This is a genomic window from Galbibacter mesophilus (genome assembly GCF_023721415.1).
GTDB lineage: Bacteria > Bacteroidota > Bacteroidia > Flavobacteriales > Flavobacteriaceae > Galbibacter > Galbibacter mesophilus.
Map to the genome: position 1 here is coordinate 807,396 of NZ_JAMQVC010000002.1, position 57,671 is coordinate 865,066.

Genomic DNA, 57,671 nt, shown 5'->3' on the forward strand with positions numbered 1-57,671 from the left:
CAGCTTTCACATTAATTATTACATGTTATGATCTCATAAGGCGTTTAAAAAAACTTCAAATTAGAAAAGTAATCCTTGAAAATCCTGATTTAAAAGAAATTCCACTTGGTTTAAATAAGCCAAAACGGTTAAATTTCATGGATAGCAGGGTAAGTATAAATGATAACAGCATTGATGTTTTCTTTAATAACAGTGTAGTGTTTCACGCTAACAAAAAAAATGAAGAAATAGAAGTAAAAAAATTCTTTGGAAGAAAAATTATAAGTTTTAACGATATTGATTTTCTATTTATTGATTACAATAAATTTAGAAAAGACACTTTGATTGATGCTTTGTTCTCTAATGGTAGTCTAGATAAAAAAGTTTGGAGTAATACAGTCTCAGCGATACTTAAAAGTGGTGAAAAGGTCAAGCTATTCGCTGCCCAACTAGAAATAACGAATCATGATGAACTATTCGATGAAATTACTTCAGGAAAAACCACAACCAATGATTATTTGAAGAATGGTGAAGCTTTAATTCAATTATTCAGTCAATTTATGAACAAAAAATATCTTATTATAGATAACCGTTTGTAAAAATAAATGGCATGTTACTATACTTCGGAAGCATCGACCTGCAAAGTTTTTGAAACCATGTAGGTCTTAAGAACGGACTTTCTTTAGAATACCTACAAGGCTTTACCCAAATTTTCTCTAAAATCAAGAATTCGTATGCTCTATCTTTTTATACGAAGCAATAATATCTTTCACCAATCGGTGACGGATTACGTCCTTATCATCCAAATATAGAATCCCAATACCATGAACATCTTTTAAAACCAAAATAGCCTCTTTGAGTCCGGAAGTAATCCTACGTGGCAAATCTATTTGTCCGGGATCTCCAGTGATGATAAACTTGGCATTCTTACCCATTCGTGTTAAAAACATTTTCATTTGGGCATGACTGGTATTCTGTGCTTCATCCAAAATAACAAAGGCATTATCCAGCGTACGTCCACGCATAAAAGCCATGGGCGCAATTTGAATCACCCCGGTTTCAATATAATTGGCCAATTTTTCAGCAGGAATCATATCACGCAACGCGTCGTACAATGGTTGCATATAGGGATCTAATTTTTCTTTAAGGTCACCAGGTAAAAAACCGAGGCTCTCCCCCGCCTCCACTGCAGGTCGGGTTAAGATAATCCTGCGCACTTGTTTTTCTTTCAAAGCTTTTACCGCTAGTGCTACGCCAGTATAGGTTTTCCCTGTTCCAGCAGGACCAATGGCAAAAACCATATCATTCTTTTTCATTAACTCCACCAACCGTTGTTGATTAGCAGTTTGGGCTTTAATTAAGCGTCCGTTGGCACCATGCAGCAATACTTCCCCGTGAATTTTAGCATCTATTTCCTCTTGACCGGTTTCACTGGTAAGAATACGCTCTATAGTATTTTCATCTAGTTTGTTATATTTTCCGAAATGCGAGACAAGCATATCCAACCGTTTATCGAATTCTTCTAACATTTCTTCATCTCCAAATGCCTTAATTTTGTTGCCCCTGGCAACCAATTTAAGCTTGGGAAAATACTTTTTCAATAAATCAATATTGATGTTGGCTGGTCCAAAAAAATCTTTTGGATTGATTTCCGTTAGTTCGATAATGAGTTCGTTCAAAAGCTACAATTTAAATGAATATTCCTGTCAATTTGTTGGTATAAAAAGTACACATAAAAATGGAAAATCTATTACTTTTTAGTAGGTTTGTGCTAAACATTTTTACATACCTGTTTTCGTACCGTTTCTAACAAACTTAAGGAAAAAAACATTTCCTTAAATTAAAAAAATATCAACATTTTACTAAATGGCAATTATAACTTTAACTACAGATTTTGGTGTGCGGGATCATTTTGTAGGTGCCATTAAAGGATTTATTCTTAGTGAAATTGAAAATGCTACCATTGTTGATATCTCACATCGCATCAGTCCTTTTAACATAGTTGAAGCTGCGTATATTTTAAAAAATGCTTACAAAACCTTTCCAAAAGGCACCATCCATATTATTGGAGTGGATTCTGAATTAACTCCGCTTAACAAGCACATTGCCGTTAAAATTGATGGACATTATTTTATAGGCGCTGATAACGGAATTCTTTCTTTTTTAGCCAGTGAAATTAATCCAGAGAAAATGGTGGAGATAAACATTCACGATAGAATTGAAAGTGTATTTCCCGTGTTGGATGTATTTGTAAAAGTAGCGGGGCATATTTCTCGTGGTGGGACTTTGGAAGTGATTGGAAAGAGTATTAACGGACTAAAAATGTTGAAAGGTTTATCGCCCATTATTAACAATGACGAAAATCAAATTACGGGCAGTGTTATTTATGTTGATAACTATGGTAACGTAGTTACTAACATTTCCAAACAAATCTTTGAAAGATACAAAAGAGGACGAAATTTTGAATTATGGGCGCGCAATCATAAATTTACCAACATATTTTTTAAATATAGTGATGCCGTAAATTTTGAAGATGATAAGTACGTCAATAAGGACGGTGAAAAGCTAGCTATTTTCAACTCGGCGTCGCTCATAGAAATTGCTATTTACAGAAGTAATCTCGATACTGTTGGGGGAGCTTCTACGCTACTCGGCTTAAAATATCGAGACACTATCACTTTAAATTTCATTTAAGTGTTAACAAATTACAAATCAAATAATTAACAAAATTAAGTGGTCGCAATCATAAAAAGGGAAATAAGCAGTTTTTTTTCAACACCCATTGCCTACTTGGTTATTGGCTTATTTTTAATACTGAACGGTTTATTCCTGTGGGTTTTTCAAGGGGATTTCAATATTTTTGAAAGCGGATTTGCAGATATGAATGCTTTTTTTCAACTGACGCCTTGGATTCTCATCTTTCTAATTCCCGCAGTTACCATGAAAAGTTTTTCAGAAGAAAAAAAGAGCGGTACACTGGAATTATTACTTACCCGCCCCATTAGCAAGAGCGAAATAGTATTCGGGAAATTTTTTGGAAGCTATATTCTAATTTTAATAGCTGTACTACCTACTATTCTTTACGTACTTACCATCAATACACTTGCAAATCCAACAGGGAGCATTGATTATGGACCAATTGTTGGTGGTTATTTCGGACTCTTATTTTTGATGGGAGTCTATACCTCCGTCGGGGTTTTTATCTCTTCACTCACGGATAATCAAATAATCGCTTTTGTTGCGGCTGCGCTGGTTTGTTTCCTACTTTATTTTGGATTCTCTGGTTTTTCTGAAATACTTCCGTTTTCTTTTATCGAAAAACTAAGTCTTAAATATCATTTTGATAGTATTGGCCGTGGAGTAATCGACATACGGGATATCATCTATTTTAAAAGTGTTTCGCTATTTTTCATCGTTTTAACCATTTTTAAACTAAAGTAATTTTGAATTTCAGTAAAAAAAATATCCAAAGAATTGCTTTTTTATTGGTCGCACTTGTTGCCATTAATTACTTGGCTTCCTTTTTGGTTGTTCGACTGGATCTTACCAAAAATAAACGATACACGCTGGCTGACGTATCCAAAGAAACTGTAAAAAATACCGATCAGGTTATTTTTGTCGATGTTTTACTGGCAGGCGAACTTCCTTCGGAATTTAAGAGGTTACATACGGAAACAAAACAATTGCTAGAGGAGTTTTCTACTGTTAATGACAAAATAAAGGTAAACTTTATTGATCCGCTTGATAATAATAACTCCAAACAACAAAATATACAAAGTTTACAGGAACTGGGTTTAACCCCTGCCTCGGTTACGGTGGAGGAAGGAAACAGCATGTCTAGAGAAGTTGTTTTTCCGTGGGCTTTGGTAAACATGGGCGAGAAAACAGTTAAAGTTTCTCTTTTGCAAAATACTTTAGGAGCCAATAGCGAGCAACGTGTTAATAACTCTATTCAGCAATTAGAATACGCTTTCGCAGATGCTTTTAAACAACTGACCATTACCGAGAAAAAGAAAATTGCAGTCGTTAGAGGTCATGGCGAGTTACCGGATAAATATTTGGCCGATTTTTTAATTAGCCTTCGAAATTATTATCAGTTGGGGGAATTCCATATGGATTCGCTTCAAAATAATCCAGAAAAAGTACTTGAAAACTTAAACCGTTTTGATGCGGCTATTATTGCGAAACCTACCGAGCGTTTTTCAGAAAATGAAAAATACATCCTCGATCAATTTATCGTTAACGGTGGTATAACACTTTGGATGATCGACCAAGTGGTGGCTGATTTGGACAGTCTTCAAAATGATCGCTTTACTTCTTTCGCTTATCCGGCTGACTTAAACTTGGACGATTTGCTTTTTAAATACGGAGTACGAATTAAGAAATCATTAGTTCAGGATTTAATTTCAACACCCGTAACCGTTACTGATGCCAATGGGGAAATCCCTATCAATTGGTTTTATTCCCCTATGGTAAGAACCGCTAACAATCACCCTATAAACAAAGGGATTAACGTTGTTAAACTCGAATTTGCCAATGCTATAGATACGCTACCCAATACTATTAAAAAAACAGTTTTACTTAAGAGTTCTCCGCAATCTAAAGAAGTGGGTGTTCCTAGGGAATACAGCTTGGACGAGTTTGATGCACAACAGAATATTAAAGAGTTTAACGATGGAAATAAACCTTTAGGGGTTTTGTTGGAAGGAAATTTTACATCCGCTTTTAAAAACAGAGTAAAACCCTTTTCGTTTAAGGAAAATAAGGAAATGAACTCTCAGGAAAATAAAATGATTGTTATTGCCGATGGCGATGTGGCGAACTACAATTATGTTAATAAAAAGCCGCTTATAAACGGTGTCGATAAATGGACGCAGCAAGTTTATGGCAACAAAGATTTCTTGATTAATTGCGTAAATTACCTGTTGGATGACGACGGACTTATAAACATTCGTTCCAAAGAGATTGCTTTGTCTTTTTTAAACAAGGAAAAAGTATATCATCAAAAAATTAAGTGGCAGCTTGTAAACATCGGGCTTCCCATCGTTTTACTCCTTGCCTTCGGGGGTGCTTATCGCTTTTTCAGAAGGAAAAAATATACCATTTAAATGTTGATAAGTTATTTTCCGTAAAAAAATCAATTAAAATATCTTTGTAAGTGTTAGAAAACTGAGCATTCCATGAAATTTATAGTATCTAGTTCTTATTTATTAAAACAACTACAAGTTTTAGGTGGTGTTATTAATAACAGTAATACATTACCTATTCTCGATAATTTTTTATTTGAATTAAACCAAAACCAACTTACGGTATCGGCTTCTGATTTGGAAACGACCATGAGTGCTATTTTGGAAGTAGATTCAGATTCTGAAGGAAGTATCGCCGTGCCAGCTAAACTTTTGTTGGATACGCTTAAAACCTTCCCAGAGCAGCCACTTACATTTGTAGTGGAAAATAACAACACTATTGAAATAAGCTCTAACCACGGTAAATATGCTCTGGCATACGCCGATGGTGCTGAATTCCCTAACTCAGTAGAATTGGCTGATGCTAGCTCTACCACCATTTTAGGAGATATATTGGCTACGGCAATTAGTAAAACCATTTTTGCTTCTGGAAACGACGATTTGCGCCCGGTGATGAGTGGTGTATTTTTCCAGTTTTCTCCTGAAAACTTGACGTTTGTAGCTACTGACGCTCACAAACTGGTAAAATATCAAAGACATGACGTTACCGCTTCTCAAGTTGCGGAGTTCATTATGCCGAAAAAACCTTTAAATCTGTTGAAGGGAATTTTAGCAGGTAGCGAAAGTGACGTTACTATTGATTACAACGAAAGTAACGCGAAATTTACATTTGATAACATTGAGTTGGTTTGCCGATTGATTGATGGAAAATACCCCAATTATGAGGCGGTAATCCCAAAAGAAAATCCAAATAAACTAACTATCGACCGTTCTCAATTCTTTGGTTCGGTAAGAAGGGTTTCTATCTTCTCTAATAAAACAACACACCAAATACGTTTAAAAATTGCTGGAGCTGAGCTAAATATTTCTGCTGAAGATGTAGATTATAGCAACAAAGCCGAAGAGCGCTTAACGTGTGATTACCAAGGTGATGATATGGAGATTGGATTTAATTCACGTTTTTTAAATGAAATGTTGAACAACCTAAGTTCCGACACTGTTTCATTGGAAATGAGCTTACCTAACAGAGCCGGAATTCTAACCCCAATTGATGGATTGGATGAAGGAGAACACGTTACTATGTTAGTAATGCCCGTAATGCTAAACAACTAAAAATTTTATTCCTCAAATTACCTTGTCGAGTAAACTATAGCTAACTAATTATATATAGGTAAAACCCCGTCTAAATTGTGTGTTAATTTAGCACGGGGTTTTTTATATTCTATGTCTGATAGACATCACTTTTTTCTGTTATCCATTATTCATCCTGTTTAATAAAATAACGTTCCAATTAATTATAGCATGTAATGCACTTTTAGAAGAACAATGCGTCTAAAAAACAAGGTCGGGCTACTCAATTAATGTAGCCCGACCTCGTAATATCGAAAACCGCACAAAGCGGATAGATTTATTAATGACGAAGATTTAAGTATAGGATGCCGTTACGCTTTTTCAATCACACGAAGGGAATAATTATGAATACGTTCAAACTGCTCGTCAATACCCATATCGCTGTTGTCAAACTCAATAGCATCCTCTGCTTTAACCAATGGAGAGTCTTCACGGGTAGTATCGATATGGTCTCTTTCCTGAACGTTTTTCAGTACATCTTCATACGCCACATCCTCTCCTTTATCGAGCAGTTCTTTATAACGGCGAATAGCCCTTTTATCTGCGGAAGCGGTCATGAATAACTTTAATTCAGCATCGGGAAAAACCACCGTACCTATGTCCCTGCCATCCATTACCACGCCTTTTTCAATACCCATTTTTTGCTGTTGCTCCACTAGTTTTTGGCGCACTTCCGAAATAGCAGCTACCGTACTTACTACATTGGAAACGCGAAGGGTCCTAATTTCGTTCTCTACATTTTCACCGTTCAAAAACATATCTGCATTGCCCGTCTCTTCATTCTTTTGAAATTTTAATGAAATGGATGGGAGATCCGCAATTAAACCATCACTGTTTTCTCCATTTTCCCCAACATATCCCTTTCGAAGGGCGTACAACGCTACTGCGCGGTACATGGCACCTGTGTCCACATACACATAATTGAGTGCTTTTGCCAATTGTTTTGCAATGGTACTCTTTCCAGTAGAGGAAAACCCGTCTATAGCGATGGTTATTTTTTTCATTATTTGATTTTATGTTATCTATCCTATCGCAATGTCCCCTCGAGCGGAGTCGAGAGGTCATTTTACAATTCAACAACTTGTTAATAAAAGTAATATAAAGCTCCAAGATGGGCTTCGACAAGCTCAGCCTGACAATAGCATATTTAGACCTAAACTAGAATTAATTGCACAAACTATAATTAAAGCATCAAGCTTCTGTCGTCAAGCTTCTAGCATCCAACTTCCGTCTTCTGTCTTCTGTCTCCCGTCTATACCTACAACTCCTTTGCGTTTTTAACCTTTTGGTTGGTAATCGCGATATCGATCACTTCGCTCATTTCGTTTACATAGTGGAATTTAAGTCCTTTTAAATACTCTTCCTTAATTTCCAATACATCACGACGGTTTTCATTACACAAAATCAACTCTTTTATATGCGCTCTTTTGGCCGCTAATATTTTTTCCTTGATACCGCCCACAGGAAGCACTTTTCCACGAAGGGTAATCTCTCCCGTCATCGCAATGTGCTTTTTCACTTTCTTTTGCGTGTATAGAGAAACCAAAGAGGTTAACATGGTAATACCTGCACTTGGTCCGTCTTTTGGCGTAGCACCTTCCGGTACGTGAATATGTACATTGTATTTTTCAAAAATACTTGGATCTATCCCAAGGCTTTCTGCATTCGATTTAATGTATTCCATAGCAATGGTAGCAGATTCTTTCATCACCTTACCAAGGTTTCCGGTAATACTTAAATTTCCTTTCCCTTTAGAAAGAATGGATTCAATAAATAGAATATCACCACCGACGCTCGTCCAAGCGAGTCCGGTTACTACTCCAGCCACATCATTGTTTTCATATTTATCGCGCTCCAATCTCGGTGCTCCTAATATTTCCTCAACGTCTTTTACCGAAACTTTTACGTTATACTCATCTTCCATGGCGATGGATTTTGCAGCATAACGTACCATTTTGGCGATTTGTTTTTCCAAACTACGCACACCAGATTCACGGGTGTAACCTTCCACTATTTTTTCTAGCTCCTTCTTCCCTATTTTGAGATCGTTTTTGGTCAATCCATGTTCTTCCAATTGCTTCGGAAGTAAATGGCGTTTTGCAATTTCCACTTTCTCTTCAATAGTATAACCGTTTACATTGATGATTTCCATACGGTCGCGCAACGCAGGTTGTATAGGACCTAAATTGTTGGCTGTAGCAATAAACATCACTTTGGAAAGGTCGTAGCCCATTTCCAAGAAATTATCGTAAAACTCTTTATTTTGTTCAGGGTCTAATACCTCCAACATCGCTGAAGATGGATCGCCGCTGTGACTTACAGAAAGTTTATCTATTTCATCTAGAATAAATACGGGATTAGACGTTCCTGCCTTTTTCAACGATTGGATGATACGCCCTGGCATAGCTCCAATATAGGTTTTTCTATGTCCTCGAATTTCCGCTTCGTCACGAAGTCCACCCAACGAAATTCTAACATATTCCCTACCTAAAGCCTCTGCAACCGATTTCCCAAGAGAGGTTTTACCAACCCCCGGAGGTCCGTATAAACAAAGAATAGGCGACTTCATATCGTTTCTTAACTTCAGTACAGCCAAGTATTCAATAATACGCTTTTTAACATCTTCCAATCCGTAATGATCGCGGTCCAATACCTTTTGAGCACGCTTTAAATCGAATTTATCTTTTGAAAATTTATTCCAAGGAAGATCTAAAAACAGATCCAAATAGTTACGCTGAATGGAATACTCCGCCACTTGCGGATTCATACGCTGCAATTTCGCCAATTCCTTTTCAAAGTGTTCTTTTACCTTAGTATCCCACTTTTTCTTTTTGGCTTTTAAGCGCATCTGCTCAATCTCTTCCTCATAAGAACCGCCACCCAATTCTTCTTGAATGGTTTTCATCTGTTGATGCAAGAAATACTCGCGTTGTTGCTGGTTTAAATCAGATTGAACCTTAGACTGAATATCGTTTCGTAAGTTTAACTTCTGAAATTCAACATTCATATACTTCAAGGTTGCCAAAGCACGCTCTTGAAGGTTTTTCGTTTCCAGTAATTTTTGCTTATCCTTCACTTCCAAATTCATATTGGAAGAAATAAAATTGATAAGGAACGAGTTACTTTCAATATTTTTTATAGCAAAAGAAGCTTCCGAAGGAATATTCGGACTTTCCTTTATAATTCGCAATGCCAAGTCTTTAATAGACTCTATAATAGTGGAGAATTCCTCATTTCCTTCCGCTGGTTTTTCTTCCGGCAGGTCTTTAATACGTGCTGTAAAATAAGGTTCTGCGGAAGTAATTTCTTCAATCTCGAAACGTTTTTTCCCTTGAATGATAACAGTTGTGTTTCCGTCAGGCATTTTTAATACTCGAAGGATTCTTGCTACCGTCCCTGTGGTATTTAAATCTTTTACCTCTGGGTCTTCAACGTTTTCATCTTTTTGGGAAACCACTCCAATAACTTTATTCCCGTTGGAAGCATCCTTAATCAATTTTATTGATTTGTCGCGACCTGCAGTGATGGGAATTACCACCCCTGGAAAAAGCACGGTATTCCTTAAAGGAAGTATAGGCAAGGTTTCCGGTAATACCTCATTGTTTATTTCCTCCTCATCTTCGGGAGTCATTAATGGGATTAATTCGGCGTCGTCGTCAATGTTATGCAATGACAAACTGTCCATATTTAAAAATTTGTTGTTACTCATAGTTCTTTATAAGTCATTCTGTCATTCAGAATGGATTGTATTATTCTTCTTTTTCAGTAGGATAAAGCGCTCATAGCTTACATTTTACATAGAAATGAAAGTTTGTAGGCATTTTATCATCCTATTAAGACAATACTTGTGCCAATTATGGGTCACCATCCGTTTTTTATTACTATACTTTGTTATCTCAGCACAACCAACTATCCTGCAAGAACTTTGTATTTAGGTTTCAGAACCCACTTTTCTCCCTTTTTAAAGAATTTTTTACGTGCTACCACCATCTTTTTAGGTCTTTTCACGAAGTTTTTAGGTTACATCGTTAAATTTTTAGGTCTTGTACCTAAACGTTTAGGAAGACCAGCTAAACTTTTAGGTGTTTTACCTAAAGTTTTAGGCTTAGAACCTAAAGTTTTAGGTTCGGGACCTAAAGTTTTAGCCTCGAGACCTAAAATTTTGGCTTCGGGACCTAAAAATAGCTTGTTCGATGTTAAAAACTTCGTCATCGAGCCTAAATGATAGGTATTTTGAGCTAAACAGAAGTTATTTTTACCTAAATAGTCGGTTATTTTAACCCTGTGAGCTTGTTGGTGAGTCCGAAAAATATTAGCAAAGTGATAATGACACCAAATAAAAATAGTAAATAGGCTTGTTTTTTAGGGGTTATGGAAAGAACATTCCGTTTCATTTTGCGTGCATGGGCTCCAGATATGTGACCAAAAAAAGACAGCATTGCCAAGCCGTAATAGGGAATAAAGAATACGTTAGAGGGATACTTATTTATTCCTGTAGCGCCATAGTAAAAATTGGTGTCTAAATTCAGTTCATACCTTCCTTTGTAAACAGCCGCCAAATGCACCAGTAAAAATAGAGCCAAATACACTCCAGAAATCATTTGTATTTTTTCAAAAGAATCTGTTTTGCCTTTTCGCTTTTTAAAAACCAACCATAAACCACTCGCTATTTGGAATAAAAAAGCAGCAATGATAATGGGCTCGATAAAAACATTGCGGTAGAATTTCCGCAAAGAATCCATCACTGCTATGTGTGTTTCTATACTGAAAACACTCGTTAAATGATTAAAAAAATGTAGCACAATAAAAACGGTAACCGCGATGCCCGATATAAAATGGAGCCTTTTTAGGGATGGATTCATAGCCGATGTAGAAATAACAAAATGGAACTAACAACTCATATTTTCGATTTTGAGAAGAAAAGATTGAATTACCTTTCAAATACTGGCATTAATTTTTATTCCTCTACTACGAACTCACTCGGTTTAAAACCAATACGATGTGCGCGTACTACCAATTGTTTATCTTCTTTATTCTGAATAGGTCCTTGGTAAATTTGCCATCTATCGCCAGGTTTTTCATCCTTCCCAATCCATTGAAAACCGATGGAAGCTCCCTCCGTTTCACAATCTAAGACCCAATTTCCTTCTGAATTTGTTGCCTTCGGAGTCGCCGTTTGCGGTTCTTCAAAATAACTTTTTCTTTGGGCTAGATATTCTTTCTCTGGAATCATTCCCAAATCATTCGTTTGTACAATCCACTTATCCATGGCTTCAGATAGTTCTTGTACCTTCTCCTTGTATTTTGGGTCTGAAGCCAAATTATGTAGCTCATTTGGATCCTTAAAAGTATCAAACAATTCGATGGAATCTTTCGTTTTTCTAAACCACTGTGCTTGGTATTCGTTAAGTTGCCCCAAGGAGTCCAACCGAAGTAATTCTTGCATAATCGGCATTTGCTCGCGGTAACTTACCGGTAAATAATACGGTTGATTGGGAAGGTAATTTCTTATAAGCTTAAATCGTTTATCCTTTACTGCTCTCAATCGGTCGTGCTTAAGATCAAAACGGTCTGCTGCGGCAAAAATATAGTCTCTTTTTTCAGCATTCGCATGTTTACCCATCCAAGCCCTTCCATCTACATAATCTGGAATTGGAATACCAGCTAAGGATAGTAAAGTGGGTTTAAAATCCACAAAGCTGATTAGCTGATCATCAACTTGTTCTGCCAACTGTTTATTTGGAAACCTGATGATCATAGGGACTTGTAATCCAGAATCGTACAACGTTCTCTTTTCCCTAGGTAATGGTCCGCCATGATCGGAATACCAAAATATCACCGTATTTTCCAAAAGGTTTTCGTCTTCCAACTCCTTCAGAATCTCTCCAACCTTTTGATCTAATAATTTAACATTGGAATACATTCTACGCACATCGTTTTTAGCAACTTCCGTAGTAGGCAAATAAGGCTTTATGGGTACATCTAAATCTTCAGGAACCAATAACGAATCTTTCGCATGGGCCCATATTTTGGATTCATGGGTAAGATTAAAATTAAAAATAGCAAAAAAGGGTTCATCACCATCCCTGTTTTTCCAATGCGCATTCTTACTGCTTTCATCCCAGGCAGTCATCTCGCATCTAAACTGATAATCTTCTTTATCATTATTGGTGCAATAATAGCCGGCTCTTCTTAAATATTCACTGTGCATATGAACTCCCGGCGGTACGTTGGCTTCATAAGTGGTTACTTCATAATTTTTAAGCTGTTCATCGCTTACATGAAAACTAAACCATGGCCCGGTACGCATATGCATTGTTCCAGATTTGGTTGGATACATTCCCAATGCAAGGGCTGCCCGGCTCGGTGCACAAACCCCCGATGGGGAATATACATTTGTATAAGTAACTCCCTCCTTAGCTAAGCGACTTATATTGGGGGTTGTAATGGTAGAATCTCCGAAAGTTGGTAAATACGGACTTAAATCTTCTGCGACAATCCATACGATATTTGGTTTATCTGGAAGGTTCAGGCCGCTGTAATCAACTACTGCAGATTTATCTAATACCGACCCCGAAGGATTGCTGTTTTTCGGTTCTTCTTTACACGAAAACAAGAATATTGTCAGAATTGAGACAATACTTATTTGAAGAATCTTTTTAATTTGCATAAACTATATGTTTTTTCAGTTTAAAATTTTTAAATTCTTTCAGAAATTAAAAGCACATTTTTTGGTGGCGAAAATGGCTTATCTTGTTAAATCGACTTCCTCTCCGCAATTATGCAAAGCATATTTCACAGACCAACTGATAAATGCCGAAAACATAAAATCTTTGTAGGGCACTTTTTCTGATACATTTCCGCTTTTCTCCTTTAAAACATCTTTAAGTATGGGAACTAAAGGTTTGGCCCGCTCTCCTACAAGTTCAATGCTTCTTGCTGCCTGCAATGCCAACCACCCCCGTTCATCCTGAACCCATTTCGCTAAGACCTCTATCGCTTTTGCATTATCTTTTTCCATTAAAATATATTCCGCTGCCGTAATCTGCACTGCTGGTGATGGATCGTTTAAAAGTCTTTCCCATAAAGACATAAACTCTTCTGAAGGTAGTTCTGATGCCTTTGAAGCTATCAGTCCCCAATAGCGCACACCGCTATCCTCGTTTTCCATAGCGGTTTTAATTGCACTAATATCTTTATAACCAACCAGTTCCGCTGCCTTTAGAATTTCCTTCAATGGGTATTCTTTAGGATCATGCGCCATTTCATACGGAGTTGATTCCTTAGACCTTAACATATATTCAGCTTCGGGTAAGAATCCCGTATCCCTATATTCAAGAATCCATTTATGAAGTGTATTTCGATATTGTTCGACTTTCTCCTTAAATTCTGGTAAGTTGGCTAAGTTTTCCAACTCATAAGGATCGTTCCTTAAATCATATAACTCCTCTGGTGGCTTGGCTTCGTACATTCTTTCCGCTTGGGCAGGTAAAGCTCCCGCATGATAGCGACGGTGCAAGTCTGCAAAACTTTCTTTCTTATCGGAAAAAATAAACCCGGTCTGTATATAAGGAAGTTCAGGTCTATAATTGCGAACATAGATATAGCGATCATCAATTACGGCCCTTGCCATGTCATACATATTATCGGCTCTGCTACGAGCCCCAAAAACGTACTCTCTTGGTACATAGTTGTCATCAAAAATTGCATTTCCCTCGATGGTCTCTGGAATGGGCGCATCCACCAAATCCAAAACTGTTGGCACGAAGTCCACAAAACTTACCAATTCATTATTTACAGTACCTGCCGAAACCCCTTTAGATTTTCTATACTTTTCTGGGATGTACATTAAAAAGGGTACATGCAAACCAGAACTGTACAACCATCTTTTATAGCGGGGCAAACCTGGCCCGTGATCTGAAAAGAAAAATACTATGGTATTTTCTTTAAGTCCGTCGGCTTCCAGACCTTCCAATATTTTCCCTACAAACTGATCGAGATTGGAAATATTGTCATAATAATGTGCCCAAAGATTTTTAAACACATCCGACTTGGGATGATACGGAGGAATTGGTGCTTTCGCTGGATCATGAAAAAAAGAGGTATCCAAATCTTTTGTATTCTTCTTCCAGTTTTCAGTGTGGTTCACACTACCTTCGTGTGTATTACCATATACAAAATAACTAAAAAAAGGCTGATCACCTTTACGGTTTCTCCACGGAAACGTATCCTGTGCCCAGTAATCGTAAAGTCCATCATGATCAAAATTGTAATCGGATTTACTATAGTTACTGGTAAAGTAGCCTTCTTTTTTTAATATCTCCGGAAGGGTTTTTATAAATTCAGGTCGCTCTATATCACTTCTAAGGTGCTGTGTTCCGAGGGAGGTTGCATATCTACCCGTTATAAGTGCAGAACGGGAAGGAGAACATATTGGTGCCGTTGCGTAAGCTCTGTTGAAGACAATACCTTCTTTGGCCAAGGCGTCCAGGTTTGGGGTTATAGCGAAATCGTCACCATAGGCGCCCAAGTGTGGCCCAATGTCTTCACAATTAATCCAAATAATATTTGGCTTTTCATTTTGCATTGTGTTTGGTGTTGCCCACAGATAAGAAATCTGGCAGGTCACCAACAAGAAAATTATCCCCTTAAAGCTACGCTTCACATCCATTCATCATTCATTTGCTTGATTATTCTTCGGCATAGGAAACTCTTTTGAAGGTGTTCGGGCATCCCGTAATAGTATTTCCATTTCTTCAACCAATTCCGGGTGCTCTGAGGCCACATTGTTGGTCTCCCCTGAATCTTCTTTCAAATTATAAAGTTCCAACGCGGCATCTGGGTTTTCTTCCATATTCCTTCGCACTGCCTTCCATTTTCCTTTTCTCAGGGCTACACTGTACCCTTTTTCTGGAAATTCCCAGTACAAATATTGGTGCTTTGGTTGTTCTTTGCCCAATAAAGCTGGGAGATAGGAAATACCATCGATGTTCTCAGGAGGTTCAACGCCTGCCAGCTCACTTGCGGTTGGGAGAAAATCCCAAAAGGCACTAATATGTTCACTTTGGGTATTGGGATTTATTTTTCCAGGCCATCGAGCAATAAACGGAATACGAATTCCACCTTCGTACAAGTCCCTTTTACCTCCTTTGAAAGGGCCATTACTATTAAAAAATTCAGTGAATTCCATGTTAGGCATAGGGCCGTTATCACTGGTAAAGATGACCAAAGTGTTTTCATCCAACCCTTTTTCTTTCAACTTATTAAGTATTTTTCCTACATCACTGTCCAGCCGAGTAATCATTGCAGCATACGCTTTGGTCTCCCTGGGCCAATCTTTATCCGCGTAAATACCTAAATCGGGAATTTCCTGTCGATACCCTTCCGGGGCTTCCCCATTATCGTGCGGAATGGTAAAAGGCAAGTATAAAAAAAAAGGCTTATCCTCCTGCTTATCCAAAAAATCCATGGTTTCTTCCATGAACAAATCTTGGGAATACTCCACCTTTTCTTCCGTATGGCTTCCCAGTCCGCGATGCCAAGCGGTACTGTCTTGGTAGACTACTTTATTTTCTAAAAATTCTTTTTTACCGTTTCTAAGAAGGTATTCAGGGTAATAATTATGGGCTAAGACCTGATCCAAGTATCCGTAGTAACTATCAAAACCTTGTTTTAAAGGGTCTCCTGTAGAGTTTTCAATACCCAAACCCCATTTTCCGATTAAGGCTGTTCGGTAGCCGGCGTTTTTTAGGACTTCCGCCACGGTAACGGCTTCATCGGACAAAGGTATTTGTCCGATTGGGTCGGCCTGCTTATTTCCACGAATCTCAGCGTGGCCCATACTCATTCCGGTCATCAAAGCGCAGCGTGAAGGTGCACAGACCGTATTTCCCGCATAATGTTGCGTAAAACGGATGCCTTCTTTGGCCATTTTGGATAATGCAGGAGTTTCAATAATTTCTTGACCGAATGGCTCAATATCGCCATAACCCAAATCGTCTGCCATAATAAAAACGATGTTCGGCTTTTCTGTATGCTTCTCTACAACATCTTTTGAGGAATGTTCGTTCTTCTTGCATCCGAAGAATACTGCTATTATCAAAAGAAAAGCCGTGATATTTTGTTTCATCGTTTACTGTTCTGATGGTTAAAATCCAAAATCTATAATTGCTTCTGTGGCATAAAAACTTTTAAATTTTCGTTTGCCTGTTTCAATTTCTGAACCCCTGCTTCTGTGACTTCCGTATTGCCTAAATAAACTCTTTTCAATTCTGTAAGATTCCCTATTGATGACAAACAATCATCCTGAACGGAGGTTCCATAAAGGTTCAACGCCTCCAAATGCTCCAAAGAACTAAAATGGGTGACTTCACTACAGCTAACATTTGTATCATTCAATTCCAGGCGGGTAAGATTTTTAAACCTGGAGATTAATCCTAGTCCTCCACTTTCAATTTCCGTACCGCTCAAAGACAGCCAGGTTATGTATTCAGAGACTTTTTCCAGTTCGGAAAATTGTTGTTCAGACAATATTTTTTCCGTAAAGGTGATGTCCAATAGATTGTTATCCTCCCCTAGTTTTCTAACCAAAAAGCCTTTCTTCTCCAAACTGTTTAGGGTAACGGTGTCCAATGCCGGCAGGTTTACTTTTGTGTACCAAGGTCTGGGTTTGGTATTGATAAGGTAATCTTTCAGTAAAATATCCTGAATATCCTTATCCACCTCCAACCCCACTAAAGTATCTTTAAATGAAGCGCCCTGCTCAATCCACCATTCTACCAATTTCACTTCATTGTACGTTAAAACATCCTTGGTGGGCGGCATGTATTTTATTTTTTTGGGGGACATGCTGATTCTTTTGAAGAGTTCACTGGCCTTGGGGTTTCCTGCCACCAATGTATTTCCACTAAGTCCGCCTTTCTTTAAAGAATCGATTACCTCCATGTTCAATCCGCCTTTGGCTACCTCGGTATTATGGCAAGCAACACATTTTTCTTGAAATATGGGTGCGATAAGATCTTGATAAACCAATACTGAATCTGGTGACCTTTCGATGGAATTTCCAGACGATTTCTTTTCTTTTTTTCCTGAAGAAACAAATCCAGGTGCGTATGCGGTTAAATAATCTTCTCCGTGGGTCAGGTTCCCTCCCTGATGCCCTTCAACGGACAATAATATTATTACAAGTACATTGAAAACCGTTTGGACAGGTTTACCAAATTTCTGCGGGTTCCTTTTTAAATAAAAACCAACGAACCCAATTAAAATAAAGGCAACGCCCAACCATCTGTGTACAAAAAGTTCTTCTTCCACATATAGTCCGGTCGAAGCCAAAAACCACCCGAAAAGAGCCGCAAAAATACAACTGATGCTACCCAAAAGCCAAGCAAAGGATACCGGACCTGTGAACTCTTTTTTGGTGAAATAACCGTACCACTCCAATAAAATGGCCAATAATAAAAACCCTATAGGAAGGTGGACAATTAAAGGGTGCAACCTACCCAAAAAGGTAGTTGTATCTAATAGAATCATGTAGTATGTACTTAAAGTTTAGTTTGGTTTGACGGAAATTTATTTAGCGTTAAAGGTTCCTTAGGTATTTAAAAACAGGCTCCCAATTATTCAGCGTTTAAACCCTATGTAGTTTAACCGGATATGTTTTACCAGAGAACCATTGCGGTACATATATATTTTCATCATTGTCGATACAGACATCATGTGGATTCAAAAAGGTATGGCCATCGTATTCCGGTTTTTGAAACTCCCCGTTGACATATTTCGGGGCACTTCCCCCTGGTAGGGAAACCACTTCATTTTTTTCATTAAGAACAGCCACCATACCATCGTAAATCCACCAATTATCAGTTACAATCACAGCAAAATAAAGGTTTTTTCCATGGATCACAGGCCTACAAATGGAAGCTCCCGGAAGTTTAATAGTCTCGAGATATTGCCCATCCATAGTAAACCTTTTGAATTCCTGTTTACTTCTAGAGGTAATGAGCAAGCAAGGATTATTGGGATCCCTGAGGTCCACCGTAATCCCGTGGCAACAATCAAACGTAGTATCCGTATCCCCTTTCCCGCCGAAATACCTTATAAATTCGCCTTTGGAATTGTATTGGGTTATATAATTTTCCCCATAACCATCAGCAATATAAATATCCCCATTGGGTGCAACCGCCGTTTCCGTTGGCTTGAACAGATCATTGGTTTTATAACCGTCATATTCTTTTGGGGCATTAAATGTGTGGATAATCTTTCCGTCAAGGGTAGTTTTAAAAACCTTATGGATTTCAGGGTCAGTAATCAAGAGGAATTGATCGCTTCCTTCCCCAGCAAGGGTAAGTCCATGGGCACCAGGGAAATTATCGCCCCAGGCATCCAACACTTTACCCGATTTATCGTAAATAAGTATGTTTTTATTGTTCTTTCCAGAGACGGTTAAAAAAAGCCTTCCATCCGTGCCCATTACCATTTCATGGCAATCGTTAATAGGTACTATTGCGGGGTCCTGCACACCCCATTCTTTATCCACTTTATAGGTGAAATCACCATGACCTATAATCTCGCCCTGCTTAAAAGTTGATTTTCTTTGTGCCTGGCCTAAGCCAATAGTAGGTAAAACCATGCCTGCCGAAGCGGCCAGCATGGTTTTTTTCATAAAATCTCTTCTTGGTTGGTTTTTCATTTATACTGAAAAAATTATAATGTTAGTAATTAGCTGATTTCTTAGTTTAAGAGAGGATTTCATTGACCACTTTTCCATGAACGTCCGTAAGTCTAAACCTTCTTCCTTGATATTTATAGGTTAAGCGCTCGTGATCTACGCCCAACAAATGCATCAATGTAGCTTGGAAGTCGTGCACATGAACCGGTCTATCTGCAATATTATATCCAAAATCGTCCGTTGCACCTAATGTCATACCTCCTTTAATTCCGGCACCTGCCATGAAAACGGTAAAACATTTTGGATGGTGGTCCCTTCCATAATTTTTAGGTGTCAGCTGTCCCTGCGAATAACTGGTTCGTCCAAATTCGCCACCCCAAATTACGAGGGTATCTTCCAGCATTCCCCTTTGTTTTAAATCGGTAATTAATGCTGCTGTAGCCTGATCGGTATCCAAGCACTGTTGTTTAATGGCATTTGGTAAGTCGCCATGCTGGTCCCATCCTTGATGGTACAGCTGTATGAACTTAACATCCTTTTCTGCCAACCTTCTTGCCAACAGACAGTTGGCGGCAAAAGTTCCCGGTTTCTTACTGTCTTCACCGTAAAGGTCGTAAATATAATCTGGCTCATTTTCAGTACTCATGATTTCCGGAACGGACGTCTGCATTCTATATGCCATTTCATATTGGGACATTCTCGCCAAAATTTCAGGATCCCCAATATCCTCATGCTGCATTTTTTCCAGTCGGTGAAGGTAATCAAGTTGTTCTCTTCTAACTTCTCCTGTAACCCCCGGCGGATTGGTAAGATACAGTACGGGATCTTTTCCCGCCCTGAACTGAACCCCTTGGTGTTGGGAAGGTAAAAAACCGTTCCCCCAAAGCCGCGAATACAAAGGCTGTCCCATTTTATCTTTGGTAACCAAGACCACAAATTCGGGTAGGTTTTTATTATCGGAGCCAAGACCGTAGCTCACCCAAGAACCGATGGAAGGCCTTCCGGGCTGTTGCGATCCAGTTTGCAAAAAGGTAATCGCTGGATCATGGTTAATGGCTTCCGTATACATGGACTTTATAAAGCAAATATCATCAACTACTTTAGAAGTGTAAGGCATCAGGTCGCTCATCCAGGCACCGCTCTCCCCGTGCTGCTTAAAATTGAATATACTTCCTGCCATAGGCAAAGCTGCTTGTCCCGCAGACATTCCAGTAAGACGCTGACCACCCAACACACTGTCCGGTAAATTCTCTCCGTTCATTTTTTGGAGCATCGGCTTGTAATCGAAAAGGTCCAACTGTGAGGGTGCCCCACTTTGGAAAAGATAAATTACTCTTTTGACTTTCGGCGGAAAATGAGTTCCTGCTGCGCCTCCTAAATTCAATAAAGGTGCTTTTGTCGGCTCGTTTGCCAACATACTCATAGGACTTAGCAATGAACCAAAACTTAAGGCTCCTAGTCCTAAGGAAGTCTTCATGAGAAAATCCCTCCTTGAAAATTTTGTATTATGATGATGATCGTTACAGTTCATTTTTTTAGGTTTTCATTATCGTCTCATAAAAGCTTCATCGTGGTTCAAAATAGTACTGGAAACCATAGTTAGCGCAGCGGTTTTTTCTTTGTTCAATGCTGTATTGAAATCTTTGGCACCGACTCTCAGAATTTCGTTTGTAGCACTTGGTGTTTTTTCGAAGTATGCTAATTGTCTGCTGTAAAGTTCCTTTAACAATTCCACTTCCCCTTCCGAAGGAGTAATACTTGTTGCCAACCTAAATGCCAAGGTTATCTGCCTGTCTATGGAGTCTCCGCCTTCCATTTGCACACGCTCTGCCAACACACGTGATGCTTCTACGAATTCTTCATCATTAAGCAGCACTAAAGCCTGTAATGGCGTATTGGTATTTTCCCTTTCCACGGTACATACATCCCTTGTAGGCGCATCAAATGCAGACATTGCTGGATGCGGTGATGTTCTTCTGATAAACGTGTACATACTTCTTCTGTAAAGACTATCGCCTTTAGAAGCCTTGTAATTAAGGAGCATGTGGGAAAAAGAGGATTTTTCTGCCCAGAGATCGGCAGGCATATAAGGCTTTACGCTTTCCCCGCCAACGGTTCTCACTAAAAGTCCGCTTGCCGCCAATGCGTTGTCCCTAATAAATTCCGCAGGCAATCGGTAGCTGTTGGCCCGCGACAGGTAAACATTTTCTGGATCTACCGAAGCCATTTCGGCCGTAGGGGTGGAAATTTGCTTATAGGTATGGGACATTACCATTTTTTTCAGCAATGCTTTTACGTCCCAATTATTTTCGCGGAAATAAATGGCCAGCCAATCTAATAGTTCGGGGTGTGTAGGTAAATTTCCCTGTACACCAAAGTCTTGTGGCGTATCGACAATACCCTTCCCAAAGACCATTTGCCAGTAACGGTTTACTGCTACCCTTGCTGTGAGTGGATTTTCATCCATAAAAAGCCATTTGGACAGTCCCAATCTGTTTTTAGGAAAGTCTTCCGGGAACGGTGGCAATGTACTTAATGTATTTGCATATACGGTATCCGAAGGCTGGTTGTATTCCCCTCGTTCGTAAATGAAAGAAGTACGTTTATGAGGCATTTCTTTCATCACCATAATTTCGCTAACTGGGTTCATCACTTCCAACCAATCAGAACGGAGCGCTTTCAATTTTTTCTTTTGCTTTACTACGGCTGGATCTTTTGCTACCCAATATTCCTTTACGAGAGTTTCATCAGCCAAGGCCGGTTCGTCGTTTTGTAAACTATCGGCCTCCTTCATCAATAGTTTAACCTCTCCAAGCGAAAGCGTCCTTTCATATAAATATATCTCATCCACTCGTCCTTTAAACAAGCCGTTTTCACCTGAAAAGTTTCTACCGCTTTTTCCAATTTTCACGGGACGGTACACAATTTTATCAGGTTTTACACCAGCAATCGTTTTAATGGATTTGTATAGGTGATTGGTAAGGACCTTCGTTTTTACTTTTTCACCATTGATAAATATTTCCACATCATTGGCATCAGCCGTTCCGCTGTAGTTAAAAGCAACATGGTTCCAATTATTAGTTTTTATGGAATCCAATGACTGTACGTGAATAATATTAGATGGCAATGCGTGAATAAGACGAACATTCAACCTATTTTTATTATCGAGGTAAAATTCCCAACCGCGCCAATCATTATTTTTATCACCAGTAGTACCCAAAAGCGTTTGCGTTTTCTTTTCGTCCCTTTTGGTTGTATTTACCCAAAGCGCCGCGGAAAAAGCGTCTGTTAATTCAAAATTTGGTGTGTCGTTTATTTCAATAAAATCGAAATCCCCATCTATTTTTACCGATTTTCCAGCAGCCCCATCAAGCGACTCCAAATCTTTTTGCGCATACGTATTCTTATTGTTATCAAAAACATAGTAATTATTGTTTTTACCTTTGTTGACAGATTTTTCCAAAGGTAAATGTGCTACCAAACCTTCAGTCTTATGAGTCTTTGGAATTTGGTTCATAAAAGTTTCCAGATCCATCAACTCCTTTTTGGTAAGTGCTAAATCTTTGGAACCTTTCTTTATCGCCTCATTAAGACTATCTATTTTATGTTGTTCTTCATCGGTTGTTAATTGAAGAAGCGGACCGAAATTACCATCGTCTCCAGTCATTCCCAGTTCTTTTACGTTATTGAAAAAAGCAGACATTTCGTAATAGTCCTTTTGGGAAATGGGATCGAACTTATGGTCGTGGCATTTCGCGCAGGCCACAGTGAGTCCTAAAAAAGCTGTACTTGTGGTTTCTGCCCTATCAAAAACATAACTCAACCGATATTCTTCATCGATTACGCCACCTTCTCCCGTCATGGGGGTATTCCTGTTGAAGGCCGTGGCTAGAATTTTTTCCCTGTCGGGATTCGGTAGCAGATCGCCCGCCAATTGCCATGTTACGAACTCGTCGTAAGGCATGTTATTTTTAAAAGCCTTGATTACCCAATCGCGCCATGGCCACATATTACGCCAACCATCTGCATGGATCCCGTGTGAGTCGGCATAACGGGAAAGGTCTAACCAATCCAGTGTTAACCGTTCTGCGTTAGCATCAGAGGACAGGTATTTATCCACCATTTTTTCATACGCCTGCGGACTGTCATCATTTAAGAACTGATCTAATTCCTCCAACGTAGGAGGCAATCCAGTAAGGTCGATTGCCAACCGGCGCAGTAACTGCTCCTTGTCAGCTTCAGGGGAAAACTTAAAGCCTTTCGATTTTAATTTATCATAAACAAAATTGTCGATTTCGTTTTCTATGTTCGGACTTTCACTGCTGAAATCCGGAATCTTTGTCTTTTCAGGAGGAATATATGCCCAGTGCTTTTTCCACTCGGCGCCTTGTTCCACCCACTTTAAAATAAGTGCCTTTTCCCTAGCGGAAAGCTTTAAGTGTGAAGACTCCGGTGGCATCATCATTTCCTTGTCTTCCGTTAAAATCCTCGATATCACTTCGCTATTTCCAGGATTACCTGAAACAAAGGCACGGTTGCCACTTTCCAGTTTTTTGAACATTTCGTCTTTTAAGTCCAATCGCAAACCTGCCTTACGCGTATTGGCATCCGGACCATGGCAATTGAAACAACGATCGGAAAGGATTGGTTTTATATGAAAATTGAAATCCACCTCTTCCGGTAGATCATCATAAGCTACGGAAACCTCTTTGGGCACGTCATACCCACAGGACGCAAAAAATAGCATTCCTGCAACAGCACTCAGCTTATAAATTGTTTTTATATCTGGAATTCTCATTATTTCTATAAGTTTAGAATTCGTTTAATAGTTTTCTTAATTCAAACTAATATAAAGTCATACAGACTATAAGATAAGTTTTGAAAAAAATTATACCTAAAAAATCTGAGATCCTGCAAATCTTTCGATATAAAGTATAATTTCTTATTCCGCCATTAAATAAATCAACACACAACTATTAAATTTTATATTCATAATTATTGATTTAAAAAAATACGGAATGTGCAATATAACAACATCTTAATTAAGATACACATTATATTTTATCAATTTATTAACTTTTTTTACAATTCTCAAATTGATCTTCTTTTAAAGAAAAACCGAAATTCTTTAAATTTAAAAGACATTTTTGATTCGTTAATTGTTCTCGGGTAAGTTTAACTTCTTTTGTAAGTTACTTTTTATAGAATTATAGACGGTGTCCTGGCTAAGGTTTATATATTCTTTAGGATCTTCAATCTTGTTATAAAGCTCTGTTCCATCCTCACCCTTATTCCACTCCGTATAACGCCAAGAGGGCGTTCGAATACTCTTTCCGCTCAAAAGTTTTCCTTTTGCCGTACTTTTTTTATTTGAACGGGCGACAGCGGTTATGGCCTCTCCTTCTGTCTCTTTCTCTTTTCCTTGCAGCAGTGGCAATAAACTCTGGCCTTGAAGATAGGACGGCCCTTTAAATCCGTTGGCCTCTGCAAGCGTAGGGTAAAGATCTATAAGCTCTGCAAATGAAAGCTCTTTTGGTTGCGTTGCATTCGGTAAGTAGACAATCAAAGGAACTCTTGTTGCTTCTTCAAATAAATTCATTTTTTCCCATAGGTTGTGTTCCCCCAAATTATATCCGTGATCACTCGTAAATACAATAATAGTATTGTCTTTTAATCCATTTTCTTCAAGTGCCGATAATAGTTTTCCTACTTGTGCATCGATAAAAGAAACACAGGCGTAGTAAGCTCTTTTTATTTCTTTTTGCTGAAGCGAGTTTAAATTCTGTCCCCCATATTTCTTAATACATTCCTCTATTGCTATGTTTGGCACATCCTCCAAATCGTTTTCAGGCACGTTTGCTACCTCTATGTCATTCAAGTCGTATAAATCAAAAAATTCTTTTGGAGCGATGTATGGAGTATGTGGCCGAAAAAAACCTACAGCCAAGAAAAAAGGATCGTTCTTAAACTTTTTCATTAATTCAATGGCTTCGTCCACAACCAATTCGTCTGTGTGCTTTTCTTTATGGGAACCATCAGCGTGATAAGCAAGTGCCAAACCCAACCCATGATTTGGTGTATAATTTATAACACTATCTTCCAGTTTTTTCTCATAACCTTTCGGATTCACTCTTTCCGTCCAAGAAATCGAATCATCCAAACCATTGGTTCCTATTTGACTGGGTACTCCGTAGTGAAAAATTTTTCCCACGCGCGCACTTTTATATCCTCTATTTTTAAAATACTGCGGAAGCGTCTCTACGGAAGGAATGGTAGTTCTAAAATCTTTTGTATTTACCCAAACTTTGGTAGTATCGGGACGTAAACCTGTCATAATGGACACTCTGCTTGGTCCGCATAACGGAAACTGGCAATGCGCCTGAGTAAATTTAGTTCCTTTTGAAGCCAATGAATCCAAATGGGGAGTTTCAGCCATTGCTTCCCCATAACAGCTAAGCGATGCATTTAAATCGTCTGCCATGATAAAAAGTACATTGTATTGTTTATCCTCCTTTTTATCAGCTTTTGAACACGAATACCCTAAAATAATCATCAATAAAAGATGAACTCTTATCAATTTAGGCAACCAAGATTTTTTCCGATGCATACTCTTTATTATTCTTTATCATTCAAAATTTGAAAGTGTCAGTTATAAAATATAACTTTCTAATAAAAAGCAATTTACAATTTAAATAAACCGTTCTGATTCAATAGTTATGTTTTAAACAAAAAAGATGTAATTTGGTAGACCGTCATAAATTTAATGGTGTGAATGGAGCAGATTCATTAACAAATAGCTTAAAAGGGTTTGTTATGCACCAAGCTAATGTATATTTGCTAAAAATGCGCGTTTAAAATATGGACCGACATCAACGACTTCAAAAAATACTTCACGAGCTTTCAGAAAAAGAAAAATTAGATGTAGATGAAATTGGCGATATGCTATCTATCTCTCCGGCAACCGTAAGAAGAGATTTTAATTATTTAGCCAAACATTATAAGGTAAAAAAAACGTGGGGCGGGATAGCCATTGGTGATTCCAACAAAACTATGGACTCTATGTTGCCTTTGCAGGAAAGACAAACCATTAATATTGGGGCTAAAAAGAGCATTGCCGAAAAAGCGGCCAGCTTAGTAAGTGATGGGGACATCATATTTATAGATGGAGGTACCACCACTTTGGAAATGGTTCCGTTTCTGGTTGATAAAAAAGTTACCATCATTACCAATTCCATTTTAATTGCTCAAAAGGTTGAAACGATGAACAATCGTTTTACTTCGGAAGTTTTTCTTACTGGTGGAATGCTTTATCCCAATTCTGGTTTAATTGTTGGTCCGCAAGCATTGGACGGTATAAAGAATTTCAATGCGCAATGGACGTTCCTATCTATCGGCGGTATCTCAACTGATGGACCTACAAATTCCAATGTTCTTGTGGTTGAGACAGAAAAAGCGATGATTGCCCAAAGTGAAAAGACGGTTATTTTAGCAGATTCAAGTAAAATATGCAAGAAGGACCTTGTTAAAGTATGTGATTTTCAAGACATTGAAATTATTATTTCTGAAAAGAGTGATAAAGACAAAGAACTTCAAGAAATGGTAAACACCAATACGGAAATCCTATTCGTTTAATTTTGACGAAAAATCAAGTTAAACATTGAACAAAATGGGATGAATCTTAGTTCACCCCATTTTAATTTTTCTATAATCATTGAAGTCAGTCATTTAGTTGCCATCAAAAAAGAGCATAATACCTGCTACAATGGCTAAAATTACAATGGAAATTACCACATCTACCCAATTGTAACTGTTTTTATTATTTCTTTTCTCTTCTTCGGAAATGGTTCCAAAGGTTAGGTTTTCAATTTTTTCTTCGGAAGGTGCCGGTGACAGAAGGCTCACCGCTACAATAAGAAGCACGCAGAAAAGGAAGAACCATGATGAAAAGTTTAAAAAGTTCATACTTCCCAAATAATATAAAAACCCTTCTGGGTTTAGCGAACTTTTTACCAGTTCCAGAACTATTCTAAAAGCAGCCACTGCCAAACCGGTTACCAAGGTTACAAAAGCTCCCTTCGCATTGATTCTTTTGGAAAAAATACCCAACAGAAAAACAGCGGTAATTGGCGGTGCAATGTACGCCTGGACACTTTGAAGGTATTCATACAGAACCCCGGAAATATTCGACATGATTGGAATCCAAATAATTCCGATAATAACAATAATCACCGTGGCTATTTGTCCTGTCCTTACCAATTTCTTTTCAGGAGTGTTGGGTTTCAATTTCTTGTATATGTCAACCGTAAACAATGTTGAACAAGAATTGAACACCGAAGCCAACGAACTCATAAGTGCGGCCAACAATCCCGCTGCTACAAGTCCGCGCAGACCCGATGGCAGTAAATTACTCATAAGAACGGGAAAAGCTTCATCTGGGTTGTCCCAATTTAATTCGCCCCTCATTTTTAAAGTAAGAGCTATAATTCCAGGAACCAAAAACAGGAATACAGGTAGGAGTTTTAGCAAAGCACCAAAAATGGTCCCCCTTCTCCCCTCTTTAATGTTCTTGGCAGTTAGCGCTCGTTGCACAATGTACTGATCCGTACACCAATACCAAACCCCGGTAATGGAACTAGCTATAAGCAAAGGCAGCCAAGGAAAGTTTGGATCGTTCATGGGACGCCACATATCCAAATATTCGGGTCCCACGGTTTCCGTCATACTTTCCCAGCCCCCAACTTTATCCAGACCGATAAATGTTAGAGCGGCGGCTCCGATAACTAGAATTATTGCTTGAAGGGTTTCCGTGTAGACCACGGCCCGCATTCCGCCCAGGACCGTGTAAAGGCCGGTTAGTACAACTGTTCCCAGAGCACCCGTCCAGAAATCGATTCCCAGCAAAGCAGCCACTACAACACCTCCCGCATAAATGGTAACCGAAATTTTGGTAAGCACATAAGCCACAATTGAAAACACCGACAATACCCATCGGGAACGGGCATCGAAACGTTTTTCTAAAAACTCCGGCATGGTAAAAACTCCGCTACGCGCATAAAAAGGTAAGAATACCCAGCCCAAAAGGAGCACAACCCAAGCATGGATTTCATAGATAAGCATAGGAAGTTTATCGCCTGCTCCTGCACCGGCCAAACCAACCACATGTTCCGACCCAATGTTGGAAGCGAAAATGGAAGCACCAACTACAAACCAGCCAACATTCCGACCGGCAAGAAAGTAATCTTCTGTATTGTTCTGTTTTTTACGGATTACCCAAATGGCAATCCCTATAAGCACGGCAAAATAAATGGATATGGTAATCCAGTCTAAAGTATCTAATAATTGCATGGTTATTTGGTTGTAAATTTAAAGGTTGTTTTGGTTGAATATTTTTCTCCCGGCTGAAGAATTACCGATGGAAAGTCAGCTTGGTTAGGTGAATCTGGATAATGTTGCGTTTCTAAAGCGAAACCAGTTCGTTTGGCATATTTTCCACCACCTTTTGCAGGAAGGGTGCTATCTAAAAAATTTCCTGAATAAAATTGAAGTCCGGGTTGGTCACTATAAATTTCCAAAAGCCTTCCACTGTTAGGTTCAAAAGCGGTGGCTACCAAACGCTGCCCTTGGTTCTGGTCATTAAGAATCCAACAATGGTCGTAACCCAATCCTCGTTTTAATTGTTCATTCACGGCATCAATTTCCTTGCCTATTGCTTTGGGTTGTTTAAAATCAAACGGTGTGTTTTTTACCTTTTTAATTTCACCAGTAGGAATTAAAGTTTCATCAATGGGCAAGAAAGCATCTGCGTCTATCATGATTTCATGATTTAAAATACTTTCGGAAAAATTACCCGTCAAATTAAAGTAGGAATGTTGCGTTAGATTGATTATTGTTTTTTTATCAGTAGTAGCTTCGTAATTTACATGCAGAGCATTTGTATTGTCTAAAGTATAAGTCACCCTAACATCGAGGTTTCCAGGGTAACCTTCCTCCATATCAGCACTTTTGTAAGACAATTGCAGGGAAACGCTGGAATCTTTTTTAATGGGTTTTACATCCCAAATCACCTTGTCGAAACCCTTATTCCCTCCATGTAAGTGGTTTTTATCATCATTTTTAGCCAACGTGTACAAATGGCCATCCAATGTGAATTTTCCATCTTTTATTCTATTTCCATAACGACCAATAATAGCTCCAAAATAAGGTGCTGGTGTTAAGTAATCTTCTAAGTTGGAAAATCCCAAAACCACATCCTCGAGCTTTCCATCTCTATCAGGTACTTTTAAATGGGTAATGATGCCGCCGTAATCAATAACATCCACTTGCATCCCATTTCCATTTGTTAGCTGGTATTTAGTTACCTCTTCCCCCGTAGGAAGCGTGCCAAACTTAGCTGTGCTAATCTGAAAATTAGAAGATGAAATTATAGAAGAATCTTCTGAGTTTTCATTAGAAGATTTTTTAGCTTTTGTATTACATTGAAGCAAGGTAAAGATAGCGCAGATAGCCAATAGATACGCTCCGCTTCGCTTAAAGAGGTTCATAACTTAGTTAGGTGTTAGTGGTTAATTAGTTATATTACAAACCCATATTTATTCTGGAATCGCAAGCAATGCATTCTTAGAATTGAAAGGCTGAAATATGTAAACCTTAATCGTATTCGCAATATCTAAAAAAATTTGCATAAAAAACATATTAATCGCAAAACTGAGTAACAAAATTTAAATTATCCATAGATGTTATTATTTTATGCGTTCTTTAAAATATCTTCAATATCTATTTCATAGACTTGTCTTTTAAAACCATTATGTGTAGAATCAAAATACACTTTGGTGCCTTGTTGGTTACATCTAGGATATAAATCGCAGCGAAATTCCCCTTTAAATTCCGGCGGCTCATAAAAACGACCCAACATCGATATTCCCGTGGGTCTTCAGCACTTCCCTTCTAGTTGAAGTTCATTGCCTTGTTTAATTGTTTTTTCTGAATTATTTAAAGTTAAAATCAAACCAGAGCGTTATCGGGTTCAATTGATCTCCTTCATGATACTTTAAAACTCCTTTTTGCGAGCCAGGCCCCAATTGCTCCGGACCTTTAAATTTGGTGCCTATGGCAGGAATTTCATATGAAAAAGAGATGTCGCCAGAAGGAAAATCCGGCGCCATATGTTTGGGGGTGTCCTCAGGAAATTCCGGGGTGTACAATCTAAAAAACAGTCCGGGTGTTTCGGTATAAATTCTAAAAGGACTTTCCTTGGTATCTAGTTCCAACCAGTACATTTCAGCATGATATCCTTTAAATTCTGGATATTCGATATTTTCATAATCCGAGCCTGTAATAGTATTATTGTACTCTTTTTCCCAAACACCAAATTCAGCTCCATCCAATCTGTTTTTCCATACTCGATAGGGACCATTTCCCATCCATCGAACACCATTTACTTTATCTTCCGGATAATTAAATGTGATCCCCAAATAATCAATCGAATCTTTATGTAATAATGGAGGTGAACATACCAATTTTAGCTGCCCGTTTTTATGAACCGTCCATACTACCTTTTTCGGATAGTTGCTATAACTAATCTCAAGTTGAAAGTTATCCAAGCTATCTTTTTTCCATACTACATTTTCAACTTTATTTTCAATCCCAACAGGAAGGGGACCTCCGCTAAAGGATATTTCATTATTATTTCCCTTCACCACGTTTTTCAACACTCCATTTTTCTTGTCAAAAGAAAAAAGAAGGTTCTTTACGGTAACCATTACTTCTGATGTATTCTCTTTTACCTTTACTTCGGAAGCTTCCTCATTACCTTTAAGAAAGGAAGCTGCCACGTCCTTGGGTTTCTCAATGGGCCATGACCATGTGTATAATTCTTCTTTAGACGGACCGTAAGCGGTAACGCGTAAAAACGTTGATTCTGCAAAATCGTCTGGGAGTGAAAGGTTAACGCCTACTTTTTCATTAGGCTCCGCTTCAGACCCCTTTAATGTTCCTTTGTGCAAGACTTCCACTGAAGACTTACTGTTGAGTTTGCACAGCTCCCAACCAAAAGTACATTCATTCAAATTGGTGTAAATATATTTATTGGTGACCATTAACTTCCCATTGAAATATTCATTTAATACAACAGGATCTATTTGAACGGGGGACCATATTTTTTTAATGGTATAAAAACTTCCTTCTTTTTGGTGATACGGTCCAAAAATTCCATCAGGAGCTTGGTTTCCTGCTCCATCCAGTCTTCCATCTTTATCGGTTCTTTCGACAGCCTCGTCTGCAAAACTCCAAAGAAATCCTCCTGTAAATCTGGGGTTTTTACTGTAATTTGACCAATAATCTGCCAAACCAGCTCCATGGCCGCCATCATACAATCCATGTAGAAATTCCGTTGGGAAAAATACATCCTTCCCTCGCTGCAATCTTCCAACACCAAAATTGAATGTCGGGTAATGCCTTGTATCTATACCGTTCCTAACGCCCCATGGATAAATTACGGGCCTTTTCTGATAGTCATACTTATGGAACCATTTTTCATTTTGAAGATTCCAGCCACCCTCATTGCCATGATCCCAAACTATTACACTAGGGTGATTTTCATCTTTAAGAATCATCTCTTTGATTAATTTCGGCCCAACTATGGTATCGTAAGCATCTTGCCATCCTGTCAACTCATCCAAAACAAACAATCCTAAAGAATCACATACATCCAAAAAGGCTTCATCCGGCGGGTAATGTGACATCCGAACTGCATTCATATTCATTTCTTTCATCAAGCGCACGTCTTCCAGATGGTTCTTCTTACTTAGCGCCCTTCCCGTTGTAGGCCGAAAGGAATGTCTGTTTACGCCTTTCATCACTATTTTCTTGCCATTTACATAAATACCGTCTTTTTCTACGAGCTCCACGGTTCTAAAACCAATTTTTTCTTCTTTTGAATAAAGCGTTTGTCCGTTATTAACTAAAGAGAACTTAGCTGTATAACGTACCGGTTTTTCTGGGTTCCAAGAATTAACTTTATTGAATTTTCCTCCTAACGTTATTAGCGTATCGTTTTTGGATATAGTTTCTATGTTTCCACTGATTTTCTTTCCCTCTTCTGAAAAAAGTTCGACTATCGCATTAGCATTTGGATACGGATTGTTTAAATATAATCTTGCTTTAAAAGTTGCGTCATGTTTTGCATCAATGGCAATTCTTTCAAAATGATGCTCAGGTAATACTTCCAAGTAAACCGGACGAAAAATTCCGCCAAATATCCAAAAATCAGCTTCCCTTTCTGCCCTATTTACCGATTCATTCGAAGAATGCTTTGAAACTTCCACTTCCAATAAATTCTTCTTGCCATACTCCAATAAGTTTGAAATAGGATACTTAAATCGATAGAAAGCACCTTGATGGATTTCGCCAGCCGACTTGCCATTTACGGTAACCTTGGTATCGGTCATGGATCCTTCAAAAACAAGGTTTATCCATTTGCTTTTCCATTCTTTAGGAACTTCAAATTTGTGTTTGTACTCCCCTTTTTCTTTGCTTATTTTTTTTCCCTCATCTTTGTGATCATTGCCATAATTGTAATTACCAAATCCTTCCTGCTCCCAATTGGATGGAACGTTAATCTTAGTCCATTTTCCACTTCGCCGCCCTTCACTAACTTTAAAACTCCATATTTTTGGACTATCTGCCCCTTTCCCGGAAAGATAAACACGCTGGTAGGATGTCTTTTCCTGACCATACAAATTAGATGTAATCAGCAATAAAAAGCACCCTATCCATAATTTAGCTTTTGAATAATTTCGATTTGTAAAATTGGTTATTCGTTTCATTTATTTAAGTAGTTCAGCTGTTTAATGTTTATACCCCGAAGAAGGCAATGTTTCTTTAGTTCAAGTTTGAATTCTAAAGGGTATTTAGTCCAAAAATTTGTTCATTGAAAAAAATACAATACTTTTGTGTAATCGATTACAAATATATGTATTTTTCTATTTATCAATACTTTAATTTTAATTTTAGATGAATCCCTTAAATAGACAATGGTTGAAAATGAAAACGGACTTGCCCATAAAAATAGTCCAATTTGGAGAAGGAAATTTCTTGAGGGCTTTTGTTGATTATGCTGTTCAAAAATTGAATGAAGAAGCAGGCTTCAATGCTGGAATTGCTGTGGTACAGCCTATCGAAAAAGGTTTGGTTGATATCCTTAAAAAGCAAGAAGGCTTGTATACGCTTTTCATGAAAGGGGTTGTTAATGAAAAAGAAATACAGGAAAAAAAACTTATATCGAGTATTGTAAATAGCTTAAATCCCTATACGGACTTTGAGGCGTATTTAAGCCTAGCGAAAGAAGCATCGCTTGAATTTGTTGTTTCCAATACCACGGAGGCAGGGATTGCATACGTGGCATCAGACAAACCCACGATGGAACCTCCAAGTTCTTTTCCAGCAAAACTTACGCTTTTCCTTTATGAAAGATATAGACACTTTGAAGGAGATCCTAACAAAGGTCTTACCATCATTCCATGTGAACTGATTAATTATAATGCGGATACCTTATTAAAAATTATCCTTCAGTATTGTGATGACTGGCAACTGGAAAACACGTTTAAAAACTGGTTATTACAGCACAACAGTTTTCACAACACTTTGGTGGACAGAATCGTGCCAGGATATCCTAAAGATGATATTGAAACGTACCAAACAGAGCTTGACTACCAGGATAATCTGATAGTAACTGCCGAAAAGTTTTTTCTTTGGGTAATTGAAGGTGGTGAATCATTGAAAAAGAAGCTTCCGTTCCACAAAACGGATTTAAACGTTTTAATCGTTCCGAATATGCAACCTTACCGTACCCGTAAGGTGAGGATATTGAACGGTGCGCATACGACCATGGTGCCCTTTGGGATTCTGTACGGAAATGAAACGGTAAAACAAACCGTTGATAATGGATTCACCGGAAAATTTGTTCGGGATACTGTTTTTAATGAAATCATTCCAACACTGGAACTGGAAAAAAATGAACTGACAAAATTTGCCAACGAAGTGTTCGACAGGTTTAGAAATCCGTTTATAAAGCATCAGTTATCCAGCATTGCCCTAAATTCCGTTTCAAAATTTAAAGTACGTGTCCTGCCCAGTCTATTGACTTACCATAATCAATTTGGAAACCTCCCTCCTAACCTTACCTACGCATTTGCTTGTTTAATCCTGTTCTATAAAGGAAATTGGAATGGAAAAACCCTTCCTGTCCAAGACGATGCTGTGGTTATCACCCAATTCAAAAAATACTGGGAACTCGACACTATTTCAGAAACTGTAACCGCTGTCCTATCCGATAAAGAGTTATGGAATCAGGACTTAACTGAAATAAAGAATCTTACGCCTTCCTTGGTTAGGGCTTTGGAAATTATCGAAAATGAAGGTCTTGAGAACGGATTTCATTCCTTTACTGAAAAGACACATTGAAAAGTAGATTTGGAGGATTTTTTACCAAAAATTGATTGAAAATGACAACAAAACTGATAAAAATACACCCAACCGATAATGTTGCCGTGGCTTTGGAGAATCTTCAGAAAGGAGAAGAAATAGTATTTCAGGGGGTAAAGATTACCATGCAGGACGATGTAAAAGCCAAACACAAAATTGCTTTGGAAACACTCGAAGCCAAAAGCAAAATTTTTATGTACGGCGTTCTTGTGGGCAGCACAAACAAAAAGATTGATAAGGGGGCATTGCTGACAACTGAAAACATTGTACACCAAACATCCAGCGTTACTAAAAAAACTAAAGATATTTCATGGACCGCACCCGATATTAGTCAATGGAAGAACCGAACGTTTAACGGATATCATCGAAGTGACGGACAGGTAGGAACGAGAAATGTCTGGTTGTTCTTTCCTTTGGTTTTTTGTGAAAACAGAAATATTGAGGTTTTAAAGGAAGTTTTTGAAAAGGAACTTTTAAATGAAGAAGTTAATAAACACCGTTTGTTTCTACGGTCTCTCATCCATGGAAAAAAAACTCCTTCCACAGAAAACGATAGAACGGAAACGGTTCCTGTTTTCAATAATGTGGAAGTAAAATTCATAACCCACCAAGGTGGTTGTGGCGGCATCCGCCAGGATTCGGAAATGTTGGCCCGTCTGTTGGCGGGTTATGTAAACAATCCTAATGTTGCCGGTGCTACGGTGTTAAGTTTAGGCTGTCAAAACCTTCAGGTAAAGACATTTCAAGAAGCTTTAAAAACCATTGCCCCGAATAGCGACAAACCCATTTTGATGTATGAGCAACAGCAAATGGGAACCGTGGAAGATATGCTGAACACCATCATCACGGATTCTTTCGCTGGGATAAAAAAAGCGAATGACATACAACGAAAACCAGCTCCATTGTCCAAATTAAAAATTGGGCTGGAATGCGGCGGTTCCGATGGCTTTTCGGGAATTTCAGCAAACCCAACGCTGGGCTACGTATCGGATATGATTTCCGCCCTAAAAGGAACGGCCATACTTTCTGAATTTCCGGAACTTTGCGGCGTGGAACAGGAATTGGTAAACCGCTGCGCTGATGAACAACAAAGTAAAAAATTTCTTAAACTGATGAAGGATTTTGAACGGTCTGCAGTTAATGCCGGCTCAGGATTTGATATGAATCCATCGCCAGGAAATATCAAGGACGGACTCATAACGGATGCGATGAAATCGGCAGGAGCGGCCAAAAAAGGAGGCTCCTCTCCTATCACCGCAGTATTGGACTATACGGAATATTCAACCAAACCAGGCCTTAATTTATTGTGTACCCCTGGAAACGATGTGGAAAGCACTACCGCCATGGCAGGTTCTGGCGCTAACATCATTCTTTTCACAACCGGGTTGGGAACTCCTACTGGAAATCCGATCACGCCCGTAATCAAAGTGGCATCCAACAGCGAACTCGCCAAAAAAATGCCTGATATTATTGATGTGGATACCGGTCCCATTATCCGAGGGGAAAAGAGTATCGAGGAAATGGGCGAGCAACTATTGGAATATATTATTGAAGTGGCCAGTGGCAAAAAATCCAAAGCGATGAAATTAAATCAAGATGATTTTATTCCCTGGAAACGAGGGGTATCGCTATAAAAATCAGTAGCACTAATTATATTTAAAGTAAAAATGCCTAATTCTTAAGTTACTGAAGCTTCCGGCTGGAAGATTTCCTTTTCTCTAAAGTAGCCTTAAGTGCCACTTTCTTTTCTATTTTTCCTTGTTCATTTTCTAATTGTTCGAGGAAAACTTTGGCCGCCGTTTTACCCATTTGACGCGGTACTTGGTCGATTGAGCTTATGGACAGTTCCAGAAATTGGGTAAAAGGTTCGTTACTAAAACCAACGACACAAAAATCGCTGGGGACGTCCACATTCAATTCTTTTAATTTTTGAAGGGCTCCCAAAGCTATATAATCACTTGAACAGAATACAGCGTCTGGAATTTCCTTCAGCTTAAATAGCTTTTCAATAGCATTTTGACCATCGCCTATTTCACTTTTGGCCTTGATCAAATAATCAGAATTATAAGAAATCCCATAGTCCTCCAACGCCTTTTTATATCCTTTGAACCGGTGCTTATAAATAGCTAACTTCCAATCACCGGAAATATGGGCAATTCGTTTACATCCTTGTTCGATGAGGTGTTCTGTAGCCTCGTAAGCGACTTCATAATCATCTATGGTAACAGTGCTTACCCCCTTCATTTCCTTCACTCTATCAAAAAAAACCAGAGGAATGTCTTTGTTTAAAACAGACTGAAAATGGACTGTTTTCTGTGTAGTTTTAGAAACCGACATCAGTACACCATCAACTTGGGCATTCAACAAATTAGAAATTGTTTCTATCTCTTTTTCTTCATTTTCATGGGTTTGGCAAATGATAACATGGTAGCCCAAGGGATATAATTCCTCTTCTATTCCGCGAATCACAGTAGAAAAAAAATTCCTATCAATATAAGGTACAACAACGCCCACATTTTTACTTTTCCCACTTTTTAAAGCCAAGGCCAGCCTGTTCTGCTCATAATTCATTTCCGCGGCCTTCTTTACAACTAAATCCCTCGTAGCCTTGCTTATCCTTGAATTATTATTAAGCGCCCGTGAAACGGTTGCTGCCGTAATATTCAGTGCTTTGGCAATGTCGTAAATCGTTGTTTTTTCGCTCATGAAATGAAAAAAGAATTTTGTCCAAACAATTGGAAGTTTTTCAAATGATAAATGTAGATATATTGCACTGTAATCTTAGAAATTGCCGCTTTAATTCTCGGCAGACTTTTCCTGTTTTTTATCAATAAAGGTAACGGGCAACTCAGTTTCCTTTCCATAAAGTTTAATTTCATGAATATCCGCAGGCATGTAATATCCGGCATCTTCCAAGGCTTCTTTAACTCTACGCACCACATTTCCTTTCGTTAAAAGCGCATTCATTCCAAATTCCTTGGTATCTACCCAAAAGAACACTTTTAGGTTTACCGTGCTGGTATCTAACTTATCTTCAGTAACAAAATTTACGTGTTCTGCATCCGTAATTACATCTGGTTCTTCGCTGAGTGCCTGTAAAACCACTTTTTTAGCACCGTCAATATTGTCTTCATAAGCAATCCCAATAACAAAATCATACCGAAAAAAACCATCTTCTGTGTAATTGGTTACAGGGTGTGTGATTACATCGCTGTTCGGAATATAAACATCTTTACCATCAAAAGTTTTTAGTTTGGTATAACGGAATTCCAGCGTTTTTACTTTCCCAAAAATATCGCCGATTTCCACCGTATCATTTACATTGAAAGGTCGGTTAAAACTCAATATTATTCCAGCAATAAAATTTTGACCCACGTCTTTAAATGCAAATCCCAATACCACGGCACTAGCTCCTGCTGCTGCCAAAATTCCTGCGGAAACATTCCCTAGCCCGGCAGCATCTAACGCCAATAAGATGAAAATAATTATTAGTATAAACCGAATGGCATTACCCAAAAATTTACTCATCAATGGGTCTTGGGTACGTTTTTGAATTCTAGCTTTGGAAAACTGCCCAATCCAAGTAGCTATTAAAACCCCTAAAACCAAAATTAGAATTCCCAAGGCATATAAAGGCAACGCTTCCAAGAAGTTCGTCCAATATTCTACCGTTGAGGTTTTCACGTTTTCGTAAACATCTAATTCTTGGATTAAAAGTAAAAATTGCATAAAAGATTGATTAAAAAGGATCATGTTTTTAAAATTACTAATTTTAATTGAATGAGAGGTTTCTTCTTTTGGGGAATAACACTAAATTCATACACCAAAACTTGCGTTTATGAGAATTGAAAATGAAATAAAACTAGGATTTAAAGATGTAATGATACGCCCGAAGCGTTCTACCTTAAAATCCCGAAGCGAAGTTTCCCTACAAAGGGAGTTTAAGTTTAAGCATAGCAATCATCTTTGGAAAGGGATTCCCATAATTGCTGCTAATATGGATACTGTTGGTACTTTTGAAATGGCCACCGTACTGGCAGAACATCAATTAATTACTGCTATCCATAAACATTATTCCATTGAAAATTGGCGAAACTTTTTAGCTGACAAACCCGATTCTTTTTATAATTATATCGCAGTTAGTACCGGAACCAGTAAACAAGATGCGGAAAAACTAAAAGAGATTACCGATAGTTTTCCTAAAATTAAGTTTATCTGTATTGATGTGGCGAATGGTTATTCAGAACACTTTGTTGACTTTGTGAAATATGCCCGCGATAATTTCAACGATAAAATAATAATGGCCGGAAACGTTGTAACTGGGGAAATGGTAGAAGAATTATTAATTGCTGGCGCCGATATTGTAAAAGTTGGCATTGGTCCTGGAAGTGTTTGTACTACAAGGATTAAAACTGGCGTTGGCTATCCACAACTTTCCGCTATTATAGAATGTGCAGATGCTGCGCACGGTTTAAGCGGTCAAATTATTTCTGATGGTGGCTGTAAAATTCCTGGCGATATAGCCAAAGCATTTGGAGGCGGCGCCGATTTTGTCATGCTCGGCGGTATGCTTGCTGGACATACCGAAAGCGGCGGCGAGATTGTAACAAGAAATGGAGAAAAATTTAAGGCTTTCTACGGAATGAGTTCTGAAACAGCCATGAAAAAACATGCCGGAGGCGTAGCCGACTACCGTGCCAGTGAAGGGAAAACTGTTGAAATTCCGTACCGCGGGGATGTGGTATACACTGTACAGGATATGCTTGGGGGTTTACGATCTACTTGCACCTATGTGGGCGCTGCTAGGCTTAAAGAATTGACCAAAAGAACTACTTTTATTAGGGTCCAAGAACAACATAACGAGATTTTTTCCTAAACTGAATTTGAATACATGAAAACAACCTTTTTAAAATATATATTTCCAATTTCTATATTACTAGTTTCCTGCAGCGGCAAACAAGAACTTCCAGAAATGACATTTCCTACTGAAAGTTGGGAAGAAAAATCACCCAAGGAACTGGGGGTTGACAAATCGGCAATGCTTGATGCGCTTGATTATCTTAAATCGGAAAGCGGTAAAGATGGTTTGGAAGAAGTTATGATTATTAGAAATGGATATTTAATCCACAGTGGGGATAGCGTTCACAAAAAGCACAACATATATTCTTCCACTAAATCATTTACAAGCACAGTTTTTGGATTACTAGCGGAAGAAAATATCCTTTCTGAAGAGACGCTGGCGGCCACCATTGATAGTAATTTAATGGAACTGTATCCAAGAGTTCAGCTGAATCACTTTGCCAGTATGACGTCGGGTTATTCTGCGGTAGGCGATAGCCGTTGGAACGAGCCGAGTAAAGATTGGTCGATTACCCCGTACAAAATAGATACGCCTTTATTTGAACCTGGTACAGCTTACGCTTACTGGGACGAAGCTCAAATGATGTTTGGTAGGTTACTCACCATGAAAGCTGAAAAATCACTAAAAGAAATTTTTGATGAAAAGATAGCCAGCCAAATTGGTTTTGGTGAATACGAATGGTGGGCGGAAGGAAATTACAACAATATCCCGATTAATAACGGATGTACTGGAATCTCGATTGATGCCAGTCAGTTAGCTCGCTTCGGACACTTATTCTTGAATGAAGGAAATTGGAATGGCAAACAATTGATTAATCGAAATTGGGTAAAGAAGGCTACGAAAAATCAAGTTTTGGCAAATAAAATAGCAGAAACAGACCGAAATAACGTGGACGGAAGGGGCTGTTATGGATACAATTGGTGGGTAAATGGCAAAATGCCTTCAGGTACTTACCACATGCCAGATGCGCCCAAAAGTTTGTATTACGCAAGCGGATTTAATAATAATATGTGTTTCATAATCCCAGAATGGAATATGGTTATTATTAGGCGCGGTGAAGACGGAAATCCGGAAAAAGGCAAGAAAGAGGTTTACAATGAATTCTTCAAGCGACTATCCAAAGCTATCCAAATATAACCACCAAAAGCTCCTTTAATAAATCAGCTTGGGAAACATTTACGGAGCCAACACCCTTGCTTTTTACGTCGATTTCTCTAAGGTGCGCTACAATTCTACTACTCTGTTTCATTGGGTAATTGCGTGCAGCTGTTTGATATTCCCCTACAAAATATGGGTTGATTTTTAAAGCGGAAGCAACACTACCTTTGGAGTGGTCTTTTAATCCGTGGTATTGCAGCAATTGCGAGAAAAAACTGTAAATCAGCGATACGGTAACTACTAACGGGTTATCCTTTGGATTTTGGGCAAAATAATTAACTATACGGGTAGCTTTTACAATATCCCGCTCCCCGATGGCCTTTCGAAGTTCAAAATTGTTGAAATCTTTACTAATCCCAATATTTTCTTCAATATGCGTAGGAGTAATTTCCTGTTCCTTCGGAATAATCAATTGCAACTTTTCGAGTTCGTTATTGATTTTTCCTAGGTCAGTTCCTAAAAACTCTACCAGCATTTGCGCGGCTTTTGGGGAAATACGGTAGTTTTTACCAGCTAATACACGTCGAATCCAATCGCCTACCTGATTTTCATACAACTTTTTACTCTCGTAAATATAACCTGTTTTGGCAATAGCTTTATAAGCTTTTTTACGCTTATCCAGCTTCTTGTATTTGTAGCAAATAACCAAAACCGTGGTAGGTTGTGGGTTGAGTCCATATGCCTCCAATTGATCAATGGTACGCGACAAATGCTGCGCTTCTTTTACAATTATAACCTGTCTTTCTGCCATCATTGGAAAACGCTTCGCACTGGACACGATTTCATCAATGCTAACATCTTTTCCGTAGAGGACCATTTGGTTAAATCCTTTTTCTTCTTCAGATAAAATAGATTGTTCCATGTATTGCGAAATCTTATCAACATAGTATGGCTCCTCCCCCATCAAAAAATAAATAGGCTTTATGTTTCCCGCTTTTACATCGTTTACAATCTTCTTTATTTCATCCATAAAAAGAATAGTGTTTTTTAAAATCCAAGCTCGTCATTTTTATAATTCAATAAAAAATCAAGACGAGTTCTAAATGATATTTCTGATATTTGCCGACATGCAACCATTAAATTTTCCAGCATATCAATTCCGTTTCAAAAGTAGCGAAAATAAAGTCCAAATTTTTGATCCCATACGGAAAAAATTTATCCAATTACAACCCGAGGAGTGGGTACGTCAGCACGTGGTTTCTTTTTTAATTACTGAAAAAAACTATCCCAAATCCCTTATCAATGTGGAAAAAGAGTTATTGGTAAACAACTTAAAAAGAAGGTACGATGTGCTGGGATATTACCCCGACGGAAGAATCCATCTGGTTGTAGAATGCAAAGCACCTTCCATAAAAATAACCCAAGAAACATTCGACCAAATTGCCCGATACAACTTGTCGTTGAAAGCGGATTATTTAATGGTTACCAACGGACTGCAACACTACTTTTGCAAAATGGATTACGAACAGGAAAAATATGTTTTTCTAAAGGATATTCCATCATATATGCTTTAATTTGCAATCGGTTAAAAAAAGACGAATTTTATAAACACGAATGAAGATAGCTGTTGTTATACTGAATTGGAACGGTAAAGCCCTTTTGGAAAAATTTTTACCTTCAGTAATCAACCAATCTCCGCAAGCAACCATTTATGTAGCCGATAATGCCTCTACGGATGATTCCGTAATCTTTTTAAAGGATAACTTTCCGCAAGTAAAAATCATTCAGAATAAAGAAAATGGAGGCTTCGCAAAAGGTTACAACGAAGCTTTACAATATGTTGAAGAAGATATTTTTTGTCTTTTAAATTCGGATGTGGAAGTTACCGAAAACTGGTTGCTACCCATTGAAGAAACGTTTAAGAAATATTCCAATGTAGCTATTCTTCAGCCAAAAATATTGGACTACAAAAACAAAAATCATTTTGAATACGCCGGTGCCGCGGGCGGGTTTATCGACAGGTTGGGATATCCTTTTTGTCGCGGACGAATTTTTCAAACTTTAGAAGAGGATAAAGGTCAGTATAACGACATCATTGATATCTTTTGGGCCACGGGTGCCTGTATGTTTGTAAAAAAAGAGGTGTTTAGAATGCTTCAAGGTTTTGATGAAGACTATTTTGCACATCAAGAAGAAATTGACCTTTGCTGGCGCGCTCACAACAGAAACTTGAAAATATTATATGTAGGCACTTCAAAAGTGTATCATGTTGGCGGTGCTACTTTAGGAAATATGAATCCGAAAAAGACGTTTCTAAACTTCAGAAACTCCCTTTTCTCCATCACCAAAAACCTTCCGAAGCGAAAAGTAATCCCACTTATCGTAGCCCGATTATTTTTAGATGGAATTGCTGCCGCGCGGTTTTTATTTCAATTTAAATTTTTACATTTACTAGCAATATTAAGAGCCCATCTTAGTTATTACTATTATTTCGTTAGAATATTCAAAAAACGTGGGGTTATTAATAAGGATATAAAGTATTTTGAATGTACGTCTATTGTATTGAGTTATTTCTTGGCGCAGAAAAGGTATTTTTATGAAATTGTAAATCAGCGCTCTTCACCGAATAACAAGTGATTTAAGAGAAAATTAACTAAAAACGATGTACATACAGTTGCTTTTTATATAATTTTGTTTTAAAATGTTAAAACGTTAATTAAGTAAAATCATAATCATGAAAAGAATTTTTTTATTAGGTGCCATGAGCGCTGTTTTTCTAACTTCTTGTGTTTCTTCTAAGAAATATGCTGAACTAGAGCAAAAGCATAAGGAAACCCAAGATTTGTTGAATTCCGCAACAGTGAAGTTAAACTCCTGTCTTGCTGAAAAAGAAAACTATAAAGAGCAAATAGACGTGCTTAAGGCAAACAACCAAGAGCTTATTAACAACATGGGGAACTTAACAACCCTAACGTCTAAAGGTGCCGATAACCTTGAAAAATCTTTGGAAAGCTTACGTGAGAAAGATCTTACTATTAGAAAATTGCAGAATGCAGTTACACGTAGAGACTCTGTTAACTTAGCTTTAGTTCAAAGTTTGAAAGGAGTTTTGGGTAACTTAGACGATGAAGATATCAACATCAGTGTAGAAAAAGGTGTTGTTTACGTTAATATTTCTGATAAACTATTATTCTCTAGCGGAAGTACAACTGTTTCTTCAAGAGCTAAAGAAGTATTAGGTAAAGTAGCTACTGTTGTTAAAAACAAGCCAGATTTCGAATTTATGGTTGAAGGTCACACCGATACAGTGCCAATCCGTACTGCAGCCATTAAAGATAACTGGGACTTAAGTGTTCTTAGAGCAACTTCTGTAGTTAGAATCTTACAAGATGAGTTTGGAGTAGCGCCAGCTAGAATGACTGCTGCCGGTAGAGGTCAGTATGTTCCTGTAGCATCTAACGATACTGCTGATGGAAAAGCTAAAAACCGTAGAACTAGAATTGTTATCTTACCTAAGTTGGATCAATTCTACAGCATGATTGAAGAAGGAATGAAAGATCCTAAGATTAACTAAGGATTTAATTTTCTAAAATATATTTTTAAAAGCACCGCAATCGCGGTGCTTTTTCTTTTAATATCCTTTCCAAACGTTCATTGCAGCACTATAACATTTATTTATCAACTTATTCTTCCCCATTTGTTTTATTCCTCACTTTATTTTAAATAATTTTGCAGCGCAATTTTAAAACAATCGGCATGAAGAATACGGCTTTAACAGATACACATATAAAATTAGGCGCTAAAATGGTTCCCTTTGCAGGATATAACATGCCTGTACAATATGAAGGGGTAAATATCGAACATGAGACTGTAAGAAAGCACCTAGGTGTGTTTGACGTTAGCCACATGGGCGAGTTTTTGGTTAGCGGGCCAAATGCATTGACACTTATTCAAAAAGTGAGCAGCAACGATGCCGAAAAACTTTCCATTGGAAAAGCACAATATTCTTGTTTACCGAATGAAGATGGCGGAATTGTAGATGATTTGATTATCTATAAAATAAAAGAAGAACAGTATTTGTTGGTGGTGAATGCTTCCAATATTGAGAAAGATTGGAATTGGATTTCCAAATACAACGAAGCTATTGGCGCAGAGATGCGCAATATCTCAGACGACTATTCCTTATTGGCTATACAAGGCCCAAAAGCGGTGGAAGCTATGCAATCGCTTACCCCTGTTGACCTTTCAGCTATAAAATTTTATCACTTCGAAGTTGCCGAGTTTGCAGGTATCGAGCACGTTATTATTTCAGCAACTGGATATACAGGAAGTGGTGGTTTTGAAATCTATTGTAAAAACAGTGAAGTAGCGCAGGTTTGGGACAAAGTTCTTGAAGCTGGGAAGGATTTCGGTATCAAACCGATTGGTTTAGCTGCACGTGACACATTACGTTTGGAAATGGGTTATTGCCTTTACGGAAATGATATTGACGACTCTACCTCTCCTATTGAAGCCGGACTTGGATGGATTACAAAATTCACGAAGGATTTTGTGAATTCCGAAGCTTTAAAAAAGCAAAAAGAAGAAGGCGTTTCTAAAAAGCTTGTTGGTTTTGAAATTACTGAAAAAGGAATTCCAAGACATGGATATGAAATTTTGAATACGGAAGACGAAGTAATTGGAAATGTGACCAGTGGAACCATGTCCCCTTCTTTAGGAAAAGGTATTGGATTAGGTTATGTTTCAACTGAAAATGCAACCGTAGGAACAACTATTTATCTTCAGATTAGAAAGAAAAAGGTAGCAGCTAAAGTTGTTAAACTTCCATTTTACCAAAATAAATAGAGAGCCTACGAGTTCTCTTAAAAAAGAGAGTTATTGAAGAGGATTTTGATACTGGGGGCAAGCGGATTTATCGGCGGGACGCTCTACAAAGAACTTTGCACGTATTTCGACACGTATGGCACTTACCATACAGGAAAAATATACTCCAATAACAAGCACTTTTTTCATTTTGATATGGAGAATGATGATTTGTTTGATGTGCTTACCAAAGTTCGTCCAAATGTAATTATTTCAGCTCTTAGAGGAAATTTTGAAGCACAAATAGACACGCATTTGGATTTGGTAGATTACTGTAGGGCCAGCAACAGTAAGCTTATTTTTCTGTCTTCTGCCAATGTTTTTGATGCGTTTAGCAATTATCCTTCATACGAGTACGACAAAACACTTTCTATAAGTACGTATGGTAAATTCCAGATAAAAATAGAAACCGCGGTGATGACATTGCCTGAAAAAAATTATGTTATTGCCCGGGTTCCAATGGTTTTTGGAAGTGCTTCCCCCCGACTGAAAGAATTAAAATATTTCTTGGATAAAAACGACGCTTACGAAGTGTTTCCGGACTTGGTAATGAATGTCACTAATGCCGATAAACTTTCACAGCAAATCCATTATATTATCAATAGGAATCGAAAGGGGGTTTATCATTTAGGCAGTTCAGACCTTATTCACCACGATGAATTTATAAAAGAAATGATAGAAACGCTTGGGTACCAAAAGCCATTGCTTAAAAACGTATACACCTCTAATTTCGATCGGTTTTTAGCGGTACTTCCAAAAGACAATAAACTACCAAAGCATTTAATCTTCAGTCACTTTGACGTTATAAACGAATTAAAGAATAAATAGTTATTTGGAAGTGAAAAGTGTGGGTGTTGGGTAAAAAAGTACAAATTTAAAAGTGTAAAGTAAAAAGTTGGCTTTTGGTTGGTTAGACCTTATAATTGTTAGGTTTCTTAGTGGCAAAGGTTCAGAAGAGCAAAGTCACAGAAATTTTAGTTGGCAGCCTTTTATTGCCTACTTACTGAACACTCACCATTGGGTACTATTATGACGCTATTTTATTTTCGGACTTCCAGCTTCTGTCTTCCGTCTTCAGGCTTCCGACTCCAGAAACTACTTTTTCTTCTCTGGCATAGGACCACGAAGATGAATTATTAGTCCGTTTAAGAAGTTACGCAGTATTTGATCTCCACATTCCATATATTTAGGATGATCTTCATTTCTGAAGAACGCCCCTAATTCACTTTTACTAATTCTGAAATCAACCAATTGAAGGATTTCAACGATTTGATCATCCCTTAATTTGTGAGCTACGCGTAGCTTTTTAAAAATATCGTTATTTGATAATGCCATGCCGCAAAGATAAATAAAAGATGAACAATTACCGATAATCCTTCTTTAATTATGGAGCTGGAAGGTTTCGGGAATGTTGAATTTGAATTGTTAGGTCGTGGAGTTGTTAGGGTGCAAAGTTTTCTCGTTATTCGTTGTTAGTTGTTCGGGTAGAACTAGAAACTTTTCAATCTTCTAGGGTCATATCGACCATCGGGAGATATCACATCCAGTTATTCAAAAGTATAATGTGATTTCTCTGTCTTCCCTTCGGTCAGCTTCGAAATGACTTGAAAAACTCTTTATACTTCCAGCATTCGTCATAGAACCCCGGTCTTCCGACTCCCATCTATTTGAGTTATTTAATGAAGTTTTTAGCATAAATGACCATCTTTTTAGGTTAAATGATGAAGTTTTTAGGTGTTACACTCAAACGTTTAGATAGCATAGCTAAAGTTTTAGGTTATTTTTTAAAACTTTTAGGTGTCATACCTAAACTTTTAGATGTTTTACCTAAATTTTTAGGCTTACCACCTAAAGTTTTAGCCTCGAGACCTAAAATTTTAGGGTCAGGACCTAAAACTTTGGCTTAAAGACCTAAAAATTAGTCGATTCAGCCTAAAAACTCTGTTTTAAAGACTAATCGGAATGTAATTTCATCTAAAAAGTTGGATTATGATCCAAAATGAAAGGTTTTTGAGCGGTTAAGTCACAGAAAAGCAAATATTTATCGTAGCAATGTTCTTCGTTGTTCGATATTCGTTGGTCGATGAAAAACTAGCAATAAGCTATACGCCATATGCATTAAGCGGGGTCCGCAAACTTTCCAAGCGTAGAGCTTAAGGCTTAGGGCAACTTTCGTGATTCGTTGTTCGGGTAGAACTAGAAACTTTAAACCAGAAACTCTTCAAACCTCTAACATCTAACCTCCAGCTTCTATTTTTGACATTGTTTAGTCGTTCAGTTGCAAAGTTGTTGGCAATGTGAATAGAACTGGAAATGTCAAACCAAAAACTCTTCAAACTAAAAATGGGGAATTTTCCCTTATGCTGTTATTTCAACGTGAATTATGTACCGTTCACACAAAAAATAAAATAGTGTAGAAGCTTTTTTACAATCTTTGTTTCACAATCATAACCACACCAAATGCTTAATAATAAAAACATTACGGTTACAGGGGGCGCCGGATTCATAGGGTCGAACCTATGCGAGGCTTTGCTGAGACTGGGTAATTATGTAACCTGTCTAGACAATTTTTCAACAGGCCATAAAGAAAACATTGAAATCCTACTCAAATCCCCAAAGTTTAAATTAATAGAAGGTGACATACGTGACTTAGAAACTTGTCAAAAAGCCTGTGAAAATCAAGATTATGTTTTGCATCAAGCGGCCTTGGGTTCTGTTCCGAGATCCATTAACGACCCGATAACCACTAATTCGGTTAATATTGATGGTTTTCTTAATATGCTTTGTGCGGCTAGGGATCAAAAAGTGAAACGTTTTGTATATGCCGCCAGTTCTTCAACCTATGGAGATTCAAAAGAACTCCCAAAGCGGGAAGATAACATTGGTAAACCGCTTTCTCCCTATGCTGTTACTAAATATGTAAACGAACTTTATGCAGATGTTTTTCATAAAGTATATGGTATGGATACCATCGGGTTGCGCTATTTTAATGTCTTCGGAAGAAAACAAGATCCCAATGGAGCGTATGCAGCGGTCATTCCGAAGTTTGTAATGGAATTTATGAAGCATAGCTCCCCTACCATCAACGGTGATGGATCATACTCGAGGGATTTCACCTATATCGACAATATTGTTCAAATAAACATATTAGCGCTTACGGTAAAAAACCAAGCCGCACTTAACCAAATTTACAATGCAGCCTGTGGAGAACGCACCAATCTTTTGGAGCTGGCTAGTCTTTTAAAAAAGAATCTCATTCAGTTTGATTCAAAAATTGAAGAGATTTCAGTAAGCCATGGGGCATGCCGAACAGGTGATATTCCTCACTCTTTAGCCGCTATTGATAAAGCAAAAGAATTATTGAATTACGAACCAGAATACAATGTTACCAAGGGTTTAAAAGAAGCTGTTGAGTGGTATTGGTATAACTTGAAATATATGTAAAAGCATCCATCAGAAATAGGTCCATTGATTAATAGCAGAATCAAAAGTATAACTGTCTAAAAAAACAAAAATGATAGACAAAAAAATTGCAGTTATCGGACTAGGATATGTAGGACTCCCCCTCGCTTCTATTTTCGCCACCAAATATTCAGTGGTTGGGTTTGATATAAATAAAAATAGAGTAACTGAACTCTCCGAAGGTATGGACAGTACCTTAGAGGTGTGCCCTACTGAATTAAAACAACGCATTAAAAAAACACCATCCCAAGAGAATGGGCTATTCTGTTCCCATGACGTAAAATATATCGCTGATTGTAATTATTACATTATTACGGTCCCCACGCCTGTTGATAAAAATCACCGGCCTAACTTAAAACCGCTGTGTGAAGCAAGTAAAACCGTAGGAAAGGTTTTGAAAAAAGGCGATGTGGTAATTTATGAATCAACCGTTTACCCCGGAGCTACTGAAGAAGAGTGCGCTCCCGTACTGGAAAAGATAAGCGGATTTAAATGCAACGAGGATTTTTTCTTGGGCTATTCCCCAGAACGTATTAATCCCGGCGATAAAGAACATACCGTTGAAAAAATACTGAAAGTCACCGCTGGGTCTACTCCTGAAATTGCAGAGGAAATAGACCAATTGTACAAATCGGTGATAAAAGCGGGAACGCATTTGGCGCCGAGCATAAAGGTTGCAGAAGCTGCGAAGGTGATTGAAAATTCGCAAAGAGACATCAATATTGCTTTTGTAAATGAATTGGCCATGATATTTAATCTGCTGAATATCGACACACAAGCGGTTCTGAAAGCGGCAGGTACCAAATGGAATTTCCTTCCTTTTAAACCCGGACTTGTAGGCGGCCACTGCATAGGTGTAGATCCGTATTATTTGGCACAAAAAGCACAGGAAGTCGGTTATCACCCTGAAATTATTTTGGCAGGAAGGCGCATCAATGACAGTATGGGAAATTACGTTGCCAGCGAAGTGATAAAACTTATGCTTAAGAATGATGCCAAAGTAAAAGGCGGCGACGTATTGGTATTGGGAATAACTTTTAAAGAAAACTGCCCAGACGTAAGAAATACAAAAGTAGTGGATGTTATAAACAATCTAGCCTCCTACCAAATAAATGTTACCACCTACGACCCATGGGCAAAACCGGAAGAGGTAGCCAAAGAATATGGTTTTACTACCTTTAAAACCTTACCAGACCGAAAATTCGATGCCGTTGTTTTGGCCGTATCACATCGCGAATTTGCATCAATAAACCTTAATTCCCTTTTGAAGAAAAATGGTGTAATCTATGATGTTAAGGGAACTTTAGAACCATCATTGTGTTATAAAAGATTATAAAACCAATACCTGTGAATCAGTTAAAAAAAGGAGCCATATTAAACTATGTTACCATTTTCCTTACCAATGCGGTGGGACTGTTGTTAACACCGTTTATTATAAGACATTTGGGTGATGCGGAATACGGACTTTACACGCTCATTGGTGCTTTTGTGGGTTACATTTCGGTGCTGGATTTCGGGTTAAACAATACCATTGTACGCTTTGTAGCAAAATACAGAGCCGAAAAGAACCGATTAAAAGAAGAAAACTTTTTAGGCACCACCATGCTTATTTACGCATTTATTTCATTTTTGATTGTTGTAATTGGTGGGATTTGCTACTTGAACTTAGAAAGTATTTTTTCTGAATCGCTTTCGTTGGAACAATTGGACAAAGCCAAAATAATGTTCCTAATTTTAATATTCAATCTCGCCATCACCCTCCCCGGTGGAGCATTTACAGGAATCTGTTCAGGTTACGAAGCATTTGTTTTCCCAAAAGCGGTTAATATCATAAGGTATGTTATTCGGTCTATTACCATTGTTGCAGTCCTACTTTTCGGTGGAGATGCCATCGCTATGGTAATTGTTGATACGGCAATGAACTTATTGGTTATCGGTATACAAGCATTCTATGTGTTCAAAAAATTAAAAGTACGTTTCAGGATTCACCAATTCGAACTTCCTATCATAAAAGAAATTTTAGGCTATTCCATTTGGATTTTCGTATTTGCTATCGTCGGTCAATTTCAATGGCGTTCTGGACAGTTAGTATTGGGAATGGTTACCAACACCACTACGGTGGCTATTTTTGCTGTTGGCGTTATGCTGGGGACGTACTACGGAGCTTTTTCAACAGCTATTTCCAGTGTTTTTCTCCCACGAGCCACACAAATGACTGTTGCCAAGGCCTCTTCAGAAGAACTTACTTCTATGATGGTGAAAATTGGAAGACTTTCTTTAATGGTTCTCTTATTTATTTTGGGCGCTTTTATTTTATACGGAAAACAATTTGTGTTTTTATGGGTGGGGCCGTCGTATCAAGAGTCTTATAACATAGCGCTGCTCATTATGCTTGCGTATACCTTACCACTCGTGCAGGCGTTTGCAAATTCTATTTTGGAAGCACGCCATAAAATGGCTTTTAAAGCACTCGTTTACCTATTATTTACTTTAATGGGAACAGGTGTAGGATATCTTTTAGCGCACACGCATGGCGCAACAGGTATGATTCTAGGTTCTATTTTAGGGTGGATTGTAGGACAAATTATTATGAACTACTATTATTACACCATTATTGAACTCAACATTTTTCGGTTTTTTAAAGAACTGTTTTACAAAATATTACCTTTTTTCCTCCTGATGTTAATCCTAGGATATGCTATTAACTATTTACCCGGAAAAGGGTGGCTCAATTTTATTGGTAAAGCGGCCCTCTATTCAGCAATTTATGTGCTATTGGCGTATCAAATAGGAATGGTTCCTTCTGAAAAAAAATTATTTCAAAAAGCAATTCCTTTTTTAAAATGAAGAACATATTTAAAATAACTGGATTGAATTATGATAACGACGGAAAAACCATTCGGTACGGATATTCCTATTCCGCTTCCGTAGGGAAATATTTTCATTCTAAAAATATATTTTACGCTACTTATGAAATAGACGTCCGCCAAGTTCCTGAAAGCATAGCCATTATTCCGCTTTTAGCAAATATTGCTCCCATTGCTTGGTTTGCAGGTTTTGAAATAGAAGTCGATGAAATAGATTCCGATTTTTACCACAGTCTGGAATTGATAAAAAAGGAATTTGCTAAAACATATCCTGATATAAATAATAACCCTTCTATTTACGCAAATAAGATTGTAGTCAACCAAAAAACAGGACAGAGAAAAGCGCTACTTTTTAGCGGTGGCGTTGATGCCTACGCCTCATATTTTAGACATGAGAAAGATAATCCGTCGCTTATAACCATTCATGGGGCGGATATTCCCATTAAGGACCATGAGCAGTGGAATAACGCCAAGCGTTTAACCAACAACGAAACTATTTTAAAAGATAATACCAAACACTACATCACCACCAATGTTAGGGATTTCTACACCTATCAGGTTTCCATGCTTTTAAAAGATTTAGCATGGTGGGGACGCATACAGCACGGACTTTCGTTAACGGGTGTAACTGCTCCCCTAGCCTATATTTTCGGCTACGAAACACTTTATATAGCTTCTACGCACACCAAAAAAATTCAAATTCCATGGGGTTCTTCGCCTTTTACAGACAATTTAATTTCATGGAGCGGACTACAAGTGGTGCATGACGCCTATGAATTGGAGCGTTTGGATAAAATTGAATTGATTATTTCCCAACTTCAGCAAAATCATAAAAAAGCGATTCTGCGGGTGTGCTATTCTGAATTGAACAACGGAGACAATTGCAGTAAATGTGAGAAATGTTTGCGGACCATGTTTGCCATTATTTTATTTAATGGGAACCCAAATGATTACGGTTTTAAGGCAGATTCAACGATTTACGAATCCATTTTAAAGATTATCTCAAAAGACTTTACCACCAAAGGGATTTACCATCATTGGCAACAACTCATAAGCCAAATAGATTTGAGTAAACCGTTTTATGTTTTTGAAGATGTTGAAAAGGAAAAACAATACCTCAAACAGATACAGAATACTTCCCTATCATCGGCTATTCAAGAAAAAAGAGAACTATCAAAATTAGAAAAACTAAAATTTCTACTGAGAAATAAGTTTGCCCCCCAGTATAGATTATACCTGAATTTAAGACAACAAGGATTATAAAATGGAACACAAAATTACATTGAAAGTAGAATTATCAATCAACCTTAAACAATGCATTTAAATTGTTTGTAAAAATTTAGAAAATGAAATACGCACTTTTAACATATGCTGAAAACAATAAATTTTTCAATGTGGGCGACAACATCCAAAGTTTGGCGGCCAAACAATTTTTACCGAAAGTAGATTTTTACCTCAACAGGGAAAAATTGGGGGAATACCAAGGAGAAAAAGCCAAATTGATAATGAACGGATGGTTTACGCACAATGTTCATGATTGGGTACCTTCTGAAAACATTAATCCCGTTTTTGTTTCATTTCATATGAATAATACAGCGGCTCCCTACATGCTAAGTGAGAAAGGGATTGCATACCTGAAAAAGCACGAACCGATTGGTTGTAGGGATCAGTTTACGGCAGATATTTTAAATGATAAAGGAATCGAGGCTTATTTTACAGGCTGTTTAACACTCACGCTAGATTCTTACAAAGTAGATGACTCCAAACGGACAGATGCCGTTTACATCGTTGACCCGCTTTACAGCTACCCAAGACCCGAAAAAGTCTTTTACAATACAAAAGCGACTGTAAAAAACGTCCTTAACGGAAAAGCTTTTCAATTAAATAAAAAGCAAAAACACCTTGAAAAATTTGTTGATAATGAGCTATTGGAAAGCGCTATTTATATAAATCAGGAGCCGCCGGCAAATACTTACACGGATGCTGAAAAATTTGCGATGGCGGAAGATTTATTACAGAAATATGCAACCGCAAAACTGGTGATTACGTCTAGAATTCACTGTGCCCTACCCTGCTTAGCACTTGGAACTCCCGTAATTTTTGTGAACGGTTTTGACAAGTTTGTAGATTCCTGCCGTTTTGATGGTATCATTAATCTCTTCAATCGTATTGATGTTAACAGCAAAACGGGAGAATTCACCGCTAACTTTCCGCTTGACGGAAAAATCGGTAAAAACCTTACCATTAAAAATCTTGAAAAACATCACGAACTCTCCAACCGTTTAAAAGAATTAGTGAATGCAAATCTATTTGAAACTGCAGTATGATGCGTTTAGTGTACATAACCAACCAAATTTGTGGCCCTGGCGGACTCGAACGTGTCCTGTCCGTTAAAACCGCTTATTTGATAAACACCTACGGTTACGAGATTCATATAATTACATTAAATCAGAAAACAAAAACAACTTTTTACGATTTTCATCCTGAAATAAAATACCACAATATAGAAGCGAAAGGAAATTCTTTGCAGTATGCAAAAAGCTATATCAGCGGGTTACGCGAATATGTTAAAGCCATTAAACCATCCTTTATTTCGGTTTGTGATGACGGATTAAAAGGATTTTTTGTGCCCATTTTCCTAAAAAAACCGTGCCCGATGATTTATGAAAGACATGTCTCCAAAAACATTGAAAATAAGTCTCAAAGCAAATCATTTCTTAAAAAGCTTCAATTGAATGCCAAATTTAGAATGATGAATTTTGGAGCACGATTTTACGATTCGTTTGTTGTTTTAACCGACGGGAACAAAAAAGAATGGCCCACGAAAAATATGGTTGTAATTCCTAATCCGCTTCCTTTTTATCCCGAAACTGCTTCCGAAGTAACTTCAAAAAAAATTATTTCCGTAGGAAAATTGGCACCGCAAAAAGGTTACGACTTACTGATTGAAGCTTGGGCGAAAATAGCTCCGATGTTCCCCGAATGGAAGGTTTCCATTTTTGGCAAGGGAAATGAAGAGACCAAATTAAAAACACTCATTAAAGAGTATTCATTGGAAAATTCGTTTTCTATTTATCCTCCAACTCAAGAAATTCAAGAAAAATACTTAGGAGCTTCACTCTACGTAATGTCTTCTCGATTCGAGGGCTTCGGAATGGTACTGATAGAAGCTATGGCCTGCGGACTACCCTGTGTTTCATTTGATTGTCCGTTTGGTCCCTCTGATATTATTTCACATAATGACGACGGACTTATAGCCAAAAACGGAAATGTTGATGATTTGGCTGAAAAAATGACCTTTTTAATTGAAAACAGCGAACAAAGAAAAAAAATGGGAACAAAAGCCAAGGAAAATGTACGAAAATACCTTCCTGAAAATATTGTTAGGCAATGGCATGAATTATTTAATTCGCTTACTAAAGAAGCCAATTTACAACGAGTCAATTTCTCCAATTTAGAAAAAGCAAACAACAACCAATGAAACGTATTTTACTTATAGTGCCTTATGGAAGTGTTGGTGGAATGGAACGCTTGGCATTCTCTTTTTACACTTTTCTAAAAGCTAAAGGTCATTACGTAAAGGCATTGAAGTTAATGAAATTGGACAACGATATTATTCATTTTGGTGGGGACGAACTATTTCTTTCTAAAAAGGATTTTCATGAAATGACGAAATCTCAACGCGCTTCTTTTTATATTAATAGTATATTTAAGCTTCGTAGTTTAATTAAAAAACATAAAATAACCCATTCCATTTCTTTTGGTGCTCTTCCCAATATTTTTAGTTCGCTAACATTTACAAAAGATTGTAAAATTGCTAGTATTCATGCTCTGAAAAGCGTTGAACTTAGCAACCCATCTACATTGAGTAAACTTACCAAACTCGCCTATACCTCCAGTTATAAAAATTTGGACAAAGTGGTTTGCATCAGCAATGCTATTAAAAAAGACTTAATTGAAAACTGCAATTTTAAATTTGAAGACAAACTGGAAGTTATTTACAATCCTCATAATTTTATTGAAATTGAAACCAAGGCAGAACTTCCAATTACCTCAGTTGATGAGTTAGCCCTGTTTAACTCCCCTACTATTTTATTCGTAGGCCGACTTTCTGCCCAGAAATCTCCTTGGCACATTATAAATGCTTTCAACTTTGTTGTAAAAGAAAATCCTGAAACTAAATTAATTTTTATTGGCGATGGCGATATGCGCATTCAGGAATATCTAGAAAAATTAATAAAAGATTACGGATTGGAACAAAATATTTTCTTTCTGGGCAGAAAGAGCAATCCGTACCAATACCTGAGCAAAGCAGACGTGTTAATATTGGCGTCCCACTACGAAGGAACCCCAAACGTAATTGTTGAAGCTATTTGTTTGGAAACTCCAGTGGTGTCTTCCTGTTGCACCGATGGAATCATTGAGCTGATGAGTTTAAAAAACATAAATGCGCCTACCAAAAGTTTTACAGAGGTTGAAGGAGGTATCATCACACCAAACCTTTTTAGAGGAAAATTGGGAATTCCTACTACCAACGATGCACAATATGAAGAAAAAATATTAGCCAATGCTTTGTTACATGCTTTAAAATCTGATAACATAAAAGAACGTATACGAAAAAACAAAAGCAGATTATTAGAGAAATTTGATATTGAGAAAGTCGTAGATAGTTATTTAAAGGAAGTATAGTATGAGACGCATTTTAATCAATCTATTTAAGATAACTTTATTGCCACATTTGGTTTTATATACTTTCAGTAAAGAAAAGAAACTAATTCAGCAAGATATCGAAAGGTGGAATCGTGCAAAAGGAAATACAGGTAGTTTTGCTACCATGCTTCTTCATTATTTGGCAGTTTCTAAAGATTTTAGAAATATTTTTTACTTCAGAAACCGTAGCTTTTTAGTTCATTTTTTAAATCTTTACTGCCCAAAAGAAAAATACTTCACCATTGAAGTAAACACGAAAATAAAAGGAGGATTTTTAACGGGTCACCCCTACGGCACTATTATTAATGCGAAGGAGATTGGTGAGAATTTTTACATTAATCACTTGGTAACAATAGGTGAAAAAAACGGTAAAAAACCATTAATTGGAAATAATGTTTCCATTTACACCGGCGCTATTGTTATTGGGGATATTAAAATTGGAGACAATTGTATAGTGGGTGCGGGAAGCGTAGTTACAAAAGACGTTCCGGCAAATAGTACGGTGGTTGGAAATCCAGCTAAAGTAATCAAAAAATCCACCCCATAAAGGAGTGGATTTTAAGTAATTCTCTTCGCTATTTATTCGAAAAATCTATTCTTCTACATTGATTCCTCTTGAATTATGTACCCGTGTTGTTTGATTAGACGCAAATGTATTATCACGTACTAAAACTTCATTATTAGCTGCAGAGGCATCTAAGTTTACGTTTACAAAATTCATCCCGTAACTATCAGTATCAAAGTCGTTTTCGTAAATTGTCACATTATCCGCGGAAGCGATGTGAACAAAAATACCATGACTACCAGATACATTACTGGTAAATGTGTTATTGTAAATTTCGGCTTCTTCCACCTCATCTGGGATTAAAATACCGTTTCTAGTATTTACAAGGTTATTATCGAATACCTTCACTTGCTTGTTGTACAACGTAATTCCAGTTCCATACCCTTCAATCGTATTACCGGAAATTTCATTGTTATAAGTCGTTTCTGTTCCTGGCTTTCCGGCGGTAATACCGTTTTCGCTCATATCCCCATTTCCAATGATTCTGTTATTAATAATTTTAACTCCGGTAGCAAGCGTAAAACCAATACCATTTTCGACTGTGTTATTTTCAAGAGTAACATCATCGCCAATGGCTACCAAGAAACCTCCAGCTGCGCTGCCCTTTTCAGTATTGTTTCTTATAATAATATCGGTAGCTTTTTCATAAAAAATCAATTCTCCGTCATCTCCCCTAGTTCTGTAAGCTTCCACATCAATTCCAAACTTAGGTGCAGTACCCTCAGAGTTTGGAGTATCGATTCCAGCATTCAAAAAGGTACAGTTTTCAACAATTATAGTATTTCCATCGGTAATGGAA

At 37.8% G+C, this 57,671-nt stretch carries 45 protein-coding genes (2 of these 45 cut by a window edge); 24 read left to right on the forward strand and 21 right to left on the reverse strand.

What is annotated here, in order from left to right; all coding sequences use genetic code 11:
* Positions 1-578, forward strand: the 3' portion of a protein-coding gene (locus NDQ75_RS10340) for a hypothetical protein (RefSeq protein WP_202027400.1). 130 nt of this gene lie to the left of the window's left edge; only the last 578 of its 708 coding nucleotides appear in the window; its start codon lies beyond the left edge, outside the window; it ends in the stop codon at positions 576-578.
* A 123-nt stretch (positions 579-701) separates the two neighbouring features.
* Here NDQ75_RS10340 and NDQ75_RS10345 read toward each other — a convergent pair whose 3' ends face one another.
* On the reverse strand, positions 702-1,658 hold the full coding sequence (locus NDQ75_RS10345) for a PhoH family protein (protein ID WP_202027401.1): 957 nt from the start codon (positions 1,656-1,658) through the stop codon (positions 702-704).
* A 187-nt stretch (positions 1,659-1,845) separates the two neighbouring features.
* Between NDQ75_RS10345 and NDQ75_RS10350 the strand changes: the two genes are divergently transcribed.
* The 4 genes from NDQ75_RS10350 to dnaN all read left to right on the forward strand — a co-directional run bounded on the left by NDQ75_RS10350 (position 1,846) and on the right by dnaN (position 6,278).
* Positions 1,846-2,673: an SAM hydrolase/SAM-dependent halogenase family protein gene (locus NDQ75_RS10350; protein ID WP_202027402.1), complete on the forward strand. Its 828-nt coding sequence runs from the start codon at positions 1,846-1,848 to the stop codon at positions 2,671-2,673.
* A gap of 39 nt (positions 2,674-2,712) precedes the next feature.
* Positions 2,713-3,420 (forward strand): gliding motility-associated ABC transporter permease subunit GldF, encoded by a 708-nt coding sequence (gene gldF / locus NDQ75_RS10355; protein ID WP_202027403.1) that lies wholly within the window; start codon positions 2,713-2,715, stop codon positions 3,418-3,420.
* Between the two features lie 2 nt (positions 3,421-3,422).
* Positions 3,423-5,087: a gliding motility-associated ABC transporter substrate-binding protein GldG gene (gldG, locus tag NDQ75_RS10360; RefSeq protein ID WP_202027404.1), complete on the forward strand. Its 1,665-nt coding sequence runs from the start codon at positions 3,423-3,425 to the stop codon at positions 5,085-5,087.
* A gap of 72 nt (positions 5,088-5,159) precedes the next feature.
* Positions 5,160-6,278, forward strand: a complete 1,119-nt coding sequence (gene dnaN / locus NDQ75_RS10365) for a DNA polymerase III subunit beta (protein WP_202027405.1) — start codon at positions 5,160-5,162, stop codon at positions 6,276-6,278.
* A gap of 329 nt (positions 6,279-6,607) precedes the next feature.
* Here the strand turns inward: dnaN and cmk are convergent, their stop codons facing one another.
* The 12 genes from cmk to NDQ75_RS10425 form a co-directional block, all read right to left on the reverse strand.
* Positions 6,608-7,300, reverse strand: a complete 693-nt coding sequence (gene cmk, locus NDQ75_RS10370; RefSeq protein WP_202027406.1) for a (d)CMP kinase — start codon at positions 7,298-7,300, stop codon at positions 6,608-6,610.
* Between the two features lie 254 nt (positions 7,301-7,554).
* Positions 7,555-10,005, reverse strand: a complete 2,451-nt coding sequence (lon, locus tag NDQ75_RS10375; protein WP_202027407.1) for an endopeptidase La — start codon at positions 10,003-10,005, stop codon at positions 7,555-7,557.
* 311 nt (positions 10,006-10,316) lie between these two features.
* Positions 10,317-10,508, reverse strand: a complete 192-nt coding sequence (locus NDQ75_RS10380) for a hypothetical protein (RefSeq protein WP_202027408.1) — start codon at positions 10,506-10,508, stop codon at positions 10,317-10,319.
* 59 nt (positions 10,509-10,567) lie between these two features.
* Positions 10,568-11,158 (reverse strand): hypothetical protein, encoded by a 591-nt coding sequence (locus tag NDQ75_RS10385; protein WP_202027409.1) that lies wholly within the window; start codon positions 11,156-11,158, stop codon positions 10,568-10,570.
* A 95-nt stretch (positions 11,159-11,253) separates the two neighbouring features.
* A complete protein-coding gene (locus NDQ75_RS10390; RefSeq protein WP_202027410.1) occupies positions 11,254-12,966 on the reverse strand; it encodes a sulfatase family protein in 1,713 nt (570 codons plus the stop codon).
* A 78-nt stretch (positions 12,967-13,044) separates the two neighbouring features.
* A complete protein-coding gene (locus NDQ75_RS10395) occupies positions 13,045-14,967 on the reverse strand; it encodes a sulfatase-like hydrolase/transferase (protein WP_202027411.1) in 1,923 nt (640 codons plus the stop codon).
* Between the two features lie 3 nt (positions 14,968-14,970).
* Complete coding sequence (locus NDQ75_RS10400) at positions 14,971-16,425, reverse strand: arylsulfatase (protein WP_202027412.1); 1,455 nt, start codon at positions 16,423-16,425, stop codon at positions 14,971-14,973.
* A gap of 32 nt (positions 16,426-16,457) precedes the next feature.
* Positions 16,458-17,828 carry a DUF2231 domain-containing protein gene (locus tag NDQ75_RS10405; protein WP_202027413.1) on the reverse strand — a complete coding sequence of 457 codons (1,371 nt, stop codon included), beginning with the start codon at positions 17,826-17,828 and terminating at the stop codon, positions 16,458-16,460.
* Positions 17,829-17,925: 97 nt separating this feature from the next.
* On the reverse strand, positions 17,926-18,960 hold the full coding sequence (locus NDQ75_RS10410; RefSeq protein WP_242513617.1) for an NHL repeat-containing protein: 1,035 nt from the start codon (positions 18,958-18,960) through the stop codon (positions 17,926-17,928).
* 73 nt (positions 18,961-19,033) lie between these two features.
* Complete coding sequence (locus tag NDQ75_RS10415) at positions 19,034-20,497, reverse strand: DUF1501 domain-containing protein (RefSeq protein WP_202027415.1); 1,464 nt, start codon at positions 20,495-20,497, stop codon at positions 19,034-19,036.
* A gap of 15 nt (positions 20,498-20,512) precedes the next feature.
* Positions 20,513-23,764: a DUF1553 domain-containing protein gene (locus NDQ75_RS10420; RefSeq protein ID WP_242513618.1), complete on the reverse strand. Its 3,252-nt coding sequence runs from the start codon at positions 23,762-23,764 to the stop codon at positions 20,513-20,515.
* A 357-nt stretch (positions 23,765-24,121) separates the two neighbouring features.
* Positions 24,122-25,573 carry a sulfatase gene (locus tag NDQ75_RS10425; RefSeq protein ID WP_202027416.1) on the reverse strand — a complete coding sequence of 484 codons (1,452 nt, stop codon included), beginning with the start codon at positions 25,571-25,573 and terminating at the stop codon, positions 24,122-24,124.
* Between the two features lie 251 nt (positions 25,574-25,824).
* Between NDQ75_RS10425 and NDQ75_RS10430 the strand changes: the two genes are divergently transcribed.
* On the forward strand, positions 25,825-26,598 hold the full coding sequence (locus tag NDQ75_RS10430) for a DeoR/GlpR family DNA-binding transcription regulator (protein WP_202027417.1): 774 nt from the start codon (positions 25,825-25,827) through the stop codon (positions 26,596-26,598).
* 93 nt (positions 26,599-26,691) lie between these two features.
* Here NDQ75_RS10430 and NDQ75_RS10435 read toward each other — a convergent pair whose 3' ends face one another.
* The 3 genes from NDQ75_RS10435 to NDQ75_RS10445 form a co-directional block, all read right to left on the reverse strand.
* The gene (locus NDQ75_RS10435; protein WP_202027418.1) at positions 26,692-28,311 is read right to left on the reverse strand and encodes a sodium:solute symporter; all 1,620 of its coding nucleotides are present in this window, start codon (positions 28,309-28,311) and stop codon (positions 26,692-26,694) included.
* Positions 28,312-28,313: 2 nt separating this feature from the next.
* Complete coding sequence (locus NDQ75_RS10440) at positions 28,314-29,507, reverse strand: aldose epimerase family protein (RefSeq protein WP_202027419.1); 1,194 nt, start codon at positions 29,505-29,507, stop codon at positions 28,314-28,316.
* Between the two features lie 444 nt (positions 29,508-29,951).
* On the reverse strand, positions 29,952-32,789 hold the full coding sequence (locus NDQ75_RS10445) for a glycoside hydrolase family 2 protein (RefSeq protein ID WP_202027420.1): 2,838 nt from the start codon (positions 32,787-32,789) through the stop codon (positions 29,952-29,954).
* A gap of 187 nt (positions 32,790-32,976) precedes the next feature.
* On the opposite strand from NDQ75_RS10445, the gene NDQ75_RS10450 reads away from it, so the two are divergent.
* Positions 32,977-34,425, forward strand: a complete 1,449-nt coding sequence (locus tag NDQ75_RS10450) for a tagaturonate reductase (RefSeq protein ID WP_202027421.1) — start codon at positions 32,977-32,979, stop codon at positions 34,423-34,425.
* A gap of 41 nt (positions 34,426-34,466) precedes the next feature.
* A complete protein-coding gene (locus NDQ75_RS10455) occupies positions 34,467-36,080 on the forward strand; it encodes a UxaA family hydrolase (protein ID WP_202027422.1) in 1,614 nt (537 codons plus the stop codon).
* 49 nt (positions 36,081-36,129) lie between these two features.
* Here the strand turns inward: NDQ75_RS10455 and NDQ75_RS10460 are convergent, their stop codons facing one another.
* Both NDQ75_RS10460 and NDQ75_RS10465 read right to left on the reverse strand, forming a co-directional pair.
* Positions 36,130-37,152, reverse strand: coding sequence for a LacI family DNA-binding transcriptional regulator (locus NDQ75_RS10460; RefSeq protein ID WP_202027423.1), 1,023 nt, complete (start codon positions 37,150-37,152; stop codon positions 36,130-36,132).
* 90 nt (positions 37,153-37,242) lie between these two features.
* Positions 37,243-38,175 (reverse strand): mechanosensitive ion channel family protein, encoded by a 933-nt coding sequence (locus NDQ75_RS10465; protein WP_202027424.1) that lies wholly within the window; start codon positions 38,173-38,175, stop codon positions 37,243-37,245.
* Between the two features lie 109 nt (positions 38,176-38,284).
* Between NDQ75_RS10465 and NDQ75_RS10470 the strand changes: the two genes are divergently transcribed.
* A complete protein-coding gene (locus NDQ75_RS10470) occupies positions 38,285-39,322 on the forward strand; it encodes a GMP reductase (RefSeq protein WP_202027425.1) in 1,038 nt (345 codons plus the stop codon).
* 15 nt (positions 39,323-39,337) lie between these two features.
* A complete protein-coding gene (locus tag NDQ75_RS10475) occupies positions 39,338-40,444 on the forward strand; it encodes a serine hydrolase domain-containing protein (RefSeq protein ID WP_202027426.1) in 1,107 nt (368 codons plus the stop codon).
* On the opposite strand, the gene holA is transcribed toward NDQ75_RS10475, so the two are convergent.
* The gene (gene holA, locus NDQ75_RS10480) at positions 40,431-41,435 is read right to left on the reverse strand and encodes a DNA polymerase III subunit delta (RefSeq protein WP_202027427.1); all 1,005 of its coding nucleotides are present in this window, start codon (positions 41,433-41,435) and stop codon (positions 40,431-40,433) included. The genes NDQ75_RS10475 and holA overlap by 14 nt on opposite strands.
* A 97-nt stretch (positions 41,436-41,532) precedes the next feature.
* Between holA and NDQ75_RS10485 the strand changes: the two genes are divergently transcribed.
* The 5 genes from NDQ75_RS10485 (at position 41,533) to NDQ75_RS10505 (ending at position 46,096) form a co-directional block, all read left to right on the forward strand.
* Positions 41,533-41,979, forward strand: coding sequence for a type I restriction enzyme HsdR N-terminal domain-containing protein (locus NDQ75_RS10485; RefSeq protein ID WP_202027732.1), 447 nt, complete (start codon positions 41,533-41,535; stop codon positions 41,977-41,979).
* Positions 41,980-42,019: 40 nt separating this feature from the next.
* A complete protein-coding gene (locus NDQ75_RS10490; RefSeq protein ID WP_202027428.1) occupies positions 42,020-43,042 on the forward strand; it encodes a glycosyltransferase family 2 protein in 1,023 nt (340 codons plus the stop codon).
* Between the two features lie 97 nt (positions 43,043-43,139).
* Positions 43,140-43,979, forward strand: a complete 840-nt coding sequence (locus NDQ75_RS10495) for an OmpA/MotB family protein (RefSeq protein ID WP_202027429.1) — start codon at positions 43,140-43,142, stop codon at positions 43,977-43,979.
* A gap of 182 nt (positions 43,980-44,161) precedes the next feature.
* On the forward strand, positions 44,162-45,250 hold the full coding sequence (gene gcvT, locus NDQ75_RS10500; protein ID WP_202027430.1) for a glycine cleavage system aminomethyltransferase GcvT: 1,089 nt from the start codon (positions 44,162-44,164) through the stop codon (positions 45,248-45,250).
* Between the two features lie 33 nt (positions 45,251-45,283).
* Positions 45,284-46,096 carry a sugar nucleotide-binding protein gene (locus NDQ75_RS10505; RefSeq protein ID WP_202027431.1) on the forward strand — a complete coding sequence of 271 codons (813 nt, stop codon included), beginning with the start codon at positions 45,284-45,286 and terminating at the stop codon, positions 46,094-46,096.
* A 267-nt stretch (positions 46,097-46,363) separates the two neighbouring features.
* On the opposite strand, the gene NDQ75_RS10510 is transcribed toward NDQ75_RS10505, so the two are convergent.
* The gene (locus NDQ75_RS10510) at positions 46,364-46,603 is read right to left on the reverse strand and encodes a DUF1456 family protein (RefSeq protein WP_202027432.1); all 240 of its coding nucleotides are present in this window, start codon (positions 46,601-46,603) and stop codon (positions 46,364-46,366) included.
* A gap of 383 nt (positions 46,604-46,986) precedes the next feature.
* On the opposite strand from NDQ75_RS10510, the gene NDQ75_RS10515 reads away from it, so the two are divergent.
* From NDQ75_RS10515 to NDQ75_RS15920, 9 genes are all read left to right on the forward strand, one after another.
* Positions 46,987-47,175: a hypothetical protein gene (locus NDQ75_RS10515; RefSeq protein ID WP_202027433.1), complete on the forward strand. Its 189-nt coding sequence runs from the start codon at positions 46,987-46,989 to the stop codon at positions 47,173-47,175.
* A gap of 553 nt (positions 47,176-47,728) precedes the next feature.
* Positions 47,729-48,712, forward strand: a complete 984-nt coding sequence (locus tag NDQ75_RS10520) for an SDR family oxidoreductase (RefSeq protein WP_202027434.1) — start codon at positions 47,729-47,731, stop codon at positions 48,710-48,712.
* Positions 48,713-48,782: 70 nt separating this feature from the next.
* Positions 48,783-50,066, forward strand: a complete 1,284-nt coding sequence (locus NDQ75_RS10525; protein ID WP_202027435.1) for a nucleotide sugar dehydrogenase — start codon at positions 48,783-48,785, stop codon at positions 50,064-50,066.
* Between the two features lie 11 nt (positions 50,067-50,077).
* Positions 50,078-51,577: an oligosaccharide flippase family protein gene (locus tag NDQ75_RS10530; protein WP_202027436.1), complete on the forward strand. Its 1,500-nt coding sequence runs from the start codon at positions 50,078-50,080 to the stop codon at positions 51,575-51,577.
* The gene (locus NDQ75_RS10535) at positions 51,574-52,860 is read left to right on the forward strand and encodes a hypothetical protein (RefSeq protein ID WP_202027437.1); all 1,287 of its coding nucleotides are present in this window, start codon (positions 51,574-51,576) and stop codon (positions 52,858-52,860) included. The genes NDQ75_RS10530 and NDQ75_RS10535 overlap by 4 nt, the downstream gene beginning before the upstream one ends.
* Before the next feature lie 83 nt (positions 52,861-52,943).
* Positions 52,944-53,924, forward strand: coding sequence for a polysaccharide pyruvyl transferase family protein (locus tag NDQ75_RS10540; protein ID WP_202027438.1), 981 nt, complete (start codon positions 52,944-52,946; stop codon positions 53,922-53,924).
* Entirely contained in the window at positions 53,921-55,078 is a 1,158-nt protein-coding gene (locus NDQ75_RS10545; RefSeq protein ID WP_202027439.1) for a glycosyltransferase family 4 protein, read from the forward strand. Before NDQ75_RS10540 ends, NDQ75_RS10545 begins: the two co-directional genes overlap by 4 nt.
* The gene (locus NDQ75_RS10550) at positions 55,075-56,286 is read left to right on the forward strand and encodes a glycosyltransferase (RefSeq protein ID WP_202027440.1); all 1,212 of its coding nucleotides are present in this window, start codon (positions 55,075-55,077) and stop codon (positions 56,284-56,286) included. Before NDQ75_RS10545 ends, NDQ75_RS10550 begins: the two co-directional genes overlap by 4 nt.
* A gap of 1 nt (position 56,287) precedes the next feature.
* Positions 56,288-56,854, forward strand: a complete 567-nt coding sequence (locus NDQ75_RS15920; protein ID WP_202027441.1) for a serine acetyltransferase — start codon at positions 56,288-56,290, stop codon at positions 56,852-56,854.
* A gap of 45 nt (positions 56,855-56,899) precedes the next feature.
* Here NDQ75_RS15920 and NDQ75_RS10560 read toward each other — a convergent pair whose 3' ends face one another.
* Positions 56,900-57,671, reverse strand: the 3' portion of a protein-coding gene (locus tag NDQ75_RS10560; protein WP_202027442.1) for a right-handed parallel beta-helix repeat-containing protein. Its footprint extends 926 nt past the window's final position; the window shows 772 of its 1,698 coding nt (coding positions 927-1,698); the start codon falls outside the window, past its right edge — the gene reads right to left on this strand; its stop codon occupies positions 56,900-56,902.

What these genes read in the sequence shown, in the direction of transcription:
- NDQ75_RS10420 (WP_242513618.1), bottom strand. Translation starts at nt 23,764, where the DNA reads ATGAGAATTCCAGATATAAAAACAATTTATAAGCTGAGTGCTGTTGCA.
- NDQ75_RS10520 (WP_202027434.1), top strand. Translation starts at nt 47,729, where the DNA reads ATGCTTAATAATAAAAACATTACGGTTACAGGGGGCGCCGGATTCATA.
- NDQ75_RS10485 (WP_202027732.1), top strand. Translation starts at nt 41,533, where the DNA reads ATGCAACCATTAAATTTTCCAGCATATCAATTCCGTTTCAAAAGTAGC.
- NDQ75_RS10540 (WP_202027438.1), top strand. Translation starts at nt 52,944, where the DNA reads ATGAAATACGCACTTTTAACATATGCTGAAAACAATAAATTTTTCAAT.
- NDQ75_RS10350 (WP_202027402.1), top strand. Translation starts at nt 1,846, where the DNA reads ATGGCAATTATAACTTTAACTACAGATTTTGGTGTGCGGGATCATTTT.
- NDQ75_RS10475 (WP_202027426.1), top strand. Translation starts at nt 39,338, where the DNA reads ATGAAAACAACCTTTTTAAAATATATATTTCCAATTTCTATATTACTA.
- NDQ75_RS10440 (WP_202027419.1), bottom strand. Translation starts at nt 29,507, where the DNA reads ATGAACCTCTTTAAGCGAAGCGGAGCGTATCTATTGGCTATCTGCGCT.
- NDQ75_RS10390 (WP_202027410.1), bottom strand. Translation starts at nt 12,966, where the DNA reads ATGCAAATTAAAAAGATTCTTCAAATAAGTATTGTCTCAATTCTGACA.
- NDQ75_RS10410 (WP_242513617.1), bottom strand. Translation starts at nt 18,960, where the DNA reads ATGAAAAAAACCATGCTGGCCGCTTCGGCAGGCATGGTTTTACCTACT.
- NDQ75_RS10545 (WP_202027439.1), top strand. Translation starts at nt 53,921, where the DNA reads ATGATGCGTTTAGTGTACATAACCAACCAAATTTGTGGCCCTGGCGGA.
- NDQ75_RS10445 (WP_202027420.1), bottom strand. Translation starts at nt 32,789, where the DNA reads ATGAAACGAATAACCAATTTTACAAATCGAAATTATTCAAAAGCTAAA.
- NDQ75_RS10525 (WP_202027435.1), top strand. Translation starts at nt 48,783, where the DNA reads ATGATAGACAAAAAAATTGCAGTTATCGGACTAGGATATGTAGGACTC.
- NDQ75_RS10450 (WP_202027421.1), top strand. Translation starts at nt 32,977, where the DNA reads ATGAATCCCTTAAATAGACAATGGTTGAAAATGAAAACGGACTTGCCC.
- NDQ75_RS15920 (WP_202027441.1), top strand. Translation starts at nt 56,288, where the DNA reads ATGAGACGCATTTTAATCAATCTATTTAAGATAACTTTATTGCCACAT.
- NDQ75_RS10425 (WP_202027416.1), bottom strand. Translation starts at nt 25,573, where the DNA reads ATGCATCGGAAAAAATCTTGGTTGCCTAAATTGATAAGAGTTCATCTT.
- lon (WP_202027407.1), bottom strand. Translation starts at nt 10,005, where the DNA reads ATGAGTAACAACAAATTTTTAAATATGGACAGTTTGTCATTGCATAAC.
- NDQ75_RS10385 (WP_202027409.1), bottom strand. Translation starts at nt 11,158, where the DNA reads ATGAATCCATCCCTAAAAAGGCTCCATTTTATATCGGGCATCGCGGTT.
- gcvT (WP_202027430.1), top strand. Translation starts at nt 44,162, where the DNA reads ATGAAGAATACGGCTTTAACAGATACACATATAAAATTAGGCGCTAAA.
- NDQ75_RS10465 (WP_202027424.1), bottom strand. Translation starts at nt 38,175, where the DNA reads ATGCAATTTTTACTTTTAATCCAAGAATTAGATGTTTACGAAAACGTG.
- NDQ75_RS10435 (WP_202027418.1), bottom strand. Translation starts at nt 28,311, where the DNA reads ATGCAATTATTAGATACTTTAGACTGGATTACCATATCCATTTATTTT.
- NDQ75_RS10535 (WP_202027437.1), top strand. Translation starts at nt 51,574, where the DNA reads ATGAAGAACATATTTAAAATAACTGGATTGAATTATGATAACGACGGA.
- NDQ75_RS10405 (WP_202027413.1), bottom strand. Translation starts at nt 17,828, where the DNA reads ATGATTCTATTAGATACAACTACCTTTTTGGGTAGGTTGCACCCTTTA.
- dnaN (WP_202027405.1), top strand. Translation starts at nt 5,160, where the DNA reads ATGAAATTTATAGTATCTAGTTCTTATTTATTAAAACAACTACAAGTT.
- NDQ75_RS10490 (WP_202027428.1), top strand. Translation starts at nt 42,020, where the DNA reads ATGAAGATAGCTGTTGTTATACTGAATTGGAACGGTAAAGCCCTTTTG.
- NDQ75_RS10400 (WP_202027412.1), bottom strand. Translation starts at nt 16,425, where the DNA reads ATGAAACAAAATATCACGGCTTTTCTTTTGATAATAGCAGTATTCTTC.
- NDQ75_RS10515 (WP_202027433.1), top strand. Translation starts at nt 46,987, where the DNA reads ATGATGAAGTTTTTAGGTGTTACACTCAAACGTTTAGATAGCATAGCT.
- cmk (WP_202027406.1), bottom strand. Translation starts at nt 7,300, where the DNA reads ATGAAAAAAATAACCATCGCTATAGACGGGTTTTCCTCTACTGGAAAG.
- NDQ75_RS10495 (WP_202027429.1), top strand. Translation starts at nt 43,140, where the DNA reads ATGAAAAGAATTTTTTTATTAGGTGCCATGAGCGCTGTTTTTCTAACT.
- NDQ75_RS10550 (WP_202027440.1), top strand. Translation starts at nt 55,075, where the DNA reads ATGAAACGTATTTTACTTATAGTGCCTTATGGAAGTGTTGGTGGAATG.
- NDQ75_RS10395 (WP_202027411.1), bottom strand. Translation starts at nt 14,967, where the DNA reads ATGGATGTGAAGCGTAGCTTTAAGGGGATAATTTTCTTGTTGGTGACC.
- holA (WP_202027427.1), bottom strand. Translation starts at nt 41,435, where the DNA reads ATGGATGAAATAAAGAAGATTGTAAACGATGTAAAAGCGGGAAACATA.
- NDQ75_RS10460 (WP_202027423.1), bottom strand. Translation starts at nt 37,152, where the DNA reads ATGAGCGAAAAAACAACGATTTACGACATTGCCAAAGCACTGAATATT.
- NDQ75_RS10455 (WP_202027422.1), top strand. Translation starts at nt 34,467, where the DNA reads ATGACAACAAAACTGATAAAAATACACCCAACCGATAATGTTGCCGTG.
- NDQ75_RS10380 (WP_202027408.1), bottom strand. Translation starts at nt 10,508, where the DNA reads ATGACGAAGTTTTTAACATCGAACAAGCTATTTTTAGGTCCCGAAGCC.
- NDQ75_RS10510 (WP_202027432.1), bottom strand. Translation starts at nt 46,603, where the DNA reads ATGGCATTATCAAATAACGATATTTTTAAAAAGCTACGCGTAGCTCAC.
- NDQ75_RS10415 (WP_202027415.1), bottom strand. Translation starts at nt 20,497, where the DNA reads ATGAACTGTAACGATCATCATCATAATACAAAATTTTCAAGGAGGGAT.
- NDQ75_RS10430 (WP_202027417.1), top strand. Translation starts at nt 25,825, where the DNA reads ATGGACCGACATCAACGACTTCAAAAAATACTTCACGAGCTTTCAGAA.
- NDQ75_RS10470 (WP_202027425.1), top strand. Translation starts at nt 38,285, where the DNA reads ATGAGAATTGAAAATGAAATAAAACTAGGATTTAAAGATGTAATGATA.